Source organism: Pedobacter lusitanus, assembly GCF_040026395.1.
GTDB lineage: Bacteria > Bacteroidota > Bacteroidia > Sphingobacteriales > Sphingobacteriaceae > Pedobacter > Pedobacter lusitanus.
In genome coordinates this window covers 4,498,369-4,556,039 of sequence record NZ_CP157278.1, presented here as the reverse complement: position 1 = coordinate 4,556,039, position 57,671 = coordinate 4,498,369, and the positions used below count along the sequence as shown (strand labels likewise).

48 protein-coding genes (1 of these 48 running past the window's edge) are annotated in these 57,671 nt (G+C 40.2%); 17 read left to right on the top strand and 31 right to left on the bottom strand.

All coding sequences use genetic code 11. The features are described from left to right. Positions 1–25: 25 nt before the first annotated feature. From PL_RS19390 to PL_RS19340, 11 genes are all read right to left on the bottom strand, one after another. Entirely contained in the window at positions 26–1,261 is a 1,236-nt protein-coding gene (locus PL_RS19390; RefSeq protein WP_041882664.1) for an MFS transporter, read from the bottom strand. A 26-nt stretch (positions 1,262–1,287) separates the two neighbouring features. After that, on the bottom strand, positions 1,288–2,130 hold the full coding sequence (locus tag PL_RS19385; protein WP_052496330.1) for a glutaminyl-peptide cyclotransferase: 843 nt from the start codon (positions 2,128–2,130) through the stop codon (positions 1,288–1,290). A 120-nt stretch (positions 2,131–2,250) separates the two neighbouring features. Continuing rightward, entirely contained in the window at positions 2,251–2,472 is a 222-nt protein-coding gene (locus PL_RS19380) for a hypothetical protein (RefSeq protein ID WP_041882663.1), read from the bottom strand. Between the two features lie 63 nt (positions 2,473–2,535). Beyond that, on the bottom strand, positions 2,536–3,609 hold the full coding sequence (locus PL_RS19375) for an endonuclease/exonuclease/phosphatase family protein (RefSeq protein WP_041882662.1): 1,074 nt from the start codon (positions 3,607–3,609) through the stop codon (positions 2,536–2,538). A 127-nt stretch (positions 3,610–3,736) separates the two neighbouring features. Continuing rightward, complete coding sequence (nhaA, locus tag PL_RS19370) at positions 3,737–5,053, bottom strand: Na+/H+ antiporter NhaA (RefSeq protein WP_041882661.1); 1,317 nt, start codon at positions 5,051–5,053, stop codon at positions 3,737–3,739. 36 nt (positions 5,054–5,089) lie between these two features. After that, positions 5,090–5,812: a class I SAM-dependent methyltransferase gene (locus PL_RS19365; protein ID WP_041882660.1), complete on the bottom strand. Its 723-nt coding sequence runs from the start codon at positions 5,810–5,812 to the stop codon at positions 5,090–5,092. Positions 5,813–5,815: 3 nt separating this feature from the next. Then, positions 5,816–6,292 carry a VOC family protein gene (locus PL_RS19360; protein WP_041882658.1) on the bottom strand — a complete coding sequence of 159 codons (477 nt, stop codon included), beginning with the start codon at positions 6,290–6,292 and terminating at the stop codon, positions 5,816–5,818. 294 nt (positions 6,293–6,586) lie between these two features. Continuing rightward, positions 6,587–7,114 carry a hypothetical protein gene (locus tag PL_RS19355; RefSeq protein ID WP_052496329.1) on the bottom strand — a complete coding sequence of 176 codons (528 nt, stop codon included), beginning with the start codon at positions 7,112–7,114 and terminating at the stop codon, positions 6,587–6,589. Positions 7,115–7,207: 93 nt separating this feature from the next. Continuing rightward, positions 7,208–8,917 (bottom strand): PAS domain-containing sensor histidine kinase, encoded by a 1,710-nt coding sequence (locus tag PL_RS19350; RefSeq protein ID WP_082035941.1) that lies wholly within the window; start codon positions 8,915–8,917, stop codon positions 7,208–7,210. Positions 8,918–8,996: 79 nt separating this feature from the next. After that, on the bottom strand, positions 8,997–9,203 hold the full coding sequence (locus PL_RS19345; RefSeq protein WP_041882657.1) for a hypothetical protein: 207 nt from the start codon (positions 9,201–9,203) through the stop codon (positions 8,997–8,999). 205 nt (positions 9,204–9,408) lie between these two features. Next, the gene (locus PL_RS19340; protein WP_041882656.1) at positions 9,409–9,594 is read right to left on the bottom strand and encodes a hypothetical protein; all 186 of its coding nucleotides are present in this window, start codon (positions 9,592–9,594) and stop codon (positions 9,409–9,411) included. 331 nt (positions 9,595–9,925) lie between these two features. Between PL_RS19340 and PL_RS19335 the strand changes: the two genes are divergently transcribed. Beyond that, entirely contained in the window at positions 9,926–10,585 is a 660-nt protein-coding gene (locus tag PL_RS19335) for a metal-dependent transcriptional regulator (RefSeq protein WP_041882654.1), read from the top strand. Between the two features lie 61 nt (positions 10,586–10,646). Here PL_RS19335 and PL_RS19330 read toward each other — a convergent pair whose 3' ends face one another. From PL_RS19330 to serC, 9 genes are all read right to left on the bottom strand, one after another. Then, positions 10,647–12,296, bottom strand: coding sequence for a M28 family metallopeptidase (locus tag PL_RS19330; protein ID WP_041878963.1), 1,650 nt, complete (start codon positions 12,294–12,296; stop codon positions 10,647–10,649). A 61-nt stretch (positions 12,297–12,357) separates the two neighbouring features. Continuing rightward, positions 12,358–13,008 carry an HD domain-containing protein gene (locus tag PL_RS19325; RefSeq protein WP_041878966.1) on the bottom strand — a complete coding sequence of 217 codons (651 nt, stop codon included), beginning with the start codon at positions 13,006–13,008 and terminating at the stop codon, positions 12,358–12,360. A 67-nt stretch (positions 13,009–13,075) separates the two neighbouring features. Beyond that, positions 13,076–13,939, bottom strand: a complete 864-nt coding sequence (locus PL_RS19320) for an AraC family transcriptional regulator (RefSeq protein WP_041878969.1) — start codon at positions 13,937–13,939, stop codon at positions 13,076–13,078. Positions 13,940–13,964: 25 nt separating this feature from the next. Continuing rightward, complete coding sequence (locus PL_RS19315) at positions 13,965–14,798, bottom strand: amidohydrolase family protein (protein ID WP_041878972.1); 834 nt, start codon at positions 14,796–14,798, stop codon at positions 13,965–13,967. A gap of 11 nt (positions 14,799–14,809) precedes the next feature. Next, positions 14,810–16,054 (bottom strand): L-fucose:H+ symporter permease, encoded by a 1,245-nt coding sequence (fucP, locus tag PL_RS19310; RefSeq protein ID WP_348620130.1) that lies wholly within the window; start codon positions 16,052–16,054, stop codon positions 14,810–14,812. A 269-nt stretch (positions 16,055–16,323) separates the two neighbouring features. Then, positions 16,324–17,454: a M20 family metallo-hydrolase gene (locus tag PL_RS19305; RefSeq protein WP_082035836.1), complete on the bottom strand. Its 1,131-nt coding sequence runs from the start codon at positions 17,452–17,454 to the stop codon at positions 16,324–16,326. Between the two features lie 14 nt (positions 17,455–17,468). Then, the gene (locus tag PL_RS19300) at positions 17,469–18,074 is read right to left on the bottom strand and encodes an N-acetyltransferase (protein WP_052496092.1); all 606 of its coding nucleotides are present in this window, start codon (positions 18,072–18,074) and stop codon (positions 17,469–17,471) included. A 215-nt stretch (positions 18,075–18,289) separates the two neighbouring features. Further along, positions 18,290–19,408 carry a DUF1015 family protein gene (locus PL_RS19295; protein ID WP_348620128.1) on the bottom strand — a complete coding sequence of 373 codons (1,119 nt, stop codon included), beginning with the start codon at positions 19,406–19,408 and terminating at the stop codon, positions 18,290–18,292. Positions 19,409–19,451: 43 nt separating this feature from the next. Next, the gene (serC, locus tag PL_RS19290) at positions 19,452–20,549 is read right to left on the bottom strand and encodes a 3-phosphoserine/phosphohydroxythreonine transaminase (protein WP_235324447.1); all 1,098 of its coding nucleotides are present in this window, start codon (positions 20,547–20,549) and stop codon (positions 19,452–19,454) included. 345 nt (positions 20,550–20,894) lie between these two features. Here serC and PL_RS19285 point away from each other — a divergent pair, with 345 nt between their 5' ends. From PL_RS19285 to PL_RS19265, 5 genes are all read left to right on the top strand, one after another. Continuing rightward, entirely contained in the window at positions 20,895–21,473 is a 579-nt protein-coding gene (locus tag PL_RS19285) for an RNA polymerase sigma-70 factor (RefSeq protein WP_041878978.1), read from the top strand. Between the two features lie 87 nt (positions 21,474–21,560). Next, the gene (locus PL_RS19280; protein WP_041878981.1) at positions 21,561–22,709 is read left to right on the top strand and encodes a FecR family protein; all 1,149 of its coding nucleotides are present in this window, start codon (positions 21,561–21,563) and stop codon (positions 22,707–22,709) included. Between the two features lie 243 nt (positions 22,710–22,952). Further along, positions 22,953–26,366 (top strand): TonB-dependent receptor, encoded by a 3,414-nt coding sequence (locus PL_RS19275; protein ID WP_200890696.1) that lies wholly within the window; start codon positions 22,953–22,955, stop codon positions 26,364–26,366. A 4-nt stretch (positions 26,367–26,370) separates the two neighbouring features. Further along, entirely contained in the window at positions 26,371–28,170 is a 1,800-nt protein-coding gene (locus PL_RS19270; RefSeq protein WP_041878984.1) for a RagB/SusD family nutrient uptake outer membrane protein, read from the top strand. Positions 28,171–28,243: 73 nt separating this feature from the next. Beyond that, positions 28,244–29,164, top strand: a complete 921-nt coding sequence (locus PL_RS19265) for a metallophosphoesterase family protein (protein ID WP_041878985.1) — start codon at positions 28,244–28,246, stop codon at positions 29,162–29,164. A gap of 22 nt (positions 29,165–29,186) precedes the next feature. Here PL_RS19265 and PL_RS19260 read toward each other — a convergent pair whose 3' ends face one another. Then, on the bottom strand, positions 29,187–30,491 hold the full coding sequence (locus PL_RS19260) for an outer membrane beta-barrel protein (protein ID WP_041878988.1): 1,305 nt from the start codon (positions 30,489–30,491) through the stop codon (positions 29,187–29,189). A 38-nt stretch (positions 30,492–30,529) separates the two neighbouring features. Then, positions 30,530–31,123 carry an RNA polymerase sigma factor gene (locus tag PL_RS19255; RefSeq protein ID WP_262496923.1) on the bottom strand — a complete coding sequence of 198 codons (594 nt, stop codon included), beginning with the start codon at positions 31,121–31,123 and terminating at the stop codon, positions 30,530–30,532. A 222-nt stretch (positions 31,124–31,345) separates the two neighbouring features. On the opposite strand from PL_RS19255, the gene PL_RS19250 reads away from it, so the two are divergent. From PL_RS19250 to PL_RS19235, 4 genes are read left to right on the top strand one after another with little or no spacing between them, the layout of a single operon-like run. Beyond that, the gene (locus PL_RS19250; RefSeq protein ID WP_052496093.1) at positions 31,346–32,224 is read left to right on the top strand and encodes a hypothetical protein; all 879 of its coding nucleotides are present in this window, start codon (positions 31,346–31,348) and stop codon (positions 32,222–32,224) included. A gap of 9 nt (positions 32,225–32,233) precedes the next feature. After that, positions 32,234–32,590, top strand: coding sequence for a c-type cytochrome (locus PL_RS19245; protein ID WP_041878990.1), 357 nt, complete (start codon positions 32,234–32,236; stop codon positions 32,588–32,590). 18 nt (positions 32,591–32,608) lie between these two features. Continuing rightward, positions 32,609–33,175 carry a YceI family protein gene (locus PL_RS19240; protein WP_082035838.1) on the top strand — a complete coding sequence of 189 codons (567 nt, stop codon included), beginning with the start codon at positions 32,609–32,611 and terminating at the stop codon, positions 33,173–33,175. Positions 33,176–33,204: 29 nt separating this feature from the next. Then, the gene (locus PL_RS19235; RefSeq protein WP_041878993.1) at positions 33,205–34,170 is read left to right on the top strand and encodes a DUF5777 family beta-barrel protein; all 966 of its coding nucleotides are present in this window, start codon (positions 33,205–33,207) and stop codon (positions 34,168–34,170) included. Positions 34,171–34,180: 10 nt separating this feature from the next. Here PL_RS19235 and PL_RS19230 read toward each other — a convergent pair whose 3' ends face one another. Both PL_RS19230 and PL_RS19225 read right to left on the bottom strand, forming a co-directional pair. After that, positions 34,181–34,789 carry a GNAT family N-acetyltransferase gene (locus tag PL_RS19230; RefSeq protein WP_041878996.1) on the bottom strand — a complete coding sequence of 203 codons (609 nt, stop codon included), beginning with the start codon at positions 34,787–34,789 and terminating at the stop codon, positions 34,181–34,183. A gap of 60 nt (positions 34,790–34,849) precedes the next feature. Then, positions 34,850–38,458 carry a BamA/TamA family outer membrane protein gene (locus PL_RS19225; protein WP_041878999.1) on the bottom strand — a complete coding sequence of 1,203 codons (3,609 nt, stop codon included), beginning with the start codon at positions 38,456–38,458 and terminating at the stop codon, positions 34,850–34,852. A gap of 175 nt (positions 38,459–38,633) precedes the next feature. Here PL_RS19225 and PL_RS19220 point away from each other — a divergent pair, with 175 nt between their 5' ends. The 7 genes from PL_RS19220 (at position 38,634) to PL_RS19190 (ending at position 50,875) form a co-directional block, all read left to right on the top strand. Beyond that, complete coding sequence (locus PL_RS19220; protein WP_052496094.1) at positions 38,634–39,605, top strand: energy transducer TonB; 972 nt, start codon at positions 38,634–38,636, stop codon at positions 39,603–39,605. Positions 39,606–39,654: 49 nt separating this feature from the next. After that, on the top strand, positions 39,655–40,623 hold the full coding sequence (locus tag PL_RS19215; RefSeq protein ID WP_348620124.1) for an alpha/beta hydrolase: 969 nt from the start codon (positions 39,655–39,657) through the stop codon (positions 40,621–40,623). Positions 40,624–40,787: 164 nt separating this feature from the next. Continuing rightward, on the top strand, positions 40,788–43,796 hold the full coding sequence (locus PL_RS19210; RefSeq protein WP_082035841.1) for a SusC/RagA family TonB-linked outer membrane protein: 3,009 nt from the start codon (positions 40,788–40,790) through the stop codon (positions 43,794–43,796). 11 nt (positions 43,797–43,807) lie between these two features. Then, positions 43,808–45,379 carry a RagB/SusD family nutrient uptake outer membrane protein gene (locus tag PL_RS19205; protein ID WP_052496095.1) on the top strand — a complete coding sequence of 524 codons (1,572 nt, stop codon included), beginning with the start codon at positions 43,808–43,810 and terminating at the stop codon, positions 45,377–45,379. Positions 45,380–45,394: 15 nt separating this feature from the next. After that, on the top strand, positions 45,395–46,834 hold the full coding sequence (locus PL_RS19200) for an alpha-L-fucosidase (RefSeq protein ID WP_087149059.1): 1,440 nt from the start codon (positions 45,395–45,397) through the stop codon (positions 46,832–46,834). An 80-nt stretch (positions 46,835–46,914) separates the two neighbouring features. Then, positions 46,915–48,984, top strand: coding sequence for a glycoside hydrolase family 2 protein (locus PL_RS19195; RefSeq protein ID WP_052496096.1), 2,070 nt, complete (start codon positions 46,915–46,917; stop codon positions 48,982–48,984). A 109-nt stretch (positions 48,985–49,093) separates the two neighbouring features. Then, positions 49,094–50,875 (top strand): patatin-like phospholipase family protein, encoded by a 1,782-nt coding sequence (locus PL_RS19190; protein ID WP_041879011.1) that lies wholly within the window; start codon positions 49,094–49,096, stop codon positions 50,873–50,875. Between the two features lie 196 nt (positions 50,876–51,071). Here PL_RS19190 and PL_RS19185 read toward each other — a convergent pair whose 3' ends face one another. The 7 genes from PL_RS19185 to PL_RS19155 all read right to left on the bottom strand — a co-directional run. Next, on the bottom strand, positions 51,072–52,076 hold the full coding sequence (locus tag PL_RS19185) for a bestrophin family protein (RefSeq protein WP_041879014.1): 1,005 nt from the start codon (positions 52,074–52,076) through the stop codon (positions 51,072–51,074). 9 nt (positions 52,077–52,085) lie between these two features. Further along, positions 52,086–52,436, bottom strand: coding sequence for a hypothetical protein (locus PL_RS19180; RefSeq protein WP_041879016.1), 351 nt, complete (start codon positions 52,434–52,436; stop codon positions 52,086–52,088). Between the two features lie 69 nt (positions 52,437–52,505). Beyond that, the gene (locus PL_RS19175; RefSeq protein ID WP_041879019.1) at positions 52,506–53,261 is read right to left on the bottom strand and encodes an SDR family oxidoreductase; all 756 of its coding nucleotides are present in this window, start codon (positions 53,259–53,261) and stop codon (positions 52,506–52,508) included. Between the two features lie 141 nt (positions 53,262–53,402). Then, on the bottom strand, positions 53,403–53,774 hold the full coding sequence (locus tag PL_RS19170; RefSeq protein ID WP_410429542.1) for a helix-turn-helix domain-containing protein: 372 nt from the start codon (positions 53,772–53,774) through the stop codon (positions 53,403–53,405). A gap of 84 nt (positions 53,775–53,858) precedes the next feature. Continuing rightward, positions 53,859–54,611, bottom strand: coding sequence for a LytR/AlgR family response regulator transcription factor (locus PL_RS19165; RefSeq protein ID WP_041879024.1), 753 nt, complete (start codon positions 54,609–54,611; stop codon positions 53,859–53,861). An 80-nt stretch (positions 54,612–54,691) separates the two neighbouring features. Next, complete coding sequence (locus PL_RS19160) at positions 54,692–56,017, bottom strand: RagB/SusD family nutrient uptake outer membrane protein (RefSeq protein WP_041879027.1); 1,326 nt, start codon at positions 56,015–56,017, stop codon at positions 54,692–54,694. An 18-nt stretch (positions 56,018–56,035) separates the two neighbouring features. Continuing rightward, positions 56,036–57,671 carry the final stretch of a SusC/RagA family TonB-linked outer membrane protein gene (locus tag PL_RS19155; protein ID WP_041879029.1) on the bottom strand. 1,730 nt of this gene lie beyond the right edge of the window, so only the last 1,636 of its 3,366 coding nucleotides appear in the window; its start codon lies beyond the right edge, outside the window — the gene reads right to left on this strand; the stop codon is at positions 56,036–56,038.

The following is a 57,671-nucleotide window of genomic DNA, read 5'->3' as shown; positions in this document are numbered from 1 at the left end:
AGCGAACCGGAGCGTTGCAGAAGGACTACCCCTCCTGCAGCGTTTCAGCTTTTTTAATTTCACTTCGACGTAAAAACCAGTACAGCGAGAAACCAATAATCAAGGTGATAATTCCCTGCACCATTACTGTATCAGGCGTTCCTATCCACTGAGATACAGTTCCAATCAATAGACCACCCAGAGGCTGCATACCAAAAAAGGCCATCGCATAAAAGCTGATCACCCTTCCCCGCATTGCCGGATCTACAGTTGTCTGAATCAGTGTATTACTAATGGTAATCTGTGACATCATTCCAAAACCGCAGACTGCCGCAAAAACCAGAGCCACGGGATAATAGGTACTATGTGAAAACAGGACCAGCCCAATGCCGAATATGATGGTATTGACAGCAAGAATCTTTCTGAGGTTTCTGCCTGGTTTTAAAGAAGCCAGGAAAATAGCTCCGCTAAAAGCCCCCAGGCCTATGATACTATCAATCACACCAAAGGTTGATGCGGTACCTTTGAAAATGTCTTTTGCATATACCGGAATCAAAGTACTGAATGGCAGGACCAGCATGCTGATCAAAGCAAGCATAATCAGGATAAACGCAATAGAAGGAGTTCTGCGGATATACTGTAATCCTTCTTTAAGTTCTCCAAAGACATTTTTAGTATGTGGTTTTTCAATAAATGCCGGCAGTTTCATCATCAGCAATGAACCGATTACGGCAATAAAACTTGCCGCATTGAGACCAAAACAAATGTCTTCACCAAATTTCTCCAGGATCAGTCCGGCTATTCCCGGCCCGATTAACCGGGAGAGATTCACCATCGAAGAGTTTAAGGCCAATGCATTGGGTAAATCAGCCTTATTATCGACCATGTCATAAACCAGTGATTGTCTTGCCGGTACATCAAATGCGTTAATTAAGCCCAGTACCGCACTCAGGGCAATAATTTCCCAGACATTGTAGTGTTTAAAGAAAATCAGTGCTGTTAACAGTATAGCCTGCCCCATAGAGGCAAACTGTGTGATGAGCAGCAGTTTATACCGGTTATACCTGTCTGAGACCACACCTCCGAGAAAAGAAAAAACGAAAGACGGAAACATGCTTGCAAAAAGCGTAAGCCCGAGCATAAACTTGGAATGGGTTTCATCGTATACGACCCAGCTAACTGCAGTTTTCTGCATCCATGTTCCTATCAGTGAAATAGACTGACCACTAAAGTATAATCTGTAATTACGGCTTTTAAAAGCATTGAATGTACTAATATCCATTTTGTATTTAATCCGGCTCTCTTTAGTTAATCCAGCTTCAATTTAAAAATCAGCGGCCAGTTTTTACCGGTCACATATAACAGCTGGTTTGTTTTATCCCAGGCAATGCCATTCAGAACACTGTCATCAGACTTTGGCGTGTAATCCGGCGCATAATTAGACAACAGCCCAAAACAGTCAATAGTACCTGCTACATGCCCGCTGGCTGGATCTACTTTTAATATCTTTGTGGTCTGCCATTTATTAACATAAATAAATCCGTCAGCATATTCGAGCTCATTGAGCTGATCAACTGTACCTAAATCATCAGTTACCTGTATCTGACCTGTAACAGCAAAAGATTTGGGATCCAGCTTGTAAATAATAGAACTGCCTACACTGACATACAGGTTTTTCCCATCATTGGTCATCCCCCAGCCTTCATATGGCCACTTAAATGTCCCGGTAACTTTAGTCAGATCTTTCAGATCATAGACAAAAGCAATATGATTCTGATAAGTCAGCTGAAAAAGCTGGTTATTCAGGATAGTGATTCCTTCGCCATACATTGTTTTATCTTTAAGCGGGAATCTTTTTTGCACCTTACCGGAAGCTGCATCTGCAATGGATATAAATGAGTTTTCAAAGGTTCCTGTTCCTTCGTAGATTTTCCCTTTGTTCAGTTCAAATCCTTCTGTATAGGCAGCAGTATCATGAGGTAAAGTACCCACTACTTTATAGGTCAGGTTTTTAGGAGACGGTCTCTGGGTAGTATCTGTTTTAACGGAGTCTGCTGATGCTGTAGTGTCTTTTGTTCCTTCTTTTTTATTTTGGCAGGAGGCAAAGGCCATAACAAGGCCCAGTGCCAGTACTTTATAATTTTTATACATGAAATTCTTTGTTTCTGCTTAGTGTGAAATATGCAGGAAATATATAAATTATTCTGCTGTGCGATGAAAAATAAAAGGCTGCCTCATAAGAGACAGCCCGATATTGCTTAAATAAAGATCTTATTCTTCTTCTTTTCTGGGTGCAAAACCTTTATCCACATCTAAAGTGTATGCAGCTTCTGAAGATTGAGATGCTTGTTTCAGGTTCTCTACTTCTGTAGCCTGTGTATCTGCTTCGGATGCAGGAATAGCATCTATTCCATCGGATTGTACATCTTGCTGACTCAACTGATCATCTTCTTCTTCGTTATTAAACGGTGTATTATTTTCTGTAATAATCATAATCTTCAGGTTTTATGATAAAACAAATTAACAGGCAGCTTGTTTCAATTCTGCTGATTAAATCTACTCTGTTATGATTTTAAAATTAGCCAGCACTCCTTTATGATCTGATGGCCAGATCCCTTTGGGTTTCAGGAAAGGATCATACTGATTGGGATCTTCAAATCCATTACCTCTGACGATAGATCCGGACGGCCCCACCACAATGACATCTTCAAGAGAAATTCGTTTATCCTGATTATAATATATAAAATCTATACGATCTCTTTCATCTGCATCCGGTGCCCAAACCAAACTGGATAATTTAGCATCCTTATTAAAAGCTGCCCAGGTAAAGCCCGGATATTTTACCGGATCTGGATATTTTACCCTGTAGGCATCCTTGTAGCCTTTGTTTTTTAAGGCTACACTATTTTGCCAGGGTACTATAGTACCGTTATGGTCAAACAGATTCCTGGTTTCTGCCGTCCAGTCCAGATGGGATGGTTCATTAAAATCTCCACCAAGAATAATAATATTTCCTTTTTTCTGCTCATTATCAGCATCTGCAATAAAAGCACTGATAGCTTCATCCCGCTGAGATGCCAGGTTCTGTTCAAGTATTTTAGTAACATCAGTCACCGGAGCAGGAAGTTTTTTCCAGGTTATGCCATCATAACCTCTGGGCAGATAACAGGCATAATGCGTATAATCGATATGCGCTGAATATACGGCAACGTTTATAGCAGGAGTGATTTGTAAAATAGCTTTATCAAAAGCACCGGAGTACATCCCTGCGGTGAATGCCGTGATGGGAAATTTAGAGAGGATACCAACGTTATCATCATAAAATGAATAAAAGGTTACCCCTTTTGCCTTTAGGGCAGCCACAATACGTTCATTAAACTTAGTACCGCTATAATTACGGACTTCACTCAGGGTAACTACATTGGCTTTGGATTGTAAAATCACTTCTGCAATGGCGTCAAATCCCCCGGTTAGCATCGTACCTTCCTGCCAGATATTTAACTGTAATACATCGACGCTTAAGGCAGCTTTGCCAGGCAAGGTGGGCTTAAAATCACCCGGATTAACTTTACATTGACTGAATAACAGGACAACGAGCAGCATCGCTGCATAAGAAAGACTTTTTTTCATAGTAGATTGGTTAGATAGAGAGAAATTATCCTTTAATTTCTACTGCAATTTTACCTTTTACTTTGTTAAATAAGTATAAAATCTATACTATCTGATTATACCAGTCTTATTTTTCTTTACGCTGCAATTAAGCTTTTTTAAAGCATTTCAGCATAGTAATTCCTAAAACACCTGCAATCAGCGAGGCAATGAGAATACCATATTTAGCCTGTTCAATAAATTCGGGGTTTTCAAAAGCGAGATTGCTGATAAATAAAGACATCGTGAAACCTACTCCTGCCAGTAAAGCTACTCCGGTAATGTGTTTCCAGTTGGCCTGATCGGGTAATTGTGCCAGTTTTGTTTTTACCATTAACCAGGTAAATAAAAGTACTCCGGCAAACTTACCAATGATCAAACCGCTGATTACCCCGATGCTTACCGGATTAACCAGCGCGGTAAAGAAATCAGCTCCTATAACTATTCCGGCATTAGCCAGTGCAAAAAGCGGCATAATCACAAAAGCAACCCAGGGATGCAGTGCATATTCAATTTTTTGCAAAGGAGTTTCAGCAGCCAGTGTCAGCTGTTTTACCTGCTCTATTGTTCTATGTTGTTCAGAAGTTGTTAATAAACCACCATTTGGAATCTCCTGTTCAAAGTCAAAGGATAATTTCCTGAGATTCTCAGAAAAATTGTTCTCATTGATTTTAGTCACCGCTGGAATAGTAAAGGCAACCAGTACACCGGCAATTGTTGCATGTACGCCTGATAACAAAAAGCCAATCCATACTGCTATCCCTATCAGCAGATAAAAAGCACTGCTCCGGATACCTAATTTATTACCTGCAATCAATATCAGCAGAAAAATAGCTGCAATACCCAGTGGTACAAAATTCAGATTACTGGTATAAAAAAATGCAATTACCAAAACGGCTCCAAGATCATCTGCTACAGCCAGAGCTGATAAAAACACCTTTACAGAAGCTGGAATATGTTTTCCGGCCATGGAAAGCAAGGCCAGTGCAAAAGCGATATCGGTGGCCATTGGAATACCCCAGCCATGTTCTGAGTCCAGCCCTTTATTGATACAAAAGAATATAATTGCCGGAACCAGCATACCGCCAAGGGCAGCCATCATCGGTAAAGAAGCCTTCTTCAGGGTAGATAACTCTCCCTCCATAAATTCTCTTTTCAGCTCCAGTCCTATCACGAAGAAAAATAAGGCCATCAGCCCGTCATTAATCCAGATATGAAGCGGCTTATTCAGCATATATCCATCAAAACCAATAGAGAACTTGATATCCCACAAATGATGATAAGATTCATGAAATGGAGAATTGGCCCATATAATAGCAACAAGCACACTCAGAAACAGCACTATACCTCCGGTATATTCAAGGTGAATAAATCTGCTGACCGGGGCAATAATTTTTTCGATTGGTGATTTTGGTATTAATTCCATAAATGTCTGATAAACCCAAAAATAAGGTTTATAATCCTATTTTACACCACCATATGCGGCAAAACATGAGTTTTTATGCAGAATTTCCACGTTTTTGAAGCCTGTTTTCTTCAATAATTCCAGTTGATAATTTACTGATCTCGGGGTATCTTCGTATGCAATATAATCGAATACCTTTTCACGATATTCAACTCCGCCAAGCGTTTCCAGATATGCTCCGTAATAGTCTTTAAAGAGCTGGGTAACTGCTGGTGAATCATGAGTGATCAGATCAGAAATCCAGATACTTCCGCCTGGTTTCAGTGCAGCATACATTTTGCCAAAGACCAGTTCCCAGTCTGCATCATCCCTGAGATGATGAAAAACTGCAGCAGCAAGAATAATATCAAAATGATTATCCTTTAACTCCAGAGACCGCATATCAGCCTGTATGGTGGTAATTGTTCCGGCTGTCTGTGCTTCTACTCTTTGCCGTGCTTTTTCCAGCATAGGCAGACTCAGATCATTTAATGTACAGTTCAGATTACTGACTTTACTTAACATTTTCAAAGTATAATTCCCTGCCCCACAACCAACATCAAGGAGTTCAGTCGCTTTGGGATTAGTATATTTTGCAGCATCAGTACAAAGCTCCATAGTCAGCGGAGCATCTATAGTTGTCAGCTGTCCGGTATCCAGGTTGGAAAACCTTTCAACATCATGATCAAATCTTGTTCTGATTTCGTCTGTTGTTGCCCATTTCGAATAGTCTGTATTCATATCTTATTTTTTCAAGCTGATCTCATCATTTACTTCTATCCAGTGTCCGTCAGGATCCTGAAAATAAATCTGTTTCACACCATCGACTCTTAAAGTCGGAGCTTTGGCCGTGCCCGGCCAGTTCGTATATTCAATTTTTGCCAGATCCAGCATCTTTATAAAATCGGTTATAGAAGCAACACTAAAACACAAATGTTCATTCTTATCATGAGCTATAGTTTGTTTTGCCCCCTGGATTAAATGCATTTGTCCTGCAGCACCCATTGTAAACCAAATATGCTTCCCATCTTTAAATGGTTCTTCAATTTGCTGAAGATTCAGCACTTTTTCATAAAACGAAGCACTTTCGTTCAGATTTGTTACATAAACAGCAATATGATTAAGTACCGCACGCTGCTTTACAGCACCTGTTTGTGCGGCGGATCTGTATACAAAGCCCGTTAAAAAAAACAGAGCCAGCAAAAAAACACGACGTTTCATAGCGTATAATTAAAAAAAGAAATATTGGCTTAAAAAGACAGCTGAACCTGAAATATAAAAAGGCCGGGCATTGTTCAGTCTACCCGGCCCCGTGTCATCAATTCATATGAACTGGTGGTGTCATAAGGACAATACAAATATAAAATATCTTTAGAATTAAACAACAAAAAATTATGTTAATTACTTAAATTTCAACTAACTATATTTAATAAAAAAGATATAAAGGTGTTTTATTCTCCTTTGATAAATTGTTTTATTGCTTTAAAAGCTATTATTTAACTCAGAGGTTCTAAATTACCCCTCTCTTTTTACATAAGTCTTGTTACCATTTTTATTGATATAATATTTTCCACCACGCGGGCCGGTAAGGATTTGTTCTCCATTAGGTCCTGAAAGACTTCTGTCTACAGTTGGTTTATAATCTTTTGCTGCTGGTGCAACTGCTGCCTTAGGCGCTTTAGGTGCTTTGGTAACTGTAGTTTTTGTTTCTTTTACTACCGGAGCTACTGGTGCAGCTGGTGCTGCAGGAGCCGCTTCTACAGCTTTTGTAGTAACTTTAGTTGTCTTAGTTGCTTTTTCTTTTTTTACAGCTTTTGCAGCCGGAGCTGCTTCTGCAGTCTTTTCGGTAGTTGTAGTATAACGTTTATCCGGAGTCCCGTCTTTCTTTAATTTTACAGTGGTTTTTGTCTGTTTTGAAGTGGTGTAGCGCTTATCAGGCGTTCCATCTTTTTTAACCTTAACTGTTGCAGGAGCAGCGGTTTGTGCCATTGTCAAGCTTACCCATAAACTTAATATAGCCACTAACGAAAGTAATTTTTTCATAAGATTCTTATTTAATAAAATGATTTATATACAATGTAAGAAATTGCCTATGGATTTTACAAAAAAATGTTGAGAAGTGCATTTTATTGAGATTTACACAATGGTATCCAGCCAGTGCATTGCAGAAGTTTTATCATTAAAAAACTGGATAATAATATTGCTCATAATCAGATCCACGCTCTTATCTGCTGCAAGCTGACTAAATATACTGGGTGAGTAAATCCAGGCAATATGTCTGACACCAGCTTCTGCCAGGGCAGGTAAACATTCTGTTGAAACCCAGTCAGAGGCTTCTGACCAGTTTCCCATCACATCCGAATTATCATTTAATATTTTAGACGCCTGACTTTTTTTTACCAGGTCAAGCATAATCAGGCAGCCATCCTGCACACTCACAAAATTCTGATAACCGGTCCAGTTTACGTCAAGCCTGTTTTTTTCTTCGTTAAACTGTAAATCAATCGTTTCATCCCGATAATAGCTGAACTCATCAGTACTTACTTCTGCATGTACCCGCTGATCTGTAAGTGGCAGGATAAAGTAAAAAGTAGCTCCCTTACCTAATTCACTTTCTATCCAGAAACTCCCGTTATGTCTTTTAATAATTTCAGAAGAGATAAACAGTCCCAGCCCCAGTCCGTCAAATTTCATAATCGTATTATCAACTCTGTAATACCTGTTAAAGATCTTAGTCAGGTTTTCTTTCTTTATTCCTATTCCAAAATCCTGCACAGAAACAATAATATTATTGTTAAGCACCTCTGAGCTGACAATAATATCTTTTCCTTCAGGGGAGTACTTAATAGCATTCGATAAAAAATTAAAGATTACCTGTTCTAATCTGAACTTATCGCCAGTAAAATTTACCGGATCAGATTTTTTCAATATAAAATGATGATTTGGTGCGATATTCTGCATCCCCGATACAACTTCATTTAACATTTCATGAAAAGCGAAGTCTGTATAATCATAACTCAATTTTCCTGCATTGATTTTTGAGACGTCCAGTAAATTCGCAATTAAGGTTTCAAGTCTTAAAATATTATTATTTGCTCTCTCCAAAAAATGATAAGCCTTATGATCCGGAGCAATATTTCTTTCTATCAATTGAAAAAGGGCTTTTATACTGGTCAGCGGGGTCTTCAGCTCATGACTTGCGATACTCAGAAACTCATCTTTACGGTCTGATAGTTCCTGAACGGCAATTGTAGAGTTTTCCTGCCCGGTTATATCAATGATGCTCCCGATATAACCCATAAATACCTTATCAATATAATAGGCATTTGCCTGTGCAAGAACCCAGTGCAACTCTCCTGAGGCATTCTTAATCTGGAACTTTATTTCATAAGGCTGATGTCCCTTGATCATTTTCCACCACTCCTGTCTTCGCTGATGATTTTCAGGAATTGCCATCGTTTTGATAAAACCAAAACCCAGGCTTTCTTTATAACTAATACCAGTAAACTCTATCCATTTATTATTTACATAGATACATTTCCCATCCACATCCGAACGCCATACCATAAAAGGAATCTGATCGGCAATAGTTTTAAAGCCATTTTCATGCTGCGCTGTACTAATCCCCTGCTCATTTCTGAATACCTGGTTTACCAATGTCTTTTTCTTCTTCACAGGAAAAACAACAAACAAGATCAAAACATCAAGCAAGAGCAGAATATGAAGTATTAAAATAACCTGCGGAGAGAAAAGATGAAATACACCTGAAAGGATGATCAGTAAAAGAATCAGCATCAGGAAATACAAACACCTTTTAGCTGTCACATAGGTAGTAAATAGTTTCATCGGCAGTATATCAAATGATATAATAGACTGTATGAATATAATGAAAAAATTAATTTACCAAAAGAAAGCCGGAAATTGACTATTCAAATTCAGACTGAAAGTCTTCAGAAGGAAGCTCCAGAGTTGCATCCCAGGATTGTTCCGGAGTATTAAATTCAGCGTTTCTTAACAGCCGTCTTCTGTTAACAATGTCATTAACATTTACAAAACCGTCAAAAGGAATTTGTACATAATCATCCGGAGTTTGTAGTAAACCGCCGGAGTTTCGAGTTGGTTCAGATTGCATGGAACAATAATATTTGGCTGGAAAATTTAAGCATAAATATAGAACAATTATTAACCAAACCTCTATAGATGAATAAAATAAGTAAATATTTTCACAAATAAAAAGATATGGCTCCGGGAACCACACCGAAGCCACTATCAACCTAAACCTGACTTATGAAAATTCTTATTTATTGTTTTTTAAGCCTGTAAACCGTCTAATTTCATTATAGCCGGATTCTTTCTTTTCTCTGATGGTGATCTTTCAGCAATTTAACCGCCGTTTTAAGTTTGGAAATATCCTTCATAACTATAGTGGCTTGCTTTAAATCTTTTCTCATCAGGTCTTCTTTTTTCAGAAACATTGACTTTGTTCTGATTTCATTTTCGAGTACAGTAATTGCTACTTCCATAATTTTATAAAATAGGATCAAATTTAAATTATGATATCATCAGTGAAGATAATTCTGTAGAAACTCTTCAGGGAAAATTAAATATCATCTGCTTATTTAACGCTGGTTCTGCTTAAAATCGCATACCATTTTGCAATTTTCAGCCAAACCTTCTTTCTCATTTTATCGTATGAAGAAAAAAAAATCGTATTTATTACTGTCAGCTGTTTTATTCATCTTCTTTTAGATTCATACAATTATTATTTTCGACTAGGCAAATATACATAATTAGTTTAATCTAATTTACAAGAGTAATTAATTATTATTTACTTTTGTACTGAAGAAGCTTAAAATGAAGAAAACTTACTCTGAGGAGAACTATTTGAAAACGATTTATCATCTTGGTAAAAACGAAACGAAGGTCAGCCTTAAAGCCATAGCCGATGCCCTGGAAAATAATCCAGCCTCAGTAATTGATATGCTGAGAAAACTTAAGGAAAAAGAACTGATCACTTATGATAAAATCCAGGGAGCAATTCTAACCGTTCCGGGGGAAACAGCAGCACTGGATATTATCAGGAAACATAGGCTATGGGAAGTATTTTTAGTGGAAAAATTACAATATGACTGGGATGAGGTCCATCACATTGCTGAGCAGCTGGAGCATATCCATGATGAACAACTGGCAAAAAAGCTGGATGACTTTTTAGGTAATCCTGAATTTGATCCGCATGGAGATCCGATTCCGGCTTCAAATGGAAAAATGCCTGTTTATGCAAATAAGCGGTTAAGTGAATTTGAAATTAACGAGACAGGTACTGTAGGTAGTGTCAGAGACACCTCCACTCCCTTTTTAAAATACCTGAAACAACTGAATCTGGGTCTGGGTTCCAAAATCAAAGTACTGGATAAATTAGACTTTGATCAGTCAATGGTAATTACCATTGATGATAGTGAGCCAAAAACAGTCTCCAGTAAGATGACAGATAACATTTTATTGATCACAGCATAACGATAATAAAAAAGGGGAACTATATATAGTTCCCCTTTTTTATTATCATTTCTCTTTTCTGTTATTTTTTCTCCCTGACTGCTTTGAATTCAGACCCGTTTTTCCATTTCGGATAAGTAGTCTCATTGCTTAAACGATATCCCATATCAAATAACAATCTGACATCTTCAACCATTCCGCTCCGGTCTGTAATTGCATCAAAGTTATCCTGAGGAGAATGATAACGTGATTTAGTATAATCTGCCACCTGCTTTAATCCCCATTCTCTGCCATGCAGGATATTATCAACACCTGAGCCAGTGAATAACGATGGTATACCGACCTTGGCGAAGTTAAAATGATCTGACCGGTAATAGAGTCCGGATGAAGGTACCGGATCCTTTACAATAACTCTGCCTTGCTTTTTAGCTGATACCTCTGCATAATCTTCCAGCTCTGATTGCCCATATCCATAAACGACAATATCCTTCGTTTTTCCCGCAATCCCCATCATATCCATATTAATATCCGCAACAGTTTGACTGACTGGATATACAGGATGCTTAGCATAATATTCAGAGCCAATAAGCCCCTGTTCCTCACCTGTAAAGGAAACAAATACGATAGAGCGTTCAGGTTTTTTAGCCAGCTTCCGGAAAGCTCCCGCAAGTTCAAGCAGTGCAGCGACACCTGTAGCATTATCTACAGCCCCATTATAAATAGAATCCCCATTGACTTTCTCACCTATCCCCAGGTGATCCCAGTGTGCAGAATAAATAATACTTTCCTGTGGTCTTTTCGTTCCAGGTATCACAGCCACTACATTATTGGAGACAGATTTTTTAATCGTATTGGTGATATTCAGTGAAGTGTTTAATTTCAGATCCACCGCTTTGAAACCCGGTTTACGTGCAGCAGCAAAAATAGCTTCAGACTGACCACTGAGTTTAAATAAAGATCTGGCAGTTTCCTGGCTAATCCACCCTTCGACAATCGCTCTGGACATATTATTGTCTTTTTCTTCTGCCTGCAGCTTAGATTTTGACCAGCCACTGCGCACTACAGACCAGGGATAAGCAGCAGGTCCGGTATCATGTATAATCAATATACCAGCAGCTCCCTGGCGGGCAGCTTCTTCAAATTTATAAGTCCAGCGCCCATAATAAGTCATATTCTTCCCCCTAAAAAGAGTAGAATCGGCAAAACCCGGGTCATTGATCATCACAATCACTGTTTTACCCTTTACATTTAAACCAGCATAATCGTTCCATTTAAATTCCGGAGCAACAATCCCGTAACCTGCGAATACTACTTCAGAATTATTTAAACTTACCTTAGGCTGTACTCTCCTTGTTCCCGCTACAAAACCGGTCAGATAATCTGCAGCTACTTCGCCTCCTGCTCCTTTAAATATCATTTTATTATCGGGAACAGATTTAATTTCCACCATAGGTACTTCCTGAAAATAACTGTCTCCATTTCCAGGTTTAAGCCCCAGCAGACTGAATTGCTCTTTCAGATAATTGATTGACCTGGTTTCCCCGGCAGTAAACGGTTTACGTCCCTGAAATTCATCAGAGGCCAAAACTTTAATATGACCAGCAAAACTGGAATCATTAATCATCTTTACAGCTGCGGAGTCGGGTGAGGTTATATTTTCATTTTTCTCACCCGGCTTACAGGCTGTAAAACAAGAAACTGTAACGGCTAAATAAAGGATAGTTTTCTTCATACTGATAAATTTTGTCCAATTTAAACAAATCTCAGCATTAGGGGTATGCTACCGTCCTTAATTATTCAGACCATGGTGAACACAAAATGCAGTCACAAAAGTTTTTCCGCTCAAAATTGGGAATCATATAAGCACAGACATCTGCTTTAATATTCCCAAAAGTGGTTTCTGTTTTATGTTCAAAACCTGAGAAGAAAGTCGGAATGATTTTCTTTTTAAAATCTGTTCTGGGAAAAACAGAAATAATTTCCTCCCTGTGGGCAGTACTTAATTGCTCATATCCCTCTCCCATCACATCTAAACCCACACCAGAATACATCAATGCTACTTCCGGTTCTTTGTATTCAGCAATGCCAATAGTCGTGTGGAAAGCAATTGCATCCCATACCAGTTGTAAAGCTTCTTTTGGCAGACCATGACTTTGAAGGAAATCCCGTGCTGCATTGGCACCATCTACTTCGAAACGTTTATCAGGACTTGAATATTTTTTAGTCAATCCCAGATCATGAAAAACGGAACTCACATACAATAGTTCCGGATCGTAGATAAACCCTTCCCGGTTCCCTTTTAAAGCTGAAAACAAGAAAACCCTTAAGGAGTGGTTATAAATAAAATCCGTACCATATTCACGAAGTAATTCTGTGGCCTGAGATGCAATTTTACTGTCCGGAATAACAATTCCCGCAACAGATTTCGGTTGAGTAACTGACATAATCTTTCTTTTTTATACCCACAAAATTAGGAGCATAAAAATTTCCTGAAATGTCAGAACCGGTGGTTTAAATGCCAAAACCTGTAATCTGTTTCCTATACCTTTCTGGTGGAAAAGAAGTGTTTTTCTTAAAAAAATGACTAAACTGGTAAGGATTGGAAAAGTTCAGCATGGAAGAAATTTCTTTGATAGACCTGGAACTGAACTGCAAAAATCTTTTTGCTTCAGCTACAAGCTGAAGCTGAATTATATCTTTAGCACCTTTACCCGCATGTTTTCTGCAAAGCTCTGTCAGTTTCCTGCTGGAGATATTCAGTTTTTCTGCAAAAAAAGTCACATCATGTGAAACCTGATAATTATTAGCCAGCAGATCGACAAATTTCTGATAGATCTTATGATCGTTCCGGTCAGTAATCTTTGCCAGCAAGGCGTGAAAATTAGCTATCTTAATAATCAGGATCTTCAGGAATGCAGCCAGCACATCACCCTTATTGGAATAATCAGCTGTATTAAACTCTGCGAGTATTTCCTGGAATAACCTGTTAAGTTCAGCCGCATCATCTTTCTGAAGTTTCAGATATTGATTTGCTGAAGCTGCATTAAATAAAGTAGCCTTGCAGTTATTGGAACTTGCAGGCGTTTTTTCCCAGAAACAGTCTCCAAAACAAAGACTATAAGCTTCCAGCCCCTGATTTATTTTAAATGAATAGACCTGGTTTTTAGCCAGTAAAATCAGTGTATTCGGAGAAACCGTATAACTTTCTCCATCGATCAGTAATTTACCTTTACCTTTCTTAAAAAAAAGCAACTGGTTAAAACTGATTCTGCAGCTCAGGTTCAGTTGAAAAGATTCAGCTGATAAATAAGCCGTTGAAAAAGAATCTGATAATGCAGTATCGATATCAATTGTAATAATAGCTGAGTTTGTCATCTCTTAAATCTCCCTCCTGTTAATCTTATTCATTTAGGCAGTAAAATGCCTTTGCATTCTGTCCAAAAAAAAGCTCCTGCTCAAAGGTAGAAAAAGAACTAAAATACGACTTTACCAATTGTAAAACTCTGGTATAATTTCCTGCTGCCAGACATACCGGCCAGTCTGATCCGTACATGATCCGGTTAGTTCCGAAAGCATTAACCACTACGTCCAGATAAGGAGTAAAATCATCATCTGTCCATGTTTTTAAATCGGCCTCAGTTACCAGTCCCGATATTTTACAGGATACATTTTCATTTACTGCCACCTGTTCAATCCCTTTTTTCCAATCTCTGATTTCTTTTTTCCTGATACCCGGTTTTGCCAGATGATCTATAACAAAACGCTGATTTGGAAAACGCGATACCAGTGCAGGAATAAAGGGCAGCTGATCTTCATGAATTAAGATATCATACGCAAATCCGTAATGCTCCAGCGAAGCTATGCCCCGCTGAAAAGAATTTGCCAAACATAAGTCACGCTGTTTTTCTGCCTGCAGAATATGTCTGAATCCCTTTAAAAGCTTATATTCACTATACTGATCCAGCTGATCTTTAATGTCTGTCGCCTGCAGATCTACCCATCCTACTACCCCTTTAATAAAATCAGCGGAGTCTGCCAGCTGCAATAAAAATGCTGTTTCCTCTGCCGACTGATCTGCCTGAACAGCTATACAGCCATCTATCTCATTTTCAAGAAGTAACCCCGCAAGATCTTCAGGCAGGAAATCCCTGCGGATAACAGCCATCTCCTCACCAATCCAGTCATGTCTCTCTCTGTCATACTTCCAGAAATGCTGATGCGCATCAATCTTCATCGGTCCAAATTTTAATGTGCAGTAGTTAATTTAATCTTTTTTACTTTCAGATTGGTCAGTGCAAAATAGAAAACAACTGCAAAACATAAAGCCGGTACAATATATGCCGTATGAATATTAGTCATATCAGATACTTTTCCCATCAGAACAGGAAAAACTGCTCCGCCAACAATGGCCATAATCACTAAAGAAGAGCCCTCTTTCATTCTTGACCCCAATCCGCGGATACTCAGTGAAAATATAGTAGGAAACATAATAGACATAAAAAACACAACTCCCATCAATGCATACACCGCAGCCATACCATTCATCGTTACCGCCGCAGCAATCAGGGCAATATTAATCAGGCTATAAACAGCCAGCAGTTTAGGTGGCGAAATATATTGCATTAAGAAAGTTCCGATAAACCGGCCTGCCATAAAGCCAAGCAAAGCGCCGGAAAGATATAGTGCTGCTGATTTTTCGGCGATACCGGCCACATGAGCAGAAAAACGGATAAAGAAACTACCTACACAAACCTGTGCACCAACATAAAAAAACTGTGCAATCACACCAAACATCAGATTCTTTTCCCTTAACAGCGATCCGCTTTGATTAGCATCACCTTCATGATCTTCAATTTCAGGTAATGGAGTTCTGATCAGAAAAACAGCAACCAGTAATACCACAGCACCTATAATCAAAAAGGGGATTTTAACAGACGAAGCCTCATGATTCAGATAAACATTAAGCTGCTCCGGGCTCATCGCTGCTTCTGCAGCCGGGTCAAGTTTTTCCCCTGATAGAATAAACATCCCACCTAAAAGCGGCGCCAGAGTAGCAGCAAGGCCGTTAAAAGACTGTGCAAAATTTAATCGCTGTGTAGCTCCCTTTTCATCACCCAATACAGTTATATAAGGATTAGCTGCTGTTTCCAGAAAGGCTAAACCACTGGCGATAATAAACAGGGCTACTAAAAAGAATACATAAGACCTGGTTACAGCTGCAGGATAAAAAAGAAATGCCCCGAATGCAAATAACAATAACCCCAGTACAATACCTCCCTTGTAACCAAATCTCTTCATAAATTTACCAGCAGGAATGGCGAGCAGAAAGTAAGCAATATAAGACGCAGAGTCTATAAATGCAGATTGTGTATCTGAAAGCTGACATGCTTTTTTTAAATGAGGAATAAGGATAGGATTCAGGTTTAATGCAAAGCCCCACAAAAAAAACAGGGATATGATCAGTACTACAGCGAAATGATTCTTTCTCATTCTAATCGTTTTATACGTTTTCGGTTTATATTGGTTTTTATAAAGAAAGGATGTTTTTACCAAAAAAAGCAATCCATGTTTATCCAGTTATTAAGCTATTTTAACATCCGTATCAATCAGACAGGTCTTTTTGTGCTGCCAGGTACAGTTTGACCAGGTTAATATAGCTTATTTTTCAGCATCAGCAGATTTCCCCTCCAGTTTATAAATACAAAAAGGCCCCGGTATTTTTCAAATACCAGGGCCAGCAAAAGCATCAATGAAAATCTTTATTCTCCTTTAGATCCGGGATTGTTTACCAGATAAGGAAACAACGATTCCAGTAGCTGAACATACAGATCCATTCCTTCTTTAATTTCTTCCAGATAAATGAATTCATCAGCCGTATGTGACCGGGCCGATTCACCGGGCCCCATCTTCACAGAAGGCATATCCAGCCAGCCCTGATCTGAACTGGTAGGAGAAATATACGCAGATCTTCCAATAGAAAGACCTGTTTTAACTATAGGGTGTAACTGGTTGATACACGAAGGTTTTAATACCCCCGGACGAACTGTGAATTCACAAAAAGTATGATTCTGAATAATATGTAAGAGTTCCTTTTCAGTATAAGCATCTGTCAATCTGATATCCACCGTAAAATTACATTCTGCCGGAACAATATTATGCTGTATCCCTGCATTCACTTCTGTAACCGTCATCTTAACCGGCCCCATAACTCTCGATTCAATCGGGAACACATAAGATGAAAACCACTGAATATCCTTTAACGCTCTGTATATCGCATTATCTCCCTCTTCTCTGGCGGCATGCCCCGAACGCCCGAAAGATTTACAATCCAGTACCATTGAGCCCTTTTCTGCAATGGCCATCTGCATATTGGTTGGTTCACCAACAATGGCAAAAGAAACAGGAAGAAGATCACTCAGTATACATTTAAGCCCTTTATCACCGGAGTTTTCTTCTTCGGCAGTTGCTGCCAGACAAATATTGAAAGGCAGATCTCTTCTTTTAAAGAAATGGAGGAAAGTTGCAATCAGCGAAACCAGTGCCCCGCCGGCATCATTACTTCCCAGCCCGTATAATTTGCCATCACTCACAACAGGCTCGAAAGGATTTTTATTATAAGCAGCTGTAGGGCGGACGGTATCATGATGTGAATTCAGCAGAATTGTTGGCTTGGTATGGTCAAAATGAAGATTATAACACCAGATGTTATTATGCTTTCTTAAAGTGAATACGTAATTATCCTGAAGAAATGACTCGATGAGATTAGCCGTTTTTTCTTCCTGTCCGCTAAATGAAGGTGTTGCGATAAGTTGTTTTAATAATTCAAAGGATTCTACCTGATAAGGGAAAAAAGAATCCTGATCAGTCTGATATTCAAAATCTTGTTTCATAAATAAAAGATTAATTAGCTTCTGAAAAAATACATAGGAAAATGTCTTAATACTTCGGCAGGAACAGTATCTGCCTGATTTTTTTCCGGGTCAAATAACATAGCTGTACATAAGCAGTTACATTTTTTCTTGCCTTCCAGGATGTCATAATTCACACAACTTTTACAACCTTCCCAAAAGAATTCATCATGAGTAATATCTGAGAAAGTAACCGGTTCAAAACCTAAAGCAGAATTCATCTTCATAATTGCTGCACCCGAAGTGATACTTATGATTTTTGCATCAGGATACATCATCCTTGACATTTTGAAAACTCTTTCTTTAATGGCTTTGGCAACTCCCGAATTCCTGAATACAGGAGAAACAATCAGGCCGGAGTTGGAAACGAATTTATTGTTTTCATAGGGTTGAAAATAAGCGAAACCCGCCCATTCTCCGCTGCTGGTAACAGCAATCACAGCTCTGCCATCACGCATTTTCTGTGCTATTGATTCAGGAGAACGTTTTGCAATTCCTGATCCTCTTACAATTGCAGAGGCTTCAGTCTCCCTAACTATTTCATCGGCATATCTGATATCATTTAATGTGGCAACACGCACAAATATCATTTGATTTTCCATAATTATTATAATTGTTTTCAACCATCATGGAACTATCTTCCATTAGATTTTATTTTTTCATAACCTAAACCCAAATGATATGCCCGGGGCCACAATTATCAATAAATAGCTTTTAAATACATGTCAGGGCCGATTATATTTTAAATGGCTCAGACACAATAAATCCAACCCTTCCATTTTGGAAAGGTCGGTTTTCAAATCAGCAAGGTAGTCCGCTATAATTTTCTCAGTAACAAACCAAAAGGAATCTTTGGTTCTACCCAGGTAGATTTCGGAGGAAGTTTGATCCCCCGCTGGGCAATCTCCATCAGCTGATCCGCGTTAATAACCGCCAGTGTAAAGGCAATTGCAACAGGATTCTCAGCCAGCATATGTTGAATTTCCGTTAAAGCTCCGGCACCACCTACAGAAGTTACCTGCGGGTCTGTCTCTGTATTCTCAATCTTAAATAATGGTTCAAATACCTTTTGCTGTAATAAACACGCATCCGGCAAACCGGTTCTATCATGCAGTTTGTAAACCATCCGGTACCATTTACCTTCCATAAACAGGCCGAATTCACGTTCCTGCTGGGGTCTTACAGGTTCATTACGTTGTGATCTGGTTACCGAAAAGATCTTTTTTAATGCCCTGAAAACCTGATCAACACAGATTTCTTCAGCAGGAATTATAACGCGGTAAGACTCTTTGATTCTCAGCTGATCACTGGATAGATAAAAAGAAGAGATAAAATTAAAGTTTGCCTGTTCCGCTAAAGTTTCGCGGGCTATATTTCTGTATTTAACTGCTGCCATCAGGCGATGATGTCCATCAGCAAGATAAACATGCTGCAGTTCAGCAAAATACAGACTCAGCTGCCGGATCGTTTTCAGATCATAAACTGTCCATATCCTGTGGAAGACCTTATTGGCATAATACACAGAATTAGCTTCAGCCCTTTTGAGCTGATTTAAAATTGAGCTGATAGCCCTGCTCGGCCGGTAGGTCATTAATAAAGGTCCGCCTTCCAGCCCAACTTCATTCCTGTAGTTAATTAAACCCACGGAATTAGAATCTACCGTAGCTTCATGCGTTTTGATATGACCATTCTCAAAGTCATCCAGATCGGTTACTGCCCATACACCTGTTTGCACATGAGTACCCTGTGTTATTTCATAAATAAAGATACAGGGATGCTCTTCCTGATAAAAATCACCAGCGAGTATCATTTTTTTGAGATTCGCTGAAATATGCGCGTTGGTCAGCTCTTTATTTTCAGGAAGCCTGTTATCCAGCATCCCGGCGATGCCCCCATTGCTCCTCCCATTACAGGAGGAAGCTTTGAGCGCTAACATTTTGTCGATATAAACTTCTTGCGGCCTTAAGGCCACGAAAGGTCTAATTGTTGCCATATGATAATAAACTGTGTTTCTCGTAATCTTGCATACAAGCTACCAGCGCTTTAACAGAATCAATCTGCAGTGCATTATAAAGTGAAGCCCTGAAACCTCCGGCAGTACGGTAGCCTTTGATTCCTACCATACCTCTTTCTGCAGCAAAAGACAGGAAATCATCTTCTTTAGCAAGATCATGCATTTTAAAACAAACATTTACCCTGGAACGATGTGCCTTATCGGCCATTCCGTAAAACAAAGGATTCCTTTCTATTTCAGCATATAACATTGCTGCCTTAGCTATATTATCCTTTTCTATCTGTGCTACTCCCCCATTAGCTTTTAACCACCGGAGATTTAGCATAGCTACATAAATAGAATATACAGGCGGGGTATTAAACATACTTTGATTATCGCGGTAAATCCGGTAATCAGACATAGAAGGCACCGGATGTTTAACCGTATCCAGTAATTCATTTTTCACTAATACCAGTGTCATTCCTGCCGGCCCCATATTTTTCTGTGCACCTGCATAAACCAGGTCAAACTGTTCAATTGGAATAACCCTGCTAAAAATATCAGAAGACATGTCGCAGATTAACGGAACTCCCAGATCCGGAAATGTGAACATTTCCGTACCTTCAATTGTATTGTTCGAAGTGCAGTGAAAATATGCGGTATCTTTGGTAACCGTGCCTATTTCAGGCACCATGGCATAGGCGGCACCGGCCGAAGAACCCACCACCTCCACCTCACCAAAATATCTTGCCTCCTTAATGGATTTGTGTCCAAACAACCCGGCATCAAGATAAGCAGCTTTCTGATGCTTCTGCAAAAAGTTCTGCGGGATCATGGAGAACTGTGTACTTGCTCCTCCCTGTAAAAAAAGTACGGCATAATCTTCCGGTACTTCTAAAAGTTCCCTTACCAATTCTTCTGTTTGCTGTACTACTTCTTCAAATTTTGGAGAGCGGTGAGACACTTCAAGGATAGACAGTCCGCTGTTATCCCAATTTTTCACTGCCTGGGCAGCCTGTTCCAATACACTGGCAGGAAGGATACATGGTCCCGCCCCAAAATTATGCTTAATCTGGATCGTCATCTTTAATTTATATTTGGTTAAGAAACAGTTTAAAGATGCGATAAAGATCGCTTGATCTTATTCCTGCGCAGGATAAAAGATAAATAAACTGATTACCCTATTATTTTCAGAATAAACAATTGTGAATCAACAAAATTGATCGGGTACAACAGAATAATGTTCTATACAACCGATTAAAATTTTTAGTAGCTTAACCTGCGTAAACGTTTAGCATTAATACACAGTGTTTAATAAGGCTTAACACTAACTACACTTTAATGGGAATAGTTAACAAAATAATAATAAACAAGGAATCGTATATTCAAGAATTAACGGTTGTTTTGTTCCAAATATAAGAATGGGTTAATGGTCACTTATGATTCGCTTTCAGATGATGATTTACTTGCGCTTTTAAAAGAGCACGATCATCATGCTTATGCTGAAATTTATAAAAGATACTGGAGTATACTGTACAGGTATTCCCGGAAGATTTTACAAAACGAAGAAGAATCAAGAGATGTTATCCAGGATGTATTTGTGATGGTCTGGTCTAAATCTTCCACACTGGACTTACATACCTCTTTATCTTCTTTTTTATATGCATCTGTCAGAAACAGTATTCTGAAATCATTTGAACGCGGTAAGGTCAGAGAAAAATACATGAATTCTCTGGAAAAGTTCATAGATGAAGGGACAGATATAACAGATCACCTGGTTCGTAACCGTGAACTTGCCGGCCACATTGAAAAAGAAATTGCTAAACTGCCATCAAAAATGCGGGAAGTTTTTGAATTGAGCCGGAAAGTAAATCTGTCTCATAAGGAGATTGCATTCAAGATGGAGATTTCTGATAAAACAGTTAAAAAACAGATGAGTAATGCAATTAAAATATTGCGCTTAAAACTGGGCCCTCTGGCCGGAATCCTGTTATTTTTCTATCTGTAAAAAGATTTTAAAAATATTTTCATTTCCTCTACTACCTTGCTTTGAGCAAACGTTCTTAACCATATGAGCCGTTAAACCGGTGATACCATGGAAAACGAAAGAGCGAAAAAATTAATAGCGAAATACCTCAAAGGCGACTGTACCCCGGAAGAAATATCCCTGGTAGAAAGCTGGTATCTGAAAGAGACAGCAAATGTACAACAAGATATTGAAGAGCCTGATTATTCAGCGACAGAACAGGAGCTATGGGCTGCTATCCTGGCAGAAAACCAAAAGAAAAAATCAGCAGGATCAAGGGCATACTGGTATGCTGCTGCTGCAATTTTATTAATCAGCACTGGTTTGTATTTTGGCATTTCCCCACACCATACCTTTCAGCAAAATGAATTATCAGACTATAGCAGAACAGATATACATCCCGGAGGTAATAAGGCACTCCTAACCTTAGCTGACGGTTCAAAAATAATTCTTGACGAAGCATCAAATGGTGCAATAGCCAGACAGTCCGGCTGTCTGATTACCAAAACCAGCAAAGGCCAGCTGATTTATACTATACAGTCAGCTCCGGATGCAGCGGCCGGTCTTAAAACAGCCGCATCCCTCAATACGATAGAAACCCCGAGAGGCGGCCAGTATCAGGTCAATTTACCTGACGGAACTAAAGTCTGGTTGAATGCTGCTTCATCATTGAGTTTCCCGGCCAGATTCAGCGGCTCTGAGCGTAAAGTTAAACTCCAGGGTGAAGCTTATTTTGAGGTAGCAAAAAATAAGGAGATGCCATTTATTGTCAATAGCGGCAAGCAAAAAATTGAAGTTCTGGGTACACATTTTAACGTTAGTGCCTATGCCGATGAAAGTAAAATAAAAACAACACTGGCCGAAGGCAGTGTTAAAGTTTCTCTGACAGATAACAAGCTGGAACAGCAAATATTAAAACCCGGGCAACAGGCTATCACGGAAAATCATATCCAGGTTATGCCGGCAGATATAGAAGAAATACTAGCCTGGAAAGATGGTCTTTTTATGTTCAATAATGAAGATCTGGAAAACATCATGAAAAAGGTAGAACGCTGGTATGATGTCAAAGTCGATTTCCAGGAGAAAGACCTGCGCGAAAAACACTTTAGCGGTACTGTATCAAGATTCGGGAAAGTATCACAAATCTTAAAAACACTGGAATTAACAGGATCAGTTCACTTTAAAATTGAAGGGAGGAAGATTATAGTCGTAAAATAAACCATACAGAACTGTAATCTCAAAAAAAGCCAGTGATGCTGCAAACATCACTGACCATTATGCTTGATTGAGGTTATAAGAATAAACTAGGAGATAGAATATTTAAAACCCACAACAAACGATCAAATGTATACAATTTATACTATTTTTTTTCGCAGGTTAAGCGCCTGCATTGCTAAATTTTTGCCAGTTAAGCTGCCTGGTATTCCAGGTCTTGATGCAACGTTTAAAAGACAATTAATAATGAGCATTAAACTTACTACAGTGTTAATGATTACGTTCCTGCTGCAGGCAGCTGCCAGCAGTAATGCCCAGAACATCTCCTTAACACGAAAAAATGTAGCTATAAAATACATCTTCAAAGAGATCAGGAAACAAACCGGCTATAACGTACTCTGGGAACAGGACAAGCTGCAGACAAACAAAGTAATTGACGTCAGGTTTAACCATACCTCTATTGATGAGGTAATGAAGACCTGTCTTGCAGGTCAGCAGTTAACCTATGCCATTGAGGCCAATACTATTGTGATCAAACCATTGTCAGTGTCCCTGATCACTAAGATTATCAGTCTCTTTAAAGATATTGACATAAAGGGAAGAGTACTGGATGAAAAAGGTTTGCCTTTGCCTTCAGTTTCTATCCTCGTTAAAGGCACAAAAACCTGGTATAAAACAGATGAAAACGGAAATTTCCAGTTTAAAGTGGCTGATGCGAATGCGGTTCTGGTTTTCACCTATTTAGGCTATAAATCACAGGAAGCACCTGTTTCCCAGTCGGGTAATATCAATATTACACTTACACCAGTCCTTTCAGATTTAACTGAAGTTGTGGTAGTAGGTTATGGTACACAGAAAAAAGCAAACCTGACAGGAGCAGTTGATGCAATTACCTCAAAACAACTCGAAAACAGACCGGTTGTTAACTTAGGACAGGGATTACAGGGTTTAATCCCCAATCTGAATATCTCCATTGCCAATGGTAAGCCCAATACTGCACCCGAATTTAATATCCGTGGTTATACTTCTATAAACGGAGGTAATCCATTGATACTCGTTGATAACGTACCCTTCTCCGCCTCCGAGCTCTTAATGCTGAACTCTGCCGATGTAGAAAGTGTTTCCGTTTTGAAAGACGCAGCATCAGCCGCAATTTATGGTTCAAGAGCTGCTTTCGGTGTGGTTTTAATCACAACTAAATCTGCAAAAACGAATAAGCTGAATGTAAGCGTGAACAGTTATACCGCTATCCGGACAGTTGGGAAATTACCGGATGTAGTGACTAATCCCTATACAGCACTGCAGATCAAAAATGAGGCAGCCTACCCATTATATAATCCTGCCTATAGCGCAAACCTCGTAGAAGCAGCACGTTTACGCTCTCTGGATCCTTCATTACCCAGTGTAATCCTTGATCCCAATGATCCTAACAAATGGTTTTATATCGGTACAACAGACTGGTTAAAAGAAGCCTATAATAAAACCGCTCCAACTTATAATGCCGGGGTGACCATCTCTAAAAAAGCCGATCAGGTAAGTTATTATCTGTCTGCAAATTATTACAGCCAGAATGGAATGGCCAAAGATGCCAAAGAGAAAAACAACCTTTACAATATGAGAGGGAAAGTAGACCTCAATGTAACCAAATGGCTTACCCTTTCCAACAATACGCTATTTAGCGCAGGTACTTACCAGGCTCCGAACATTGTTGACAACGATTCCTATTTCCAGGCAATTAACCGCAGTAACGTAATTGATGTACCCAGAAATCCAGATGGTTCATGGACTTCTGCAGGAGCAAGCGTATTAGGAGCTGCACAACAAGGTGGCAGAAAAAATGTGGACAATCATACTGTTCAGACTACCTTCTCTTTTGATGCCTCCCTAATCAAAGATGTCTGGAGTTTGAAAGGAGATGCAACCTTCAGAAGAGTTGATACACTGAGCCGCTCTTACAGTATTCCTGTACCTTACAAAACAGGGCCTAACCTGGCCCCGCCGCTGGCAACATCCTCAGATGCGTCCAACAGAAATATCAATGCAAAATATGACGTAGTCAACTTATATACAGAAGCCCATAAAAGATTAGGTAATCATTTTATTTCAGGCCTGGTTGGTTATAACCAGGAGCACTCTATCAACACCAACTTCTTAGCTTCCAGAAAACTCTTAATTTCCAATAACATCCCTTCGGTTAATTTAGCCACCGGCGATCAGACCATTACAGAAAACATTAGAGAATGGGCTGTACAGGGCATTTTCTACAGACTGAACTATAATTTCAAAGAAAAATACCTCGTTGAATTTAACGGACGTTATGACGGTTCATCACGTTTCGGAGCAGGCAAAAGATGGGCATTTGTTCCTTCAGCATCTGCCGGATGGGTAATTTCCGAAGAAAGCTTCTTCAAACCTGTTAAAGAAGCAATAGGAATGAACCAGTTTAAAATCAGAGGCTCATATGGTGTTCTGGGTAATCAGGCATCCGTTGGCGAATATGATTATGTAGCCTTAATGAACAGTAAAAAAGGAACACAGATCCTTGATGGCAAACAAAATACCTATGTTAACCCGCCGGGAGCCATATCCAGTGACTTCACCTGGGAAAAGGTTTCAACTATCAATATGGGAGCCGACCTTACCTTTTTCAAAAACAAACTGGAATTAAACCTGGATAAATATACCCGCTATACAAAAAACATGCTTGTTCCGGGCAAATTATTACCTGGTGTATTTGGTACCGCTTCTCCGACTACAAACTCAGCCGATCTGAAAACCAAAGGATGGGAAGTCAGACTGAACTGGAGAGATGCAGTACAGGTAGGTGGTTCTCCCCTCTCTTACAATGTAACTTTTGCATTAAGTGACAGCAGAGCCTATATTACCCGTTTCGACAACCCGACCAAATCATTTGCATTTGATGGTAAAAGCTATTACGAAGGCATGGAAATCGGCGAAATCTGGGGACTGGAATCAGAAGGATTTTTCCAGAATGCTGATGAACTGAAAAACCATGCTAACCAGACTGCTGTGGGTACTGACGATCAGCGATACCAGTACTTTGTCGGAGATATCAAATTCAAAGATCGTAACGGAGATGGAAAAGTTGATTTTGGCAATAAAACAGTTGGCAATTCCGGTGATTTATACAAAATCGGTAACAGCCGGATTCACCTTCCATACAGCATTGATCTTTCCGCATCCTGGAAAGGATTTGACGTCAGAGTATTCTTACAGGGCGTTGGGAAAAGAGACTGGTATGCACAAGGCAGCAATATCTATTTCTGGGGTATCTATGCCCAGCCATGGACAAACGTTACCACGCAGAATATGGATCACTGGACTCCGGAAACGCCAAATGCTTATTTCCCGAGAGTCAAAGCTTATGCAGCAGAAGACACCGGAGAAGAGCTGGGTATTCCAAACACCAGGTATCTGCAGAATGCAGCATACCTGAGAGTTAAAAACCTAACTATCGGTTATACACTTCCAAAAAGCATACTGAAGAAACTCAAACTGGAAAATGTTCATTTCTATGTAAGCGGGGAGAATCTTTTCGAATACTCCAAACTTAAAGTGAAGCTGGATCCGGAAGGATTACAGGGTAATATATATCCGTTCCAGCGTACCTATTCATTTGGCATGAACCTTAATTTCTAATCACATGAACTCAAGATATTATCATCCCCTGGTTATTGTTATACTGGCCATAACCATACTTACAGGTTGTAAAAAAGACTTCCTGGAAAGGCCTCCGCAAACCTCAATTAATCCCAAGGATTTTTTCAAAACCACCGCCGATTTAGAAACCTATAGTAATGGTTTTTATGAAATGGAAGGAATTACTGCTCTCGGTCCGGGTACTGACGATGTATTTTCAGATAATATCTCTGTATACCTTGGCGGCAGTGAAATTGACAACATGATCAGAGGTAAAATTTCTGCAACAACTGTCAATGTTAAAACCTGGGAATGGCAGAATCTGCGCAGAATAAACTATATGCTCAATAACCTGAAGGATGTACAGGGTGATCAGGCAACTATTGATCATTTCAAAGGTATTGCCCGTTTTTACAGAGCCAATTTCTATTTTGCTATGCTAAAACGATATGGAGATGTACCTTATTATACCACAGTACTGGATGCTAACGATGAAGCCGCACTGTATAAAGCTAAAGATCCGCGTACCCTGGTTGCCGACTCTATCCGTGCCGACCTTGAATATGCGGCCAGCCATGTTAAACCCACCGGTACCACTACCAGAATCACTAAATGGGCATCTATGGCTATGCTGGCAAGATTCTGCCTTTACGAAGGTACCTTCCGCAAATATCATGATGAACTTGGTTTACAAGGTTCTGCAAATACATTTCTGGAAAGAGCAGCTTCGGCCTCCAAAGAAATTATGGGCGCTGGCTTTTCTATCTACAATACCGGTAAAAAAGGAGAAGATTATCAAAAGATATTTACCAGTTTAGACCTGAGTTCTAATAAAGAGATACTTTTTTATCAGGACTATGATCAGGCGCTCAACCGTGAAAACAGTACACACTATGTTTTTGACTGGCAGTGGTCGCTGAGTAAATCTCTGGCAGATACTTATCTGATGGTTGACGGAACTCCTTTTACCAGCAGTCCGGACTGGGATAAAAAGACATTTACAGAAGTCTTTAAAAACCGTGATCCAAGAATGGCCACGACAATTATGCCTCCGGGATTTGCGACCAACCTGGGAGGGATACCAAACAAAATCAGACCAACTTTTGGCGGTTATCCGCAAATCAAGTTTTACGCTGTAGACCCCACTACAAAAGTATATACTCAATTTACAGATTTACCGGTGATGCGTTATGCAGAAGTCCTGCTGATTAATGCAGAAGCCAAAGCAGAACTTGGAACCCTAAACCAGAGTGATATTGATCAGACCATCAACATACTGCGGAACCGTGCTGGTATTGCCCCGTTAAACATCGGGATGGCAAACGCAAATCCGGATCCCGTACTCACCAATATGTATCCTCAGGTTTCAAGCGGTAATAAAGGTGCTTTACTTGAAATACGCCGCGAACGTAATGTAGAGCTGGCTTGTGAAGGTTTCAGATATGCCGATTTATTAAGATGGAAAGCCGGAAAATTACTGGAAAGGCCTACCCAGGGAATCTATGTTGCCAAACTCGGTGCAATGGATGTAACAGGTGACGGAATAGAAGACATCGCAATTCTGCAATCTCCGGATCAGACAGACCCTATTGCCAGTGTTCCAGCTGCCGTTCGTGCTAACCTGGTTATGTATTATCTGAACAGCAATAGTTTCTATCTGAGTAATACGACTTCAGGTTTTATTATGTTCCCGGAAAATGTAAGCACACCAAGATCATTTGATGAGACTAAGTATTATTATTTCCCGATTCCATTCCAGCAGCTCTTACTTAACCCAAAACTGACACAACCTAAAGGCTGGTAACCAGCCGCATAAACCGGGCCTGTTTAAACTCCATATCCAAAGATTTTAAACAGGCTCTAAAAAAACACAGCAAATGAAACGAAGAAGTTTATTAAAAGCAATCCCGGTTGCCGCTTTGGGCGTAGCCCTTGGAAAAGCAGGGCACGCGGCCACTGTTTTAACTGAAACAGAAGCACAGCGGGCACCTAAAAGAAAACTGGTTTTAACTGTAGCTCACATTACAGATGTACATATCAGACAATTTGAAGATGCAACAGACAGATTTGAAAAATGTCTGCAGGAAATTAAAAAACTGAAAGTAGATTTTTTTCTTAACGGAGGTGATAGTATCCATGCGGCAGATTACGATAATATCAAACGTGAACAGGTCATAGAACAATGGGCAGTATGGGATAAATGCATCAGCCAGATCTCAGGATATGAACTGCACAGCTGTATAGGTAATCACGATACCTGGTGGGCAGCTCCATCCAAAGAAGATGAAATGTATGGCAAAGACTATGTGGTTAAAAGATTAAAAATCCCTAACCGTTATTATAGTTTTTCAAAAAACGGCTGGCATTTCATTATCCTTGACGGTAATAACAAAAATACCTCACTGGATGAAGAACAGTTTAAATGGCTGGAAAATGAATTACATCAGCTGGCTCCGGGCACCCCTGTATTACTGATGTCACATTATCCGGTACTAACTGTTACCAATACCTGGGAAGGCGGACAGCATGGCGATCACAAAGAGCTTAAAAAGTTATTCTACAAATACAAAGACAAGGTTAAAGTATGTCTTAGCGGGCACCAGCATTTACTGGACAGAGCCTGGTATAACGGCGTTGAATATTATTGCAATGGAGCCATGAGTGGCTTCTGGTGGGGTAAAGGTGATGAAAAATCAGCCCAGCCTTATTATTATCAGGAAACGCCTCCGGGATATGCGATCATCAAATTATATGATGACGGCACACTGGAAAATAAATACATTACTACTACAATCTAATTATCAAATACATACGCAGTTGTTAATACCGGACAGCTGCGTATTTCCCTGGCTTTTTAGCCGGGAACAGACCGATATTCAGCGAGAAAGATAAACCTGCAGATTTCAAACTCGCGTCGCCATAACCAATCCCTGTTAAAGGCAGTTTTGCAAAAGGCTGTACCCCCACACTAACCGACCGGCTCAGCTGATGATCAAAGCTTACAGATACATTGGCAATTCCAAAAATATGCTGGTTCTGATTATCAATTTCTACATTTGAGATCTGCTGAGCAGCTCCCTGTCCGGTAGTAAACTGATATTTTTCTTTGAGCATAAAATAACTCGAAAGCCCGGTGTTAACACTAACAGACAGTTTTTTCCGGTTAAAAATCTTATAATTCACATTCAGCGGAACATCCAGCACATTACAATCCGCGCTGACCTGCCAGTCTGAGCCAGGCATATAACTATTATTTTGAGGCGTTGTCCCGCCCGAATTATAAAATTTCCTGGAATAGATAGCCCCCGAAGTCATGCTGATTTTTGGCGTAAACGCATAAGTTGCCAGTACACCTACATTAGAACTCACTTTAGAAGGTTTGCTTGATTTTGCAAAAGACATATCCGGTGCTGCCATAGCACTTAATATCAAATCATTTTGTGGCTGTAAAGCACTTTCCATCTTTGCTTTTACACTACGTGCGATTTTTTCAGCATCTGCCTTTTCAAACGGATCTCTGCTATTGGCCAGCGCATTTGCTTTCCTGACCAGGGCGGCACTATCTGTCTCAACCCTGACCGGTTGTGGCGACTTAGCACTCACTGCAAAGTTTTTTTCAGGCAAAGCCGGTACAACTATTGCCGGCTGCGGCCATAAAGATGATGCAGAATTCAGTACAGGTACGATCAATGTTACCGCATTGCTGTCAGGTAATTCTTTTGGTAATCCTCTTTCCTGATCAACCAGATCAGACTTGCTGAATAATATTCCCTCAGCATTGTTTCCGGTCAGTTCTTCTCCGGATTTCTCTAAAGGTTGTCCGTTTAATGAATCTCTGGTTATTACCGGAGCTGATTCTTTTCCCGGTTCGCGTCTGTGATTCGTTAAAGGATCTTTAATCACCTGTTTATCAGAACTTACCGGAGCCGAAAAATAAAGGTACAGTGAAATCATCAATACTGCTGCTATTCCGCTTGCTGTATAAACCCATGCCGGAATAACCCTTTTCTTTTCCTGCATGGCTAATTTTCGTTCCATCTTTTCCCAGTCCATTTCATTGAAAGGGATCTCCGGATCGCTTAACCCATCTTTAAATAGCTGATCTATATCGTTGTCTTTATTCATCAGTATTTATTGTTTTTTTTGCATTCCATTGTTAATACTCAGATTTGTTCTCCATTATAACCGCTCATCTTACGCTCAATCTGTAAATCAGCTGAGATATCCGGAGGTTTGTTCATATTCAGCACTATGAGTTTTTCTCTTAACTGTTGTCTTGCTTTAAATAGGTTCGATTTAGATGTTCCTGTAGATATTTTTAAAAGGGTGGCTATTTCTTCGTGAGAATAACCATCAATAGCATATAAATTAAATACTGTACGATAAGCCGGGGAAAGCGTCTGAACTAAAATTAATAAATCTTTGTAGGCAAGCTGATCGTAAATAGCCGCAGCATGGCCAATATCTTCATAGTCATTCACATCATCATGAGCTGAAAATTTCAGGTTCATCCGATAATGGTCAATAGCAGTATTAGTGATTATCCGGGCAATCCATGGCTTGAATGGCTTTTCAGGGTCATATTTATCAATATGAGTAAATACTTTCAGGAATCCGTCATTCAAAACTTCGGCAGCATCATCATCATTTAAAGCGTACCGGCGGCATATAGCCATGCAATAACTATAAAATTCTTTATAGAGTAAGTACTGACTGGACCTTTCTTTTTTGATGCACCCGTTAATGATACTTTGCACCTATTCTTATAATTTAACCTGCGCCATTTTCAACCTATACGTAACCCGTGAACGAAAGGTTGCCAAACCTAATAAGAAAATTTATTTTTTCATATAAAAAGCTGTATTACAGTCAATTATTTTTTATTCCCCAAATTTTCTTCCTGGAGTACACAACCTTTAAACAACTATTTCCGTAACCGTGATAATTCACCTAATTATTCACATTTAGCCTTAACAACCATGGTCCTATCTTTTAAAAAACATCTGGCCGCCCTTTGCAGCTTAACGCTTATCGTTTTGCTGTCGGCCTGTTCAAAAAACAATGATTCTGCACCATCTGGTCAGGATCCCTATGGTAATCCGCCAACTAATCCGCCAGCCAGTTCCAGCCTTGCATTAACGACCAATGCAACTTTTGGCAGCATCCTTACCGATGCCAATGGGAAAACGCTTTATTTTTTCGCTATCGATGCAAACGGTACATCAGGCTGTTCAGGTGCCTGTGCAATAACCTGGGCACCATATTATGCCGGTAATGAAACTGCACCCGCAGGAATAACTGCAACCGACATCACTACAATTACCCGTGCCGACGGCAAAAACCAAACCGTTTACAAAGGCTGGCCATTGTATTATTTTTCCGGAGATGCCAATAAAAATGACACTAATGGAGATGGCTCCGGCGGAACCTGGTTTGTTGCAAAACCTGACTATTCAATTATGCTGGCCAACAATCAGCTGGTAGGTATAGACGGTAAAAATTATACGGCCGATCTGAAAGAAGGAACCGGTGTTACCCAGTATCTGACCGATGCAGCCGGCAGAACGCTGTATGCTTATGCTCCGGACAAGTTCAATCTGAATACCTATACCAAAGCAGATTTAAGCAACAACAGTACCTGGCCAATTTACGAATCAGCGATTCTGAATGTTCCTTCAGTACTTAAAAAGGACATGATGGCGCAGATTACCTCTGCCGGAAAAATACAATTAACCTATAAAGGTCATCCCCTGTATTATTTCGGGCCTGATGCCAAACGCGGTGATACCAAAGGAGTCAGCGTTGGAGCAGGGCTGTGGCCGATCCTGACTGTAAACACAATTGCCTTAACCCCTTAAATTACTGCTATGTCAAAATACACATCTCCCTTGATTACCCTAACCATCAGTATAATTTTACTTGCTGCCTGTACAAAAAAACAGGCCGAAGAACCTAAACCTGTGGTACCGGAAAAACCCGGTATCCAGGTTAGCTACGCTGCAACAATCCAGCCTATATTTCAGGCCAGGTGTGCCGGCTGCCATGCTCCCGGCAGAAAAGCATCTGCGGCCTGGAGTTTTGATGGTTACGGTACCGTTACCGCAAATGCCGCCCGGATCAAACAAGTTGTCTTAGTCAGTAAAACAATGCCTCTCGGAGGTACCCTTTCAGCTGCAGACCTGCAATCCATCAAAGATTGGTTTGACCAGGGCATGAAGCAATAACCAATAAATCATCGCCATATGAAATCATACTATTCAATCAAACAGGCATATCTTCTGATATGTCTTTGTTTATTTAATATCCATGCTCATGCACAGGATATTTTAATCAGTAAAAATGCCGCTGTTTCTTTTTTTTCCAGCACTGTAATGGAAGACATAGAAGGAAAAAGCAATACAGCCAGTTCTGTGATTAATGCAAAATCCAGGGAGATCATTTTTAAGGTCAGTAATACCTCCTTTCAGTTTAAGAAAAAACTGATGCAGGAACATTTTAATGAAAACTATATGGAAAGTGACCGTTTCCCTTTTTCTAAGTTCAGTGGTAAAATCACAGATGATATAGATCTGAGTAAAGATGGGAACTACACTGTAAATGTTGAAGGAAGTCTGGATATCCATGGAGTAGCCAAACCCTATCAATGTAAAGTAAATTTAGTGATTGCCCAGGGCAATATCACTGCAAAAACGACCTTCAAAGTTAAAATTGAAGATCATCAGATTAAGGTTCCATCCCTTGTATTCAAGAATATAGCTGAGTTTGTAGACGTACGCCTGTCTGCCGTATACCAGCCCAAAAAAACATAAATCATCAACCGACCATTTAAAACAAACCAATGAGACAAAAAATATTAACACTCCTTTGCAAGACCTTATTACTTTTCACACTGGTCATCAGTTCCCTGCGCAGTTTTGGGCAGCAGGATCTGGAAAAAGAATTAGCTGGTTCAACCCCGGTACATGAAAAAGTATTTGCAACTTTTAAGGATACCAAGCTGATTAACAGTCATACCAATGAGACCATTCATAAAAATGAACTTGAATTTAAAGTAGATCATCGTTTTGGAGATATTGCCGGTAGCAACGGGGGTATCAGGCAGTTTTTCGGTCTGGATAACTCAACAGACGTCCGTATTGGTTTTGACTATGGTATTACAGACCGGCTGAGCGTTGGTCTGGCCCGGGCCAAAGGAGCAACAGCAGTACAGCAGTTATACGAAGGAAGTCTAAAATTCAGATTGCTGGAACAGACAACCGACGATTATATTCCCGTTGCTGTTACCCTGTTCGGGAGTAATACTATCGCTGCTGTCCGTGCCAGTGATGATCCTGCATCGGCTACTGCTTACCGCAAATTCAGTGACCGGATGAATTATGTAACCCAGATCATTTTTGCCAGAAAATTTAACTCCAGTTTCTCGTTCAGTCTGACACCGACCTATCTGCACAGTAACTTCACTGCATTCAGAGATCAGAATGATCTTTTTGCCCTGGGCGCTGGTGCGAGAGCAAAGATCAGCAAACGGATGGCTATAGTGGTAGACTATACTATTCCATTCCGTAACCGGGCAGATAAAGCTTATCTGGAACAGACAAGCGGGAACAAATTTTATAATCCACTGGGTGTAGGTCTTGAAATAGAAACAGGCGGACATGTTTTCCATCTTAATTTCACCAATGCCGCAGCTATAGAAGAGATGCAGTATATTTCTCAGACTACCAGTTCATGGCTGAAAGGTCAGTACCGCTGGGGATTCAGTATTGCCAGAAGATTTTCGTTCAATAAAAAAGAGAAGAAATAACAGGAGCCGTTTAATTTGCGTCCAACAATTTCTCTTCCAGGTTTGATTTTGCAAAATCAAACCACTCTTTTTTTAAAATACTCAGAATGATGATGTCTTTGCGGCCTCCATGACCATTAGGCACATGATTTCTAAGTACCCCTTCAATTTTACAACCAATACTTTTCATAGCAGCCACACTCGTGTGGTTGCTATGATCTGCTCTGAATTCAACTCTTTCTATACCCAGGTCTTCAAAAGCATAATTCAGTAAGAGATATTTACAGTTTTTATTCAACCCGGTTCCCTGAAATTCTTTGCCATACCAGGTATAACCTAACTGTAAGGTCTGATAAGCCAACTGTATATCATAATATCTTGTTGAACCTGCGTAACTATCAGCCAGTTTATCGTAAATAATAAACGGATAGGCATTACCCTTTTCCCTGTCATTGACGGCAGTCTGAATATAAGTGGTCAGGTTTTCAGCCCCTGCTGCTCCCAATGAAGAATAACGCCATATTTCAGGTTCATTTAACGAAAAAGGCAGCAGATATTCATGATCAGACAGGCCGAGCGGACGGATTAATACACGCTCATTTTCTAATATAATTGAAGTTTCTTTTAGTAATTCGCTCATACATTAAGATAATCATTTTTCTTCGGGATGTGGATTAAATTTACAGTTAATCCACCAGCCCTAATAGCGGAAACTCAAAGAAATATAAGGATTCCAGCCTTCTTCAGAATGTCCCGCAACCACACGTATAACAGTCATGGAGGCAGGTGCGAAATATAATCCGCCACCAATACCATTATGCCATTTAGAAGAATCCCCGCCTTTTTTCCAAACCCTGCCTATATCATGGAAACCCAGTAAGCCCAGCTGCCCGGGCAATACATAACTCACAAAATCACCGAGTTTAATACGCATTTCAAGATTATTATAAAAACTATGATCTCCGGCAAATCTGAACTGACGGAATCCCAGTAAAGTTCCTTCTCCACCTAAAAATGCAGAAGCATAAAAAGGCTGTTTTCCAACAGTTACCGTACCACCAAAACGTTCAGCAATCACAAAATTAGCCCGGTTGTCCAGATTTTTGTAAAGTGCTACACTTCCGGTAAACTGGCCATAGGTGTTGGAATAACTGTTCAACCCGGTATAGCCCTGTAATTTCAGATTGATATAACTTCCCAATGAAGGTAAGATCTCATTGTTGCGGGTATTATTAATAAAGTTGACGACCAGACCGGTATACAGTTTTTCATTGGTAATAGTCAGACTGTCCGAAGAATGCAGTTGTGCGGTATTATTAATGAACCTGCCAGTATTGTCATCCTTGTCAAATCTGTAGTACTGAAAAGATGGCCCTATACTGAAAGAAGATTTTGGTCTTTTCCAGCGCAATGCCGGGTCAAACTGGTATAAACTAAATCTGGAGCGGTAATAACGGATACCATCAATAGATTTATCAAAAGTAGTCTCATTACCTGCACCAAAGAAATTCTGGGTATTATGTGGTGCATAGGCACTGGCCTGTAAAATCAGGTCAGCCCTGCCAAAGGTATGCATCCATTCTCCCCTGTAGTCAAATTTAAATGCTTTGGTACTGAAAGAATGCAGAAATGAAATCTGCTGTGTATTTCCGTAAGGAAAATTCCTGAAACCCGGATTCATATATTTAACAGAAAGACCTAAGGACAAACCATCATCATTATTATATCCGCCGTTCAGCAAATACATACTTCTATGATACAAATCAGTCTGTCTGTAAGCAATATTTCCGGTATCACTGGAAAGTATTTTACGGAACCGGTTACTCATTCCGGTAAAGACAGAACTATCAGGCTTATCGTAAAGTTTTACCTTATGATACGAATTTTCTACATGATAAGTCTTGTTTCCATGACCGCCGATAATCCGTAATTTAATATCAGTCCCCTTGTTGTTTAAAACAAGACTGTCATTACCATCTCTGGTATATAACCTGATCTCTCTGGTAATTTTAGGATCAAAAGTTTTCAGGAACATTTGCTCTTTCACCTTTTTATTTTTAGACAACTGATGGATATCCACTGTTAATCCACCACCTGTTGCATCAGAGATTTCTATCAGTTCTCCTTTATCACTTGCCTGTATATCTATAATCTTATTTAAGAAATGATAATACTGATTCATCATTTCAGGTAATTTAGCCTTTCTCTCCTTTAACTGTGCCAGTAACTGATCATGACGTAAAGAATAACCCGGTTCAGGTAATTTCTTTAAAGCCTTTTCAAAAACCTCATCATTTAAATCAGCACAAAATTCATGAATAGTATCCATCCATTGTTTTTCTGACAGCTGGCTTAATAAACGCGTAGCCATTGCCCTGCCTTCCCAGACAAACCAGTTGATATTATTCACATTTCTCTCATAACCCTGTATCATCGGTAATAAATAAGAAGACTGTGCATACCGCGGAATAAGTCCCTGGCTTAAATAAAACACCTGATCACGATCACGTGGAACAGGTTGATAAACCTCCCTTTTTCCGGATTTATCCAGCGTCCATCTCCACTGATCAAAATGTCTGTCCCAATCCCCGATCAGCACATCCAGTGCTTTTGCTTTTAAATACAATGGCCCGTCATAAGTATAATCATTATCCTTAGCCAGCTTCTTGTACATTTTATAGGTATTATCAGATTTACCAGTTGGTTCTCTTTCTTCCAGCAAACAAAGTGTATTTTCAAATACCCTGCCGTATTTACCCAGGTTAGCGTCAGGAGAAATCCAGCCGATAACCGGATTTGCATGTGCTACCCCAACTGCTTCAGCAATATCAGGGACAATTAATGCAGAAAAAGGGTGTTGCGCAGACATGTTGTCTTTAAGAATATCCTTTGCAAAAGTTTCCCTCAGGTTTTCCGGTAAAAGCGATTCAGGGTACTTCTCTACACTTCTCAGTACCCATTCTTTACCCTGTTTATCTACCATTCTCAATGAATGTGACTGGAAACCTCCTCCCCGCTGAACAGGGGTTAAACCACCCTTAATTTCAGAAAGTCTGATAACAGGTACTTTAGTTTCCAATGCATATTCCTTACGGTAATTTTCCCCGAAAAAGAAACGGTGAACTTTACTTACACTATCATATCTGGGATATATTTTTATAGAAATACTGTCTTTTGTAATTACCTTAACTGTATTTAACGGTTCACTTTTAACCTGAACAAAAGCTTTAGTATAACTATATACTTTTTTAACGCCGCCCTCTGCTGTGTATACGTAAAAATCATAACGCATATCATTATTCAATAACAGATCCGCTGTGACATAACCCTGTTCAGATTCCTGAAAAACCGAGTTTTTACCTTTTTTATTGGCAGAATGTTTAGCGCCGCCGCCACTTACCACCTGCAGATTAAGCGTTTCGCTTTTAATCAGTTGTAAACCATGATCATGACCAGAAAAATAAGTAAGATTTGGATAGGCACCAAAAACGCCGTTGACCCTTTTAATCATATCCTTATAAAAAGGATGACCCAAATCTTCGGGACTTAAAAAAGAACTGCGCAGCAGCGGATATAATGATCCGATCACTGGTAAAGGCAGATATAGATTTTTATTCAGGGAGGTTAATGGAAAAATGTGGTTTTTCAGCGAAAAGTATCCCCCATGGGCACCATAACTCTGTAAAGGATGGTGATCGGCCAGTAAAATGATCCTTCCCCTGTTAGCCTCCATCAGTTCATGCATTCTGGCTATCACATCATCTTTTGTTTTGCAGTCACATTCCGCTTCCGGGTTCTTTTTATTGTAGGGAAACAACCACCATTCACTATCAAAAGCGATCACAGTTAAATTATCCGTCAGCCGGATCGCTACCGGATCAGGACATCCGTTTGAAGGGATCATCTTTAATAAAGAGTCCTGCTGTTCTGCCAGGTATTCACCCTGACGAAGGATTTTTGCTAATCCATCCGGCCCCATTTTATCCCAGTCATGATTACCCGGAATAAAATAAACAGCCGCCCCCATCTGACGCATCGGCTGAAACTGAGATTGCAGAATTTGTTTGGTTTCTTCCTCTTCTTTACTGCCTGGTAAACCCATTCCTTTCGGATAAATATTATCTCCCAGGTACATCACTGTCGTTTTCCCCGCAATGACGTGTTTAGATGCATTTTTTAAGGACTCCCGCTGTGCGGTATTCATCTCACCGGCATCACCGATAAAGATGACCCGGTACTTAACCGAATCCTGTGCCTGAGCAAAAACTGCTGTCAATAAAAGAAAAAAGAAGAGCGTAGCATGTTTCATTCGTGGTAACATTTATATGAATGACTAAAATTACACCATTTCTAACAAAATCAAGGATTTAAAAAACAACGTTTTTACTGAGGTTTCAATAGCTGACTATAATAAAAAGATAAGATCAGATTAATTTTTAATTATTAAGAACTCTGAATAACTTGCACTATAATTCTTCCGGAACATGCTCAGATTCAATTTACTGCTCTTCTGTCTGCTTTGCCTTTTTCTAAAGACATCTGCGCAGCGCCAAAACACTTATTTCCTTAAAGACGATGGTCGTTATGTTAATCAGGCTGACAGTGCGGATTATATCCGTCATGTGATAGAGCCTGCCCGGGGAAGTGATTTATATCGTATAAAGGAATATTACCCCGATGGCACAAGAAAAAGCGAAGGGCTGTCCAGTAAGATAAACCCGCCTCTTTATGAAGGTGTACTCACTACATTTTTCCCGAATGGGAATATAAAAGGGGTTTCAACCTATCTTAAAGGTCAGCCTATAGATACAACTACCTGTTATTATCCTGACGGCAAACTCTATAGCATACAGGTATATAAAGCAGTTGCCAAACCAGTCAAAGGACTGCCCCGGCAGGAACATGAAGTTGAAATACTCACAGTCAAAGATACTGCCGGTAAAGACAGAGTCAGAAATGGTAACGGAGATTATATCGGATATGACAGTGACTTTAAAGAAATTACAGAAACAGGAAAAATAAAAAACGGTAAACAGGACGGTATCTGGACTGGTAAAATTAAAGACAATTTTTCCAGGTATACTGAAATCTATGCCGACGGAAAATTAATCTCCGGAGAAAGTACGGATGAAAAGAATATCAGTTATAAATACACGGAATCCAGGAGACAGCCGGCCTTTAAAGGTGGTATAAACAAATTCTATAATTATCTGACCGGTCATACCAGATATCCTCCCAGCTGTTCTAAGTACGGGATACAGGGTGTTGCAATTGTGAGATTTGTAGTTGAAAAAGACGGGACCTTAACTGATATAAAAGTGCTGAATACCATCCATCCTGACCTGGCAGCAGAAGCAATCAGGGTGATGAGTCACTCCCCTAAATGGGAACCTGGTATATGGAAAGGTAAAGCAGTAAGAGTCAGCTATAATGTTCCGTTATCATTTAACCTTTAACCTGCCCATAGCATAAAATTGTCCCTGACAGCTAAAAATCTCTTAAATCATGAGCCCTTCCCTTTTTCACAAGCTTAAAAACTATAAACTGATACCTGTCTTTTTATTTTTCACCTTAACGGGTTTCGAAAACATTTCTGCACAGGAAATCAAACCCTCAGCTCCGGTTCATCAAACAACTTTCACCTACAGTGTCAAAGATAAACAGGAGTTAAAAATGGATATTTACAGTAACCTGGATCTGCATTCGGTCCAACCCTGTGTCATATTCGTTTTCGGAGGAGGTTTTATACAAGGTACAAGAGACAGCAAAACTTATACAGAGTATTTCAACAGGCTGGCTGCAAATCATTATAAAGTTATCTCCATTGATTACCGTCTTGGCCTGAAAGGCGTAAAAAAACTTTCCGCTTTCAATACCAAACCCTTAAGAAGTGCAATTGATACCGCAGTTACTGATCTGTATAATGCGACTGCCTATCTGCTTAAAAATTCAAAGACCCTGGGTATTGATCCGTCAAAGATCATCATCTCAGGTTCCAGTGCCGGCGCAATCACGGTATTGCAGGCAGACTGGGAAAAGCGGAATCATACCAGTTTAAGTTTCCAGCTTCCTGCAGATTTTCAGTATGCCGGAGTGATCTCTTTTGCCGGTGCCATTTTAAGTTATAAAGGCGCTCCTTCCTATCCGGTTGCCCCTGCACCAACTCTGTTCTTTCATGGAACGGAAGACAAATTGGTTATCTACAATAAACGCCGCTTTTTTAACAAGGGATTTTTCGGCTCCAATTATCTGGCTAAAAGATTCAACGAAAAAAAATATCCCTATTACTACATGCGGGTAGAAGGCATGGGACATGAAATTGCCGGCTTACCCATGCACAGAAATCTCAATGAAATACTCTGGTTTATAGACACCTATATCCTGCAGAAGAAACAGTATCTGATGACTGTGGACTTCAATGATCCGCAAGATAAACGGACAATGATGCTCACTCCTGCTGATCTTTACAAATAAAAAACAAGATTAACGCCCTGCCAAAGTAGGATATTGATCTTCAGGAACCATAATTTCAAACGTTTGAAATGCATGAACAAACGTTTGATCTTCCGGTCATTTTATTTTTCAGCTTCTCTGCACTTCATATCTTCTCTAGTTTAGACTATCTAAACAGACCAAACATGAAGAGAAGAAACCAGTGTAAAACCACATCCTTTTGTGGTTTAATCCTAATCATTTATCTGACCATTTCAACCGTCTTTCCTGTGCATGCCATGCATGCAGATCAAAAGGCAATGATCAGACCACCCGAGACTGTAACCGGAACGGTTAAAGATCAGAAAGGGCAACCCATACCAGGTGTTTCTGTTAAAATAGAGCACACAAAAAATGGTACCGTGACCGATAATGACGGTCACTTCAGTTTAAAAAATGTTCCTGCCGAAGCTACACTTGTTATCTCTTACATTGGCTATATCGAGCAGCATGTTAAAGTCACCCGGGAAAATATCAGTATCGTTCTGCTGGAGAATGTAAATGTCCTTGACCAGGTGGTTGTGGTCGGCTATGGTACACAGAAAAAAAGTGATGTAACCGGCTCTATTTCTTCCGTTCCCAAAGAACGTTTGCAGAATCTGCCGGTAACCAATGTGTTGCAGGCGATGCAGGGATCAGTTGCAGGGGTAAATATCAGTACTTCATCTTCTGCACCCGGCAGCTCTCCGGCTTTTTATATCAGAGGTCTGCATTCCATTACAGCCAGTAACAACCCACTGATTGTTTTGGATGGTATTCCATTCAGCGGAACCTATAACGACATCAACACAACAGATATTCAGTCAATTGACGTTCTGAAAGATGCATCCGCCACAGCTATTTATGGAACAAGGGGTTCTAACGGAGTCGTGCTGATTACCACCAAGAGAGGAAAAACGGGTAAACCAGTTGTAGCTTACAGTACCTGGTTTGGCCTGGAGAATATCACCAATGCAGCAAAACCCATGAGCGGTGCACAGTATGCACAGAAAAACCTTGATTATACTGCACAAACCAATAAGACACCAGCCCCGGTACCCAACCAGTTTGAAAAAGAAAACTACGATAAAGGCATAGAAACTGACTGGCTTAAGGAAATCTCCCAGCAGGGTTATATTCAGAATCATGAACTGAGTATTTCTGGTGGTACTGAAGATGTCAAATACTATGTGTCGGGTAACTATACCAAAGAAAAAGGCGTATTAAAAGGTTATCAGTATAACCGCATCAGTGTCCGTTCCAATCTGGATGCTAAAATCAATCCCTGGTTAAAGATGGGAACCAATCTGTTTTTCACCAATAACAATCAGGATGGAGGACAGGTAAACCTTTATATGGCTACTGTCATGAGTCCTTATGGCTCCCTGTATAATGCAAAAGGAGATTACGAAATTTACCCGATGAATCCTGAGCAGCTTTATACCAATCCCCTGCTGGGTCTATATTCGCCAACCAAAAGATTATTAAGAACATTGAGTGGTAATGCCTACGCAGAAGTAACACCTGAATTTCTTAAAGGATTTAAATACAGACTGAATGCGGCCTATACTTTCAAACCAGACCGTGCCGCTGATTATACCGGCCGTAAAGCCGGAGATCTTTTAGGTACCGCAACCTTATCCAACGGAGTAGATGGCGGCGGCGAGGGACAGAACTGGTTAATTGAAAATATCTTCGGTTATCAGAAAGCCTTTGGAAAACACAATATTGATATTACCGGATTATACAGTTCGCAAAAAGATGAATCCTTCCGGTCCACGATCAATGCCAATACCTTTATCAACGATATGCTCGACTACAATAATATTGGTGCCGGGCAAAAACAAACCACTTCATCCAGGTATACTGCAAGTATGCTTGTCTCCCAGATGCTGAGAATCAATTATGCTTATGACAGCCGTTACCTGTTAACCTTAACTGCCAGAAGAGATGGTTATTCAGGTTTTGGAGATGCCAATAAATACGGCACATTTCCTTCTGTAGCCTTAGGCTGGAATATTGCAAAAGAATCATTTTTGAAAGACAGTAAATTAGTCAACGAATTAAAACTGCGTCTGTCTTATGGTATTTCAGGAAACCAGGGAGTTGATCCTTACAATACTTTAAGTACCTTAAGTACTACGCCCTATATCTATGATGGCGTGACTACAATTGGGGTAACACCCAGCAGAATCGGGAATAAGAATCTGAAATGGGAAAGTACAAAAGGTTTTAATGCAGCTGTAGACTTTTCTATCCTCTCTAACCGCATTACCGGTTCACTGGAAGCTTATTCCACCAATACCTACGACCTGTTGTTATCACGTAAAATACCCAACATTACAGGTTATACAACCATTCTGGATAATGTAGGTAAAACTTCCAATAAAGGATTTGAAGCCAGTATCACCTCAACCAATATAGAAAAGAAAAATTTCACCTGGCAGACCAATTTCAATTTCTCTTTAAACCGCAATAAAATAATATCCCTTTACGGAGATGGTAAAGATGATATCGTGAATGGTCTTTTTATAGGTAAATCACTCAGGGCTGTTTACGATTATAAACTGGCAGGAGTATGGCAGACCGGTGATAATTTCGCGATTGATCCATCTGCTAAACCGGGAGATTTAAAGTTCGAAGATTTAAATGGCGATGGAAAGATAAACTCCCTTGACCGTACTTATCTTGGAACCCGTCTGCCCAGCTATATTGCCGGTTTAACCAATACTTTTAAATACAAACAATTCACCCTGAATATCTTTATTCAAACCACTCAGGGAGTTTTAAAACCCAATACCATATACGATTACCGTGATCAGGTAGGCAGAATTAATCTTCCGGCCAGTTATACCTACTGGACACCTGAAAACAAAAGTGATACCCGTCCATCACTGGCCTATACCAATTCCAGACAGTATACCTACCCTGTCAACGGATCTTTTACCCGGATTAAAGATGTGACGCTGAGTTATGATTTTGCAAAAGAAAAGCTGAATAAACTCAAAATCAGTAACCTCAGAGTATATGTCAGCGGACGTAACCTCGCCACTTTCACCAACTGGGAAGGCTGGGACCCTGAGGCTGATCCTTATCAGTACTTTGATAATCAGAAAAGCAGTTTTTACCCACTGGTCAGAAACTTTGTATTTGGTATTAACATCGGTTTACTATAAATATTCAGATTATGAGAAAATTATCCTTTTATATATACACGCTGGCTCTGTTTGCAGTCTTCATTGCCGGATGTAAAAAGAGCTTTTTAGACGAGAATTTAAAATCTTCCTATGCCCCGGAAAACACACTGGTAGATCCGCTGGGTTTTGAAGCAGCAGTTGCTGGTATGCAAAATACCGTGCGCGATCAGTATGAAGGCGATCAGGGTATGATTGCCACGATGTCAAATGGTACAGATATAGCCAGAAACGGACAGGCCACCTCAGCGATGGTCCCTTATGAAAGTTACGGGCAACTCAATTCCCAGGATGTGGCCTCTGCGAGGTTCTGGCAGTGGGGATATAAAACCATCAACTCAGCCAATCAGATTATTGATGCCGCTGAATCAGGCAAAACCAGTCTGACTCCCGAACAAAAAAACGGCTATATCGCTGAAGCCAAATTTTTCAGAGCTTATGCCTATAATTTTATTTCCAGTCTTTTTGGTAGAGTACCCTTGCTTAAAAATTCGCTGACTACACCAAAAACAGATTTTGTACGGGCACCTTTAGACTCCGTTTTGAATTTCATCATCACTGATTTGACTTTTGCAGAGGCAAACCTGCCGGATTTTGCTAAATTGAAAGCGCAGGGCCGCATTAGTAAAGCTGCTGCCACCCAGCTCCTGTCTTTGGTTTATCTCAGAGCAAATAAACCTGAACTGGCAGAAACCGCAGCAAAAAGAGTAATTGCCAATGGTGCAGTCAAACTGATCAGTAACCGGTACGGCATCAAAAAAGATCAGCCGGGAGATGCCTTCTCTGATCAGTTTATTTATGGAAATATGAGAAGAAACCAGGGAAATACTGAAGCCATATGGGTAATAGAACAGAACTATAATGTTCCCGGTGGTTTCAGCCCTACAGATCAGCGCAGAAGATGCTGGGTCCCGTTTTACGTCAATATTTCGGGTATGCTTGTCGCTGATTCACTCGGAGGAAGAGGCATTGGCCGGATCAGACCAACCAACTGGTGGACTTATGACCTGTATAAAAAGAATGATATGCGTAACTCCGGTTTCAGTGTACACCGTAAGTTTTACTATAATGACCCCGCGTCTTCCAAATATGGTAAACAGGTAGTGGTGACCGGTTTTGATACGATTCAGAATATTTATGCCCATACCACTAAATGGAACTACTATACCGATCAGGAACCCTTTGGTACAATCACCTATAAAGACCGCATACAAATGCGTTTGGGAGAGACCTATCTTTTACTGGCAGAAGCACAATTTAAACAGGGTAAATTAGCCGAAGCAGCAGCCAGTATCAATGTACTGCGTACCAGAGCAAATGCAGATCAGGTACAGGCCGGAGATGTTACGCTCGATCTTATTCTGGATGAAAGAGCAAGAGAACTCACTGCCGAAGAAGACCGCAGAATTACCTTAATGCGTACCGGTACGTTATTTAACCGTGTGCAAAAGTATAACCCAACCTCAGCAGGCTCTATTAAAGATTACAATCAGCTTTTACCTATCCCACAGGCAGAAATTGATTTAAATAAAGATGCTAAATTAGAACAGAATACAGGTTATTAACCTAACACAATGAAGATGAAACGGAATTTATTGCTACTGCTGATCCCTCTGATGTTCACCTGTCAGACAAGCCTGGCACAACAACCCGCTGCTCAGGGAGATAAAGTTTCGCTGGTACATGGTGCTCACCGTACCGGACGCAGAACAGATGCAGCTATGGCCAGATGGCGTGCCTATGGATTAGGCCAGTTTATACACTGGGGTTTATATTCCATTCCCGGTGGAGAATGGGATGGTAAAACCTATAATGGTGCTGCAGAATGGATCCGTTCCTGGGATGGCATCACCAAATCTGCCTATGACTCACTGATTTATCATTTCAACCCGGTAAAGTTCGATGCTACAGCATGGGCAGCTGCCGCGCAGCAGATGGGTGCAAAATATGTAACCATCACGACAAAGCATCATGATGGTTTCTGTTTATGGCCAAGCAAATACACCAGCTATACCGTTGCCAGCTCACCCTATAAAAAGGATCTGATCAAACCACTGGTTGACGCTTACAATAAAGCCGGAATTGATGTAATCCTCTATTTTTCTATTATGGACTGGAGTAATCCCGACTGGCGTTATGACATCAAAACCAAAGATGACAGTATAGCATTTGAACGTTTTAAAAAATTCACCCGTAATCAGTTACTGGAACTGCTTGAACGCTATCCCACAACCAAAGGGCTGTGGTTTGACGGAACCTGGGACAATGCCTGGGTAAAACAAGCGGCATTTGCAGATGAACTGGAAACCGAAATGCGCAAAATGCGTCCGGGCCTGATTATCGGAAGCCGTTTCCGTGCAGACGAAAACGGGAAACGTCATTTCGACACCAACGGTCAGCTGATGGGTGATTATGAACAGGGCTGGGAACGTAAAATTCCCAATACGATCACCGAAGTACATGGAAACGACTGGGATTGCGTCATGACCGTACCAGAAAACCAGTGGGGTTATAATGCCGCCTGGAAAGGTCATATCAAAACTACTGATGAACTGCTCGAAATGCTGGCTAAATGTGTCTCACTGGATGGTAATTTTGTCTTGAACTTCGGGCCAAAGGGCGATGGTTCTATCCGCAAAGAAGAGCTTAGCCTGGCCAGGGAAATCGGTGACTGGATGGCCGTTAATCAGGAAGCCATTTATGGTTGTGAATATGCAGGTCTGGAACCCCAGAACTGGGGATATTTTACTAAGAAAACCGGTACCGATAAAATCTATATGCTGGTTTTTAATGTCCCGGTTTCAGGTGCACTGAGAGTAAAACTACCAGTACAAACCAGTATCAGTAAAGCCTACAGGTTAGGACAGCCGGCACAGACATTTGTTCCTGAAGAAATTCAGGCCAGTGAGAGTTTTATCCATTTGAAAACCACCAGCGAAAAACATCCTTTTGTAATTGTCCTGGAAACAGCAAAAAAAACGGAGAATCCAAAGGTTAAATATGAGAAGGCAAAAACTTAATTCCGGTAACCTGCTTCAGTCTGTTTAATCAACCGGAACAGGTTCTTATTTTCTTTTAATAAAAATACAAATTTCAGCACATGACAATTCTATATTTCAGCCCCAGATCTACCTTTTCAGTCCTGTTTTTCTTCCTGATATTTTTGAGTTTTTCCGGTTCCGGACAATCCAGAGCCAACGTCTCTTTTAACCAGGACTGGACATTCCGGAAAACAAATGATACGGTCAGCACAAAAAGCGTATGGGAAAAAGTAACATTGCCCCATACCTGGAATGCGACCGACATGCAGCTCAGCAAAGATTTTTATGAAGGGGAAGGACAATATAAAAAACAGATCGTATTTGGTCAGGAGTATCAGAACAAAAGACTGTTTCTGCGTTTTGAAGGCGTTGGACAGGTAGCTCAGGTCTATGTCAACCAGAAACTGGTGGGTACACATCAAGGTTCTTACAGTGCCTTTTGTCTGGAGATCAGCCATGCGGTAAAACTGGGACAACTGAATACCATCCTCGTTAAGGTTAATAATAAGGCCCGCAAAGACATTATCCCGGTCAATCATTTCTTATTTGGTATTTATGGCGGGATTTATCGTCCGGTAAGTTTGCTGGTTACGAACAAAGTCAACATTACCACTACAGACTATGCCTCTCCCGGGATTTATATTGCACAGAAAAATGTAAGTACAGCATCTGCCGACGTTAGCGTAGCCGTTAAGGTTGAAAATACAGAAAGCAGCTGGCAGGATATAGCTATCAGAACAGCCATTTATGATCAGACCGGTAAACTTACTGATAGTAAAACGACTACGCAGCAAATCACTACCCAGGGCAGACAAAAATTTGTTCAGCATTTTCAGTTAGCCAGCCCGCATTTATGGAATGGTTTAAAAGATCCTTATCTGTACAAAGTTAAAACACAATTGCTGCGTAACGGGGAAGTAATTGACGAGGTAGAACAGCCGCTGGGTCTGCGCAAGTTTGAAATTATTGCCGGTAAAGGTTTCTTTTTAAATAATCAGCCTTATCCGATGTATGGGGTTTGCAGACATCAGGACAGATGGCAGTTTGGTAATGCTTTAAGCAACGCCCAGCACAAAGAAGATCTGGATATCATCAAAGAAATGGGTGCAACAACGATACGTTTTGCCCATTATCAGCAGGCTGAGTATCTGTATTCTAGCTGTGATACGATGGGTTTTGTCATCTGGGCAGAAATCCCTTTTGTCAATACGAGTACAGGCGAAGAAGCAGATAATGCGAAACAGCAGTTAATGGAACTGATTAAGCAAAATTACAACCATCCCTCTCTGTATGTCTGGGGCCTTCATAATGAGGTTTACGGCAAAACACCTGCAGATTACCCGGCAGTATTGACCCGTGAATTAAACGATATCGCCAAAACAGAAGATCCGGACCGTTATACAGTGAGCGTAAGTGGTTATGGAGAAATGGATCGTCCTACCAATTTAAATGCAGATATACAGGGTATGAACCGCTATTACGGCTGGTATGAAGGCAAGGTCGGCGATCTGGAAGACTGGGCAAAAGGTATCACAGACAAATACCCTGCTAACAAAGTGATCCTGACAGAATATGGAGCAGACGGCAATGTTTTCCATCAGCAGGAACAGGCAGATCTGAAGGAAGCTTATGATTATACTTCTCCTTTTTATCCTGAAAGTTTTGAAACAAAAACGCATGAGGTACAATGGCCGGTAATTGCCAGACACCCTGCAATAGCGGCTTCCTATATCTGGAATATGTTTGATTTCGCAACACCAATGTGGAACCGTGGCGGCATGCCTGCCCGTAATATGAAGGGACTGGTTACTTTTGACCGTAAATTAAAAAAAGATGCTTTTTACTGGTATAAGGCCAACTGGAGCAAAGAACCTGTCCTGTATTTAACAGAACGTCGTGTGGTTGAGCGTAAACATGCTGTTACCCCGGTTACTGTTTATTCAAATATCGGACAGCCGGAACTGTTTCTTAATGGAAAAAAGATAACAGCTCAGCCTGTGCAGGGAACCAATAATATCCAGTTTATCTTTAAAGATATACAATTAAAAAAAGGCAAAAATATACTCAGAACAGTTGCAAAAAAAGACAATAAAACCTGGAGTGATACGATAGAATGGTCATTAAAATAAACATAAACTGAGCCTGTTAATTTAATAACAGGCTCTTATAAATTGATATTGTTCAAAATTAGTCATACCTTTTTATCCTGGATAAATTAATCTGATCAAAATCAATGTTATGAACTATTCAGTGCTTCAGCCGCGAAAACCTGAACATATTGCTTTAAGCTTTTCAGGCGGCGGTTTTCGGGCGGCATCCTACTCACTGGGTTGTCTGTCCTATATGGAAACTGTTTATATTGATGGTAAAAAATTAACCTCCCTCGTTCATTTTATCTCATCCGCGTCGGGCGGAACAATTACCAATCTGGCTTATACCGCAAGTCAGCGCAAAGGACAATCCTTTCAGGAGTTCTATACCGGCATGACTAAACATATCTTACATGGCACTACACTGATAGACCGCGTGTTTAAAATCCTTAATGCAGAAAGTCACTGGAAAAAGAGACCGGATAAATCCAGAAACCTTATCAATGCCTTTTCCATTGCCTATGATGAACTGCTCTTTAAGGAAGAAGTTTTCGGCATTTACTGGAAGCCGGTAAAAAATGCAGTTAAAGAAATTTGCGCCAATGCTACTGAATTTGATAACGGGATGCTTTTCCGTTTTCAGAATGCCGGGATACCAGGAAATAAATTTCTGCGGTTCAGGAATGAAAAAGCAGCAACCGAAAGCTTAAAAAAGATTAAACTGGCAGATATACTGGCCTGTTCTTCCTGTTTCCCACTGGGTTTTGAACCTTTTGTATTCCCTAATGATTTTACTTATCATGACCTGAGTAAAAATGCGCTGGAAACAGCAATTAAAGAAGATCCCCGTTTTTCTCCGGATAAAGGGCCCCAGAATGAAACGCCACCACCACGTTTTGTATTGATGGATGGTGGAATTGACGACAACCAGGGAATAGATTCCTTTACCAGGGCAGAAGAAAGACTTCAGAACAAGAACATATTTGGTTATGATCTGTATATCACCTGTGATGTGAGCAGTAATTATACCAGTGGTTATGATTTCCCTGAAGAAAATAAAAAGAGCTGGCTGCAAAAACTTAACCTGCTGCAATACCTGCTCATTTTAGTCCTGTTCAGCGGCATATTTATCACCGGCATTCTTACCGGAACCCTGGTTGAATTGTGTTATGCTTTTTTAGGCATCAATGCTGCTCTGCTATTAATCGCTGCTTATTTTTTCACCAAAGGTTTTTTCGCTTATCAGCAGGTGCAAAAGAAGAAACAGACTTATGGCATAGTCATTCTCGGGCACATCTTTTATTTTCTGCGCCTGCGGCTGAGTGTGCTTTTACAACTGATAGATTCACGGGCTACCTCGGTTGCCTATCTTTCTGCTATCGTATTTCTGAAAAAAATCAGAAGAGTATCTTATGACCGGCTGTTTGAAAAAATTTCAGAACGCAAGATCAAAGCCGATGGCACGCTATTAAAAAAAGGGGAAAAAGAATCATTAGTGCAGCAAATAGAATTGAAACACTGGCGGCAATTCAGTTTGATGAATGCCATTTATTCTCTGAGTCCTAAAAATGACTATCAGCGCATGGCTGACCTTAAAGCAGAATCCTGGTATAAGAAAAATCCATCAGTGCTGGTTAACGGAAAAAAAATGAATCTGGCAGAGTTAATGAAACCGTCTGCGGTGCTGCAGCTGGTAGCAGAATCTGCAACAGAAATGGATACTTCTTTATGGTTTGACAAAAACCATCAGCAGGAAAAAAAACCTGCGGCATTAATTGCGACCGGACAGTTTACCACCTGTTACAGTTTGCTGCGTTATGCTTTTAGATTTGACAGCAATGATCCTTACTGGTCAGGTCTGCAGAATCAATTGGCTCAGGACTGGTGGGAGTTTAATCAGTCACCTTTCAAAATGTACAATAAGTCTTAATTCCTGTTTTTTTGATTTGATTTCTTCAGCAGAAAGAGCAAGCTGTGTTCAACTTCTGTATGATTCCACTTCGGGTACAACTCAACTCCACAGTGAGTCCACGTATTTGGGCAAAAAGGTGGACTCAACGTGGACTCACTGTGGACTCGTGGTGGACTCACACAGAGTTTAATCCGGCCACAAACGGTCTTCTGTTTTACATCAGAATATCGTTCTCTGCAGCTATTGCCGGTGGCAAATCTGTTTCACCCAGAATCTCCAGCAAATCAATTTCTATAGTCCTGCTCATAGAAGTAATGGGGATATCATTAGGCCCGCCTTCAAAAGGGTTTTCTGTACTTTCACCTACCTGTTCCAGTGAGGTAAATATCCAGCCTACAATCATGCTGAAAGGTATAGTCAGCCATGCGCCATAAGTACCCAGTTTAGCACATTCACCCAGCATCCCGAAAGGCAGTAACAACACCAGTAAACGAATAAAAAACAAATTGATACTGGCAAACTGTCTGGGATAAGGGAAATTTTTAATCCTTTCACTTTTACCCTGGCTATCATAAAAGTCTCTGAGCAGATGCTGTAATTCTATATGATATAAAGTATCCAGCTGCTGTTTATCGTGCAGGGCTTTCAACTGTGCCGACTGCAAAGCGATAAGCTGGGTTGCCCTGTTTTTCTTTGCTAAAACAGCTGTCCGCTCCTGCTCTGTTAAATAAGGTTTTAGTTCTTCTGACAGATCACTCTCCCATTCGGATACCTTATAGTGCACTCTGAATTCGTGGTTATAACTTTTCGTCTTCACATTCTCCCAGTTCCTGGATTCTCTTAACTGAAAACGCAGACTGGTTAACCAGGCAATATGGCGGTTAATCATTTCACGGTGTACAGTTTTTGCTTCCGCCGTATCTGTGATCTGAATCATGTCCCTGACCATAATGGCAAAGGTACGGCTGCTGTTAACTATGCCTCCCCAGATTGTCCTGGCCTCCCACATTCTGTTATAAGTCAGGGTATTTTTAAAACCTGCAATAAAAGCTGCAGCCGTACCTACCAGTGTAATTGGCACCCATGGGATAGCCAGCCACTTCCAGTCCAGTACCTGGTATAAAAAAGTGGGTACAAAGGATAAGGCAAATAACCAGTAAATATTTTTCCTGGTCCAGCGTAAAAAGACGTTTAGTTTGTAATGACTACCTATATTCATGAATGCTGTTTATGCTTTACTTAATGGATGCTGCAGATAAATAATGACCAGTGAGAGCAGCAGAAAAGGTAGTTCAATAGCAAAACCTTTGAGATCTTTATCGCCTAAATGGAAAGCAGCAATTAATAAAATACCTGCGGCAGTGATAAAGTTTCCGATCAGAAATGTCCTGGGAAATAAGACCAGCACTGCACCAATCATAGTAATCACGCCAAGAACCATTACACTGTTTTTGCCCATATCCCATTTACTGAACATTTCCAGCATGGGTGCTTTACCGGAGAACATGGCCCAGCCCTGTTTGACACCCATATATAAGGCAAAAAGGATAAGTACTGAATTGATAATTTTTAGTATCATATGATAGGTTTTTATTGAAGATAAAAAAAGCCGGTGATTAAACCGGCCTTTTAAACAGGAAAAAATTCATTACCTGGTGGTATAACCGCCATTGGCAAAAATGGTCTGCCCGGTAATCCACCAGCCTTTGGTAACCAGAAACTCTACAATAGGTGCAATATCTTTGATATCAGTCAAACCGCCTAAAGCTGAAGCTGATTTATGATAAGCTACCGCATCAGGATCTTCCTGTCCATAAAAGAACGGGGTGTCCATTGGCCCGGGACCGATAGCCGTAACTGAAATTCCTCTTGCGCCAAGCTCTTTTGAAGCAGCTCTGGTAAAATGTTCTACCGGAGCTTTTCCTCCCGCATAGGTTGAATAATATCCGGTATAAGCTGCCAGCAGTGAAGTGACTATCGTACAAATCTTACCATGATCGTTCAGCTGTTTTCCAGCCTCCTGAATAAAGAAATAGGCAACCTTTGAATTGATATCAAACATCGCGTCATATTCAGCTTCGGTGGTTTCTCCATATGGCTTTTTCAACACCTGGCCCACTGTATTGATGGCTATATCAATACCACCATATTTTGCTTTCGTTTCTGCAAAAAATTTACTGATGTTATCTACCTTTTTGAAATCTGCTTTAAACAAAAAAGCTTCTCCGCCTTTTGCCTTAATATCCGCCAGTGTTTGTTCTGCGGCATCTTTAGTGTGATCACTGTTATAGTGAATAGCTACTTTAGCTCCCTGTTCAGCAAAATTGCGGCTTAATAAACCTCCCAGATTTTTAGCTCCTCCTGCAATTAATACTACTTTACCTTTTAACTCATTTACAGACATAACATTGGATTAGATGATTAACTCTATTAATTAATTTATAAATGAGAGCGCCTGTGATTTATCGTTTAAATGCTGATCAAACCCTCACCATACAAAGGTTGACATTAAATTCAGTGTCATTATGGTGAACTTTTCGGTTCTTTAAACAGGTTTCTGATCCGTACTTCTGAACTGTCCGGGTGTTACACCTGTATACTTTTTAAAGAACTTTGAAAAATTGGAAGGATCATAAGTTAGCCTGCGGGCTATTTCGGCAATCGGTAATGAGGTTTCGAGCATTAATCTTTTCGCTTCATCCAGTATTTTACGGTCATAAAAGTGACAAGGGTGATGTCCCTGCGTAAATTGTATGGTATCACTCAGATGCTTTGCTGAAATAAAAAGCCGGTCTGCAATCTGGTTAATTTCCAGCATTTCAGTTTCCTTCCCGGCAATAAGGTTGGCCAGATGCTGATCTAAAAAAGCAAAATAGGCTATGGTGATTTCTTCGTTTCTGGTTATTTTCTTTGGCACATCCATCCTGATATCGTGTATTCACTCAATATCATAAATCATGCCTGTATCTATATGGTGAGCTTTTCGGAATATTGTATTGATTTACTGATCAAGCCATTGCTTAAAAGCCTCAGCTCTTTCTTCACTCACCACAACTTCTATATTTTCCGGTTTGGGAGACAGATTGATTCTGACCCGGTTGCGCGAAAGCCTGTACATCTCTTTGATTGCATTGATGTGGATGATAAATTTCCGGTTAATCCTGAAGAAGCTTTCGGGATTGAGTTTAGGTTCCAGACTTCCGATAGTTTCTTCAATGATATAATTCTGCTGATCATTGGTGACCAGAAAAAGATACTTATCATCTGCCATAAAATAAGCAACCTGATCGGCAGAAACTGTTTTAATCAGCTTCCCTAATTTAACCATAAACCGGTTGCGTGTTTTACCCAGCACCTGTTCAACCTTTTGTACCAGTTGCGGAGTACTGACAGCTCCGGTATTTTGAATATTACTGAGTTTATTTAAAGCGAGCCTTACATCTTCTTCATCAAAAGGCTTAAGCAGGTAATCGATTCCCTGATTCTTAAAAGCTTTAAGTGTGTACTGATCATAAGCTGTGGTAAAGATCACCGGGCTGTTTACTTCAACCTGCTGGAAGATCTGGAAACTTTCTCCATCGCCTAAATGAATATCCATGAAAAGGATGTCGGCTTTATGCTGCTGTAACCAGAGTACCGCGGCTTCAACTGTACCTACAACAGCATGTACCTGGATATCGGGATTAATGTGCACAAGCATATTCTGCAGGGTTGCCGCAGCCAGTTCTTCATCCTCAATAATCAATACAGTCATGCCTTAATTGCTTGCCTGTAAAAGTAAAAAAAAAACCGGCCTGTAGAAACAGACCGGAGTTAAAACCATTTTTAAATTATTTATTGCAGATTGGGATTGTTTGTAATCGCTGCTTTTGGGAATGGCAGGGTATATCTGGGATCATTCTGAATCAGGTTATAATCAGCTCCGCCTACCGTGTGTTTGATAGCCGGCTGTCCATATCTTCTCAGGTCATACCAGCGGTGACCTTCCAGCGCCAGTTCTCTTTCTCTTTCCTTATAAATTTCCTGCAGCAGATCAGCATTGGTTAAAGCCTGGATTCTGCTCTTTTCTGCAGCAAGATAAGCAGGTTTTAAACGTTTGGCTTTCAAAGCCAGTAAACTTTCTGTTGCCAGTGCAGGATTACCGGTTTGTAAAGCTGCCTCTGCCTGGATCAGATATAATTCGCCATTGCGGAAAGAAATCTTAAACTCATTTGAAGCTCCTTTTGCAGAGCGATAATCATTGCCCGATTTACTAAAATATTTTGCAAAACGAAGATCGTTGTCTTTGTCATAGATACTTAACAGGTGAGCCGAAATTGCAACCGTATTGGACACTGAAACATTCATTGCCTTTTCCATTGCCATAATACTTTCTTTAGCCTGATAGTGATTTGGAGATTTACTTCCTGCAGCGTTCAGATCTTCCAGTTCGTTATTTAACTGTAAAGCCTGCCGGGCTGCTTCCAGTGCTTTACTCCACTCTCCTCTGAACTCATGTACTCTTGCTTTTAGAGCCCATGCTCCACGAGTTGTAAAACGATAGTTTTTACCTGTATCAAAAGTATTGATATTTAATAATTTCTGACCTTCGTTAATATCACTCAGTATCTGGCTGTAAACCTCTTCTATGGTAGCAGGTTTGTAATTGGCTTCCAGATCCATTTTCAGTACCAGAACCACACCACGGTCAGTTGCAGCGCTTGATGCCTGGTAAGGTTTAGCGTATAAATTAAGCAGTTCAAAATGGTTGTAAGCACGTAATAGATAAGCTTCACCTTTAATCTGTGCTGTCACGGCACTTTTTCCTGCTCTGTTCTCTACTTCTGCAATGACCTCATTGGCAAAGAAAATAGTGTTGTAAAGTGCCACATACTGGAATGAAAAAGTTGACGGATCAGGAGTCGCATCGTTCCATTTATAAATATCACGGTAAAGTATAACATCCTCCTGGTCTTCGTTCAGTTTCAACTCGTCAGAACGTAAGGCCAGTAATGATTTATGTTCTGAAAACGAATTGTAAGCTGAAGTTAACAAAGCTCTGAAGTCTTCAGTAGTGGTAGGAATTACTCTTCCTACCGGTTCAATATCTAAATATTTTTTACAGCTGCCCAGGGTGAATAACACCAATAGTACAGCACATAATTGTATAATCTTCTTCATTTTGAATATATATTATAGTTAAAATGTTGCGTTCAGTCCAAAAGAAATACTTCTGGAAATAGGCTGTGTGTAAATACTGCCATAAGTTTCCGGATCAGAATAACCTTTGTAATCAGTACTCAGGACAAACAGGTTTCTGCCCTCCACACTCAGTCTCAATGAATTTGCTTTGATTTTAGCAGAGATTTTTGCCGGTAAAGTATAACCTAAACGAACACTGTTTAAGCGGATATAGCTCATCTTTTTGGCAAAGACATCCATGTATTTATAAGAACTGATCGGGTCACCGGTGTTATACCAGCTATTCACCATCCAGCGGCTGCCATCACCAGTATCAGCACCAATAATCTGAGGCTGATTAGTATTGGTGTTTGATGGAGTCCAGGCATTCAGAATATCTTTTGAATAATTCTGTCCGCGGTCTACTGTCGCCGGTAAATAAGAAGGCGCACTCAGTACCATCTGATTCAGATTGAAAATAGTAGTAATAGCCAGATCCAGATTACCATAACGGAAACGGTTAACTAAACCTCCTGTAAACTTCGGATCTCTGTCACCCGCATAAGTAAATAGTTTTTGAAACTCTTTATTGGTTAATGAAGTTGCAGTTGCCTGTCCTGGTAAAAATTCAGCATAAGGGTCGTACAGTTTATAAAAATCTTCCAGAGAAACAACTTTGCCGTCTTTGTTGAATTGTGGGATACCATTAGCATCCAAACCAGCAGTTTTCAGCACAAATAATCCGTTCACAGGATAACCCTCTCTTGATGGAAGGAACTGGCCCGACTTCGGTTCGTCTCTGAGTACCTTACTCTTGTTATGAGCGATGTTAAAGTCTGTCCACCACTGGAATTTACCGGTGCTGATATTTCTTGTCGAAATAGTCAGTTCCAGTCCTTTATTTCTGATGCGTGAAAAATTAGCATTGGTGAATTCAAATCCATTCTCCAGAGATAAAGCCTGTAAACCAATCAGATCTTTACTGTAACGGTTATAATAATCAAACGTTATCTGTAAAGCATTACCGAATAATCCCAGATCCATTCCTGCATTGAACGTTGTCGTTTTTTCCCAGCGTAATTTATCGTTTGGCGGGCTGATCACGTTAATAGAAGTTTCAGGATTTCCTGGTAAAATAGTCACATTATTATAGGCACCTACAATCTTTGGAGAGGTATTTTTATCAATATTACCCTGTACTCCATAAGAAGAACGGAAACGTAAATTTGAGATCCATTTGATATCTTTCACAAACTGTTCTTCACTGGCATTCCATGCGCCTGAAATAGAGTAAATAGGCAGATATCTGTATTTGGGATCTACGCCGAACAGATCTGAACCATCATAACGGGCACTGCCATAAACAGTATATTTCCTGTCATAGGTATAAGACAGTGTACCGTAGAAAGAAGCATAGGCATTCGCTACTTTGGACTTCTGATAGGTACGGAAACTTGCTTTATTTGCCTGATCGGCATTCGGGAACAAAATATTCTGATTGGTCAGTGTACGTTCATCAAAACCAAATCCTCTGGTAAACAAGTCTTCATTGTTATTTTTTCTGAATTCTGTACCTGCCAGTACTTCAATCTCATGCTTCTCACTGATCACTTTTTTGTATTCCATCAAAGTTTTCCAGTTATACTGAAAGAAA

What these genes read in the sequence shown, in the direction of transcription:
- PL_RS19275 (WP_200890696.1), top strand. Translation starts at nt 22,953, where the DNA reads ATGAGCATTAAACTTACTACAGTGTTAATGATTACGTTCCTGCTGCAG.
- PL_RS19270 (WP_041878984.1), top strand. Translation starts at nt 26,371, where the DNA reads ATGAACTCAAGATATTATCATCCCCTGGTTATTGTTATACTGGCCATA.
- PL_RS19390 (WP_041882664.1), bottom strand. Translation starts at nt 1,261, where the DNA reads ATGGATATTAGTACATTCAATGCTTTTAAAAGCCGTAATTACAGATTA.
- PL_RS19295 (WP_348620128.1), bottom strand. Translation starts at nt 19,408, where the DNA reads ATGTTAGCGCTCAAAGCTTCCTCCTGTAATGGGAGGAGCAATGGGGGC.
- PL_RS19160 (WP_041879027.1), bottom strand. Translation starts at nt 56,017, where the DNA reads ATGAAGAAGATTATACAATTATGTGCTGTACTATTGGTGTTATTCACC.
- PL_RS19300 (WP_052496092.1), bottom strand. Translation starts at nt 18,074, where the DNA reads ATGGAAAATCAAATGATATTTGTGCGTGTTGCCACATTAAATGATATC.
- PL_RS19265 (WP_041878985.1), top strand. Translation starts at nt 28,244, where the DNA reads ATGAAACGAAGAAGTTTATTAAAAGCAATCCCGGTTGCCGCTTTGGGC.
- PL_RS19190 (WP_041879011.1), top strand. Translation starts at nt 49,094, where the DNA reads ATGAACTATTCAGTGCTTCAGCCGCGAAAACCTGAACATATTGCTTTA.
- PL_RS19260 (WP_041878988.1), bottom strand. Translation starts at nt 30,491, where the DNA reads ATGAATAAAGACAACGATATAGATCAGCTATTTAAAGATGGGTTAAGC.
- fucP (WP_348620130.1), bottom strand. Translation starts at nt 16,054, where the DNA reads ATGAGAAAGAATCATTTCGCTGTAGTACTGATCATATCCCTGTTTTTT.
- PL_RS19230 (WP_041878996.1), bottom strand. Translation starts at nt 34,789, where the DNA reads ATGAGCGAATTACTAAAAGAAACTTCAATTATATTAGAAAATGAGCGT.
- PL_RS19375 (WP_041882662.1), bottom strand. Translation starts at nt 3,609, where the DNA reads ATGAAAAAAAGTCTTTCTTATGCAGCGATGCTGCTCGTTGTCCTGTTA.
- PL_RS19380 (WP_041882663.1), bottom strand. Translation starts at nt 2,472, where the DNA reads ATGATTATTACAGAAAATAATACACCGTTTAATAACGAAGAAGAAGAT.
- PL_RS19215 (WP_348620124.1), top strand. Translation starts at nt 39,655, where the DNA reads ATGAGCCCTTCCCTTTTTCACAAGCTTAAAAACTATAAACTGATACCT.
- PL_RS19385 (WP_052496330.1), bottom strand. Translation starts at nt 2,130, where the DNA reads ATGTATAAAAATTATAAAGTACTGGCACTGGGCCTTGTTATGGCCTTT.
- nhaA (WP_041882661.1), bottom strand. Translation starts at nt 5,053, where the DNA reads ATGGAATTAATACCAAAATCACCAATCGAAAAAATTATTGCCCCGGTC.
- PL_RS19320 (WP_041878969.1), bottom strand. Translation starts at nt 13,939, where the DNA reads ATGACAAACTCAGCTATTATTACAATTGATATCGATACTGCATTATCA.
- PL_RS19210 (WP_082035841.1), top strand. Translation starts at nt 40,788, where the DNA reads ATGAAGAGAAGAAACCAGTGTAAAACCACATCCTTTTGTGGTTTAATC.
- PL_RS19205 (WP_052496095.1), top strand. Translation starts at nt 43,808, where the DNA reads ATGAGAAAATTATCCTTTTATATATACACGCTGGCTCTGTTTGCAGTC.
- PL_RS19250 (WP_052496093.1), top strand. Translation starts at nt 31,346, where the DNA reads ATGGTCCTATCTTTTAAAAAACATCTGGCCGCCCTTTGCAGCTTAACG.
- PL_RS19175 (WP_041879019.1), bottom strand. Translation starts at nt 53,261, where the DNA reads ATGTCTGTAAATGAGTTAAAAGGTAAAGTAGTATTAATTGCAGGAGGA.
- PL_RS19180 (WP_041879016.1), bottom strand. Translation starts at nt 52,436, where the DNA reads ATGATACTAAAAATTATCAATTCAGTACTTATCCTTTTTGCCTTATAT.
- PL_RS19280 (WP_041878981.1), top strand. Translation starts at nt 21,561, where the DNA reads ATGGAAAACGAAAGAGCGAAAAAATTAATAGCGAAATACCTCAAAGGC.
- PL_RS19350 (WP_082035941.1), bottom strand. Translation starts at nt 8,917, where the DNA reads ATGAAACTATTTACTACCTATGTGACAGCTAAAAGGTGTTTGTATTTC.
- PL_RS19220 (WP_052496094.1), top strand. Translation starts at nt 38,634, where the DNA reads ATGCTCAGATTCAATTTACTGCTCTTCTGTCTGCTTTGCCTTTTTCTA.
- PL_RS19285 (WP_041878978.1), top strand. Translation starts at nt 20,895, where the DNA reads ATGGTCACTTATGATTCGCTTTCAGATGATGATTTACTTGCGCTTTTA.
- PL_RS19240 (WP_082035838.1), top strand. Translation starts at nt 32,609, where the DNA reads ATGAAATCATACTATTCAATCAAACAGGCATATCTTCTGATATGTCTT.
- PL_RS19360 (WP_041882658.1), bottom strand. Translation starts at nt 6,292, where the DNA reads ATGAAACGTCGTGTTTTTTTGCTGGCTCTGTTTTTTTTAACGGGCTTT.
- PL_RS19165 (WP_041879024.1), bottom strand. Translation starts at nt 54,611, where the DNA reads ATGACTGTATTGATTATTGAGGATGAAGAACTGGCTGCGGCAACCCTG.
- PL_RS19315 (WP_041878972.1), bottom strand. Translation starts at nt 14,798, where the DNA reads ATGAAGATTGATGCGCATCAGCATTTCTGGAAGTATGACAGAGAGAGA.
- serC (WP_235324447.1), bottom strand. Translation starts at nt 20,549, where the DNA reads ATGACGATCCAGATTAAGCATAATTTTGGGGCGGGACCATGTATCCTT.
- PL_RS19305 (WP_082035836.1), bottom strand. Translation starts at nt 17,454, where the DNA reads ATGAAACAAGATTTTGAATATCAGACTGATCAGGATTCTTTTTTCCCT.
- PL_RS19195 (WP_052496096.1), top strand. Translation starts at nt 46,915, where the DNA reads ATGACAATTCTATATTTCAGCCCCAGATCTACCTTTTCAGTCCTGTTT.
- PL_RS19345 (WP_041882657.1), bottom strand. Translation starts at nt 9,203, where the DNA reads ATGCAATCTGAACCAACTCGAAACTCCGGCGGTTTACTACAAACTCCG.
- PL_RS19225 (WP_041878999.1), bottom strand. Translation starts at nt 38,458, where the DNA reads ATGAAACATGCTACGCTCTTCTTTTTTCTTTTATTGACAGCAGTTTTT.
- PL_RS19340 (WP_041882656.1), bottom strand. Translation starts at nt 9,594, where the DNA reads ATGGAAGTAGCAATTACTGTACTCGAAAATGAAATCAGAACAAAGTCA.
- PL_RS19245 (WP_041878990.1), top strand. Translation starts at nt 32,234, where the DNA reads ATGTCAAAATACACATCTCCCTTGATTACCCTAACCATCAGTATAATT.
- PL_RS19365 (WP_041882660.1), bottom strand. Translation starts at nt 5,812, where the DNA reads ATGAATACAGACTATTCGAAATGGGCAACAACAGACGAAATCAGAACA.
- PL_RS19330 (WP_041878963.1), bottom strand. Translation starts at nt 12,296, where the DNA reads ATGAAGAAAACTATCCTTTATTTAGCCGTTACAGTTTCTTGTTTTACA.
- PL_RS19200 (WP_087149059.1), top strand. Translation starts at nt 45,395, where the DNA reads ATGAAACGGAATTTATTGCTACTGCTGATCCCTCTGATGTTCACCTGT.
- PL_RS19355 (WP_052496329.1), bottom strand. Translation starts at nt 7,114, where the DNA reads ATGAAAAAATTACTTTCGTTAGTGGCTATATTAAGTTTATGGGTAAGC.
- PL_RS19325 (WP_041878966.1), bottom strand. Translation starts at nt 13,008, where the DNA reads ATGTCAGTTACTCAACCGAAATCTGTTGCGGGAATTGTTATTCCGGAC.
- PL_RS19235 (WP_041878993.1), top strand. Translation starts at nt 33,205, where the DNA reads ATGAGACAAAAAATATTAACACTCCTTTGCAAGACCTTATTACTTTTC.
- PL_RS19185 (WP_041879014.1), bottom strand. Translation starts at nt 52,076, where the DNA reads ATGAATATAGGTAGTCATTACAAACTAAACGTCTTTTTACGCTGGACC.
- PL_RS19335 (WP_041882654.1), top strand. Translation starts at nt 9,926, where the DNA reads ATGAAGAAAACTTACTCTGAGGAGAACTATTTGAAAACGATTTATCAT.